This is a genomic window from Belliella aquatica (genome assembly GCF_014637795.1).
Classification (GTDB): Bacteria; Bacteroidota; Bacteroidia; order Cytophagales; family Cyclobacteriaceae; genus Belliella; species Belliella aquatica.
Genome location: NZ_BMFD01000002.1, coordinates 89,280 through 146,950 on the forward strand (window position 1 = coordinate 89,280; position 57,671 = coordinate 146,950).

At 36.7% G+C, this 57,671-nt stretch carries 57 protein-coding genes (1 of these 57 only partly in view); 25 read left to right on the top strand and 32 right to left on the bottom strand.

The genetic code is table 11. The features are described 5' to 3' along the window. Positions 1–186: 186 nt before the first annotated feature. Entirely contained in the window at positions 187–441 is a 255-nt protein-coding gene (locus IEV57_RS03090) for a GIY-YIG nuclease family protein (RefSeq protein WP_188439563.1), read from the top strand. Between the two features lie 245 nt (positions 442–686). On the opposite strand, the gene rplT is transcribed toward IEV57_RS03090, so the two are convergent. From rplT to IEV57_RS03115, 5 genes are all read right to left on the bottom strand, one after another. Further along, positions 687–1,031 carry a 50S ribosomal protein L20 gene (gene rplT, locus IEV57_RS03095; protein ID WP_014773229.1) on the bottom strand — a complete coding sequence of 115 codons (345 nt, stop codon included), beginning with the start codon at positions 1,029–1,031 and terminating at the stop codon, positions 687–689. Positions 1,032–1,134: 103 nt separating this feature from the next. Beyond that, complete coding sequence (gene rpmI, locus IEV57_RS03100; protein ID WP_014773228.1) at positions 1,135–1,332, bottom strand: 50S ribosomal protein L35; 198 nt, start codon at positions 1,330–1,332, stop codon at positions 1,135–1,137. A gap of 22 nt (positions 1,333–1,354) precedes the next feature. Further along, positions 1,355–1,906 (bottom strand): translation initiation factor IF-3, encoded by a 552-nt coding sequence (gene infC / locus IEV57_RS03105; protein ID WP_188439565.1) that lies wholly within the window; start codon positions 1,904–1,906, stop codon positions 1,355–1,357. 91 nt (positions 1,907–1,997) lie between these two features. After that, positions 1,998–3,947: a threonine--tRNA ligase gene (gene thrS / locus IEV57_RS03110; protein ID WP_188439567.1), complete on the bottom strand. Its 1,950-nt coding sequence runs from the start codon at positions 3,945–3,947 to the stop codon at positions 1,998–2,000. A 112-nt stretch (positions 3,948–4,059) separates the two neighbouring features. Then, positions 4,060–5,259, bottom strand: coding sequence for a DUF4934 domain-containing protein (locus IEV57_RS03115; RefSeq protein WP_188439569.1), 1,200 nt, complete (start codon positions 5,257–5,259; stop codon positions 4,060–4,062). 90 nt (positions 5,260–5,349) lie between these two features. Between IEV57_RS03115 and lhgD the strand changes: the two genes are divergently transcribed. Further along, entirely contained in the window at positions 5,350–6,549 is a 1,200-nt protein-coding gene (gene lhgD, locus IEV57_RS03120; protein WP_188439572.1) for an L-2-hydroxyglutarate dehydrogenase, read from the top strand. Positions 6,550–6,968: 419 nt separating this feature from the next. Here lhgD and tnpA read toward each other — a convergent pair whose 3' ends face one another. The 3 genes from tnpA to IEV57_RS03135 all read right to left on the bottom strand — a co-directional run bounded on the left by tnpA (position 6,969) and on the right by IEV57_RS03135 (position 9,855). Next, positions 6,969–7,415 carry an IS200/IS605 family transposase gene (gene tnpA / locus IEV57_RS03125; RefSeq protein ID WP_188439574.1) on the bottom strand — a complete coding sequence of 149 codons (447 nt, stop codon included), beginning with the start codon at positions 7,413–7,415 and terminating at the stop codon, positions 6,969–6,971. Between the two features lie 298 nt (positions 7,416–7,713). Then, positions 7,714–8,178, bottom strand: a complete 465-nt coding sequence (locus IEV57_RS03130; protein WP_188439576.1) for a hypothetical protein — start codon at positions 8,176–8,178, stop codon at positions 7,714–7,716. A 714-nt stretch (positions 8,179–8,892) separates the two neighbouring features. Further along, positions 8,893–9,855 carry a YheT family hydrolase gene (locus tag IEV57_RS03135; RefSeq protein ID WP_188439578.1) on the bottom strand — a complete coding sequence of 321 codons (963 nt, stop codon included), beginning with the start codon at positions 9,853–9,855 and terminating at the stop codon, positions 8,893–8,895. A gap of 90 nt (positions 9,856–9,945) precedes the next feature. On the opposite strand from IEV57_RS03135, the gene IEV57_RS03140 reads away from it, so the two are divergent. After that, entirely contained in the window at positions 9,946–11,280 is a 1,335-nt protein-coding gene (locus IEV57_RS03140; RefSeq protein WP_188439580.1) for an amidohydrolase, read from the top strand. Between the two features lie 335 nt (positions 11,281–11,615). Here the strand turns inward: IEV57_RS03140 and IEV57_RS03145 are convergent, their stop codons facing one another. From IEV57_RS03145 to IEV57_RS03175, 7 genes are read right to left on the bottom strand one after another with little or no spacing between them, the layout of a single operon-like run. Beyond that, positions 11,616–12,689 (bottom strand): VOC family protein, encoded by a 1,074-nt coding sequence (locus IEV57_RS03145; protein WP_188439581.1) that lies wholly within the window; start codon positions 12,687–12,689, stop codon positions 11,616–11,618. 18 nt (positions 12,690–12,707) lie between these two features. Continuing rightward, positions 12,708–13,400, bottom strand: coding sequence for a TIGR04283 family arsenosugar biosynthesis glycosyltransferase (locus IEV57_RS03150; protein ID WP_188439583.1), 693 nt, complete (start codon positions 13,398–13,400; stop codon positions 12,708–12,710). Positions 13,401–13,405: 5 nt separating this feature from the next. Then, positions 13,406–13,996: a DUF6134 family protein gene (locus tag IEV57_RS03155; protein WP_188439585.1), complete on the bottom strand. Its 591-nt coding sequence runs from the start codon at positions 13,994–13,996 to the stop codon at positions 13,406–13,408. 48 nt (positions 13,997–14,044) lie between these two features. Beyond that, the gene (gene arsM / locus IEV57_RS03160; protein ID WP_188439588.1) at positions 14,045–15,016 is read right to left on the bottom strand and encodes an arsenosugar biosynthesis arsenite methyltransferase ArsM; all 972 of its coding nucleotides are present in this window, start codon (positions 15,014–15,016) and stop codon (positions 14,045–14,047) included. After that, positions 15,013–15,630, bottom strand: coding sequence for a TIGR04282 family arsenosugar biosynthesis glycosyltransferase (locus tag IEV57_RS03165; protein WP_188439590.1), 618 nt, complete (start codon positions 15,628–15,630; stop codon positions 15,013–15,015). The genes arsM and IEV57_RS03165 overlap by 4 nt, the downstream gene beginning before the upstream one ends. 5 nt (positions 15,631–15,635) lie before the next feature. Continuing rightward, on the bottom strand, positions 15,636–16,679 hold the full coding sequence (arsS, locus tag IEV57_RS03170; RefSeq protein WP_188439592.1) for an arsenosugar biosynthesis radical SAM (seleno)protein ArsS: 1,044 nt from the start codon (positions 16,677–16,679) through the stop codon (positions 15,636–15,638). A 27-nt stretch (positions 16,680–16,706) separates the two neighbouring features. Further along, the gene (locus IEV57_RS03175; RefSeq protein WP_188439594.1) at positions 16,707–17,039 is read right to left on the bottom strand and encodes an arsenosugar biosynthesis-associated peroxidase-like protein; all 333 of its coding nucleotides are present in this window, start codon (positions 17,037–17,039) and stop codon (positions 16,707–16,709) included. A gap of 247 nt (positions 17,040–17,286) precedes the next feature. Between IEV57_RS03175 and IEV57_RS03180 the strand changes: the two genes are divergently transcribed. After that, a complete protein-coding gene (locus tag IEV57_RS03180; RefSeq protein WP_188439596.1) occupies positions 17,287–18,366 on the top strand; it encodes a 3-oxoacyl-ACP synthase III family protein in 1,080 nt (359 codons plus the stop codon). 80 nt (positions 18,367–18,446) lie between these two features. Here IEV57_RS03180 and IEV57_RS03185 read toward each other — a convergent pair whose 3' ends face one another. The 3 genes from IEV57_RS03185 to IEV57_RS03195 form a co-directional block, all read right to left on the bottom strand. After that, positions 18,447–19,235, bottom strand: a complete 789-nt coding sequence (locus tag IEV57_RS03185) for a PhzF family phenazine biosynthesis protein (protein WP_188439598.1) — start codon at positions 19,233–19,235, stop codon at positions 18,447–18,449. Positions 19,236–19,372: 137 nt separating this feature from the next. Next, complete coding sequence (locus IEV57_RS03190; protein WP_188439600.1) at positions 19,373–20,353, bottom strand: bile acid:sodium symporter family protein; 981 nt, start codon at positions 20,351–20,353, stop codon at positions 19,373–19,375. Positions 20,354–20,366: 13 nt separating this feature from the next. Beyond that, complete coding sequence (locus IEV57_RS03195; RefSeq protein WP_188439601.1) at positions 20,367–21,107, bottom strand: RNA methyltransferase; 741 nt, start codon at positions 21,105–21,107, stop codon at positions 20,367–20,369. A gap of 17 nt (positions 21,108–21,124) precedes the next feature. Here IEV57_RS03195 and tamL point away from each other — a divergent pair, with 17 nt between their 5' ends. Further along, positions 21,125–23,542 (top strand): translocation and assembly module lipoprotein TamL, encoded by a 2,418-nt coding sequence (gene tamL, locus IEV57_RS03200; RefSeq protein WP_188439603.1) that lies wholly within the window; start codon positions 21,125–21,127, stop codon positions 23,540–23,542. Between the two features lie 2 nt (positions 23,543–23,544). Here the strand turns inward: tamL and IEV57_RS03205 are convergent, their stop codons facing one another. Continuing rightward, positions 23,545–24,489 carry a succinylglutamate desuccinylase/aspartoacylase family protein gene (locus IEV57_RS03205; protein ID WP_188439605.1) on the bottom strand — a complete coding sequence of 315 codons (945 nt, stop codon included), beginning with the start codon at positions 24,487–24,489 and terminating at the stop codon, positions 23,545–23,547. A 58-nt stretch (positions 24,490–24,547) separates the two neighbouring features. Here IEV57_RS03205 and murB point away from each other — a divergent pair, with 58 nt between their 5' ends. Continuing rightward, the gene (murB, locus tag IEV57_RS03210; RefSeq protein ID WP_262891039.1) at positions 24,548–25,594 is read left to right on the top strand and encodes a UDP-N-acetylmuramate dehydrogenase; all 1,047 of its coding nucleotides are present in this window, start codon (positions 24,548–24,550) and stop codon (positions 25,592–25,594) included. Here the strand turns inward: murB and IEV57_RS03215 are convergent. Next, complete coding sequence (locus IEV57_RS03215) at positions 25,591–26,073, bottom strand: deoxycytidylate deaminase (RefSeq protein ID WP_188439609.1); 483 nt, start codon at positions 26,071–26,073, stop codon at positions 25,591–25,593. The genes murB and IEV57_RS03215 overlap by 4 nt on opposite strands. A gap of 187 nt (positions 26,074–26,260) precedes the next feature. Here IEV57_RS03215 and IEV57_RS03220 point away from each other — a divergent pair, with 187 nt between their 5' ends. From IEV57_RS03220 to IEV57_RS03230, 3 genes are all read left to right on the top strand, one after another. After that, positions 26,261–26,542, top strand: coding sequence for a DUF202 domain-containing protein (locus tag IEV57_RS03220; protein ID WP_188439611.1), 282 nt, complete (start codon positions 26,261–26,263; stop codon positions 26,540–26,542). A 155-nt stretch (positions 26,543–26,697) separates the two neighbouring features. Then, complete coding sequence (locus IEV57_RS03225; RefSeq protein WP_188439613.1) at positions 26,698–26,907, top strand: hypothetical protein; 210 nt, start codon at positions 26,698–26,700, stop codon at positions 26,905–26,907. A gap of 112 nt (positions 26,908–27,019) precedes the next feature. After that, entirely contained in the window at positions 27,020–27,901 is an 882-nt protein-coding gene (locus IEV57_RS03230) for a Ppx/GppA phosphatase family protein (RefSeq protein WP_188439615.1), read from the top strand. 76 nt (positions 27,902–27,977) lie between these two features. Here the strand turns inward: IEV57_RS03230 and ppk1 are convergent, their stop codons facing one another. After that, entirely contained in the window at positions 27,978–30,101 is a 2,124-nt protein-coding gene (gene ppk1 / locus IEV57_RS03235; protein ID WP_188439618.1) for a polyphosphate kinase 1, read from the bottom strand. A gap of 126 nt (positions 30,102–30,227) precedes the next feature. Next, positions 30,228–32,189, bottom strand: coding sequence for a DNA topoisomerase (ATP-hydrolyzing) subunit B (gyrB, locus tag IEV57_RS03240; protein ID WP_188439619.1), 1,962 nt, complete (start codon positions 32,187–32,189; stop codon positions 30,228–30,230). A gap of 375 nt (positions 32,190–32,564) precedes the next feature. Here gyrB and IEV57_RS03245 point away from each other — a divergent pair, with 375 nt between their 5' ends. The 3 genes from IEV57_RS03245 to IEV57_RS03255 all read left to right on the top strand — a co-directional run bounded on the left by IEV57_RS03245 (position 32,565) and on the right by IEV57_RS03255 (position 35,390). Then, positions 32,565–33,314 carry a bacteriorhodopsin gene (locus IEV57_RS03245; protein ID WP_188439621.1) on the top strand — a complete coding sequence of 250 codons (750 nt, stop codon included), beginning with the start codon at positions 32,565–32,567 and terminating at the stop codon, positions 33,312–33,314. Positions 33,315–33,385: 71 nt separating this feature from the next. Further along, positions 33,386–34,531 (top strand): lycopene cyclase family protein, encoded by a 1,146-nt coding sequence (locus tag IEV57_RS03250; RefSeq protein ID WP_188439623.1) that lies wholly within the window; start codon positions 33,386–33,388, stop codon positions 34,529–34,531. Continuing rightward, a complete protein-coding gene (locus IEV57_RS03255; RefSeq protein ID WP_188439625.1) occupies positions 34,518–35,390 on the top strand; it encodes a Brp/Blh family beta-carotene 15,15'-dioxygenase in 873 nt (290 codons plus the stop codon). Before IEV57_RS03250 ends, IEV57_RS03255 begins: the two co-directional genes overlap by 14 nt. Here the strand turns inward: IEV57_RS03255 and IEV57_RS03260 are convergent. Genes IEV57_RS03260 through glsA form a run of 3 tightly spaced genes read right to left on the bottom strand, consistent with a single transcriptional unit; the run spans position 35,387 to position 37,539 of the window. Next, positions 35,387–35,752, bottom strand: coding sequence for a CoA-binding protein (locus tag IEV57_RS03260; protein ID WP_188439627.1), 366 nt, complete (start codon positions 35,750–35,752; stop codon positions 35,387–35,389). The genes IEV57_RS03255 and IEV57_RS03260 overlap by 4 nt on opposite strands. 5 nt (positions 35,753–35,757) lie before the next feature. Then, positions 35,758–36,711, bottom strand: coding sequence for a glycine N(alpha)-acyltransferase GlsB (gene glsB, locus IEV57_RS03265; protein ID WP_188439629.1), 954 nt, complete (start codon positions 36,709–36,711; stop codon positions 35,758–35,760). Positions 36,712–36,714: 3 nt separating this feature from the next. After that, entirely contained in the window at positions 36,715–37,539 is an 825-nt protein-coding gene (glsA, locus tag IEV57_RS03270; protein WP_188439632.1) for a lyso-glycine lipid O-acyltransferase GlsA, read from the bottom strand. 246 nt (positions 37,540–37,785) lie between these two features. On the opposite strand from glsA, the gene IEV57_RS03275 reads away from it, so the two are divergent. Further along, complete coding sequence (locus IEV57_RS03275; protein ID WP_188439634.1) at positions 37,786–38,619, top strand: SDR family NAD(P)-dependent oxidoreductase; 834 nt, start codon at positions 37,786–37,788, stop codon at positions 38,617–38,619. A gap of 8 nt (positions 38,620–38,627) precedes the next feature. Here IEV57_RS03275 and IEV57_RS03280 read toward each other — a convergent pair whose 3' ends face one another. After that, positions 38,628–39,302, bottom strand: a complete 675-nt coding sequence (locus IEV57_RS03280) for a hypothetical protein (RefSeq protein WP_188439636.1) — start codon at positions 39,300–39,302, stop codon at positions 38,628–38,630. 117 nt (positions 39,303–39,419) lie between these two features. On the opposite strand from IEV57_RS03280, the gene IEV57_RS03285 reads away from it, so the two are divergent. The 4 genes from IEV57_RS03285 (at position 39,420) to msrB (ending at position 44,730) form a co-directional block, all read left to right on the top strand. After that, a complete protein-coding gene (locus IEV57_RS03285; RefSeq protein ID WP_188439638.1) occupies positions 39,420–40,316 on the top strand; it encodes an RsmD family RNA methyltransferase in 897 nt (298 codons plus the stop codon). Positions 40,317–40,336: 20 nt separating this feature from the next. Further along, positions 40,337–41,518, top strand: a complete 1,182-nt coding sequence (locus IEV57_RS03290) for an aspartate aminotransferase family protein (RefSeq protein WP_188439640.1) — start codon at positions 40,337–40,339, stop codon at positions 41,516–41,518. A gap of 157 nt (positions 41,519–41,675) precedes the next feature. Next, positions 41,676–44,078 carry a penicillin acylase family protein gene (locus IEV57_RS03295; protein ID WP_188439642.1) on the top strand — a complete coding sequence of 801 codons (2,403 nt, stop codon included), beginning with the start codon at positions 41,676–41,678 and terminating at the stop codon, positions 44,076–44,078. A gap of 241 nt (positions 44,079–44,319) precedes the next feature. Then, entirely contained in the window at positions 44,320–44,730 is a 411-nt protein-coding gene (gene msrB, locus IEV57_RS03300) for a peptide-methionine (R)-S-oxide reductase MsrB (RefSeq protein ID WP_188439644.1), read from the top strand. 73 nt (positions 44,731–44,803) lie between these two features. Here the strand turns inward: msrB and IEV57_RS03305 are convergent, their stop codons facing one another. From IEV57_RS03305 to IEV57_RS03325, 5 genes are all read right to left on the bottom strand, one after another. Further along, positions 44,804–45,226 (bottom strand): hypothetical protein, encoded by a 423-nt coding sequence (locus tag IEV57_RS03305; protein ID WP_188439646.1) that lies wholly within the window; start codon positions 45,224–45,226, stop codon positions 44,804–44,806. Positions 45,227–45,233: 7 nt separating this feature from the next. After that, a complete protein-coding gene (locus IEV57_RS03310) occupies positions 45,234–46,184 on the bottom strand; it encodes a DUF4097 family beta strand repeat-containing protein (protein WP_188439648.1) in 951 nt (316 codons plus the stop codon). Next, the gene (locus IEV57_RS03315; RefSeq protein WP_188439650.1) at positions 46,177–46,563 is read right to left on the bottom strand and encodes a TM2 domain-containing protein; all 387 of its coding nucleotides are present in this window, start codon (positions 46,561–46,563) and stop codon (positions 46,177–46,179) included. Before IEV57_RS03315 ends, IEV57_RS03310 begins: the two co-directional genes overlap by 8 nt. Further along, positions 46,556–46,861 (bottom strand): DUF2752 domain-containing protein, encoded by a 306-nt coding sequence (locus IEV57_RS03320; protein WP_188439652.1) that lies wholly within the window; start codon positions 46,859–46,861, stop codon positions 46,556–46,558. Before IEV57_RS03320 ends, IEV57_RS03315 begins: the two co-directional genes overlap by 8 nt. Positions 46,862–46,969: 108 nt before the next feature. Further along, on the bottom strand, positions 46,970–48,022 hold the full coding sequence (locus IEV57_RS03325) for an oxygenase MpaB family protein (protein ID WP_229744214.1): 1,053 nt from the start codon (positions 48,020–48,022) through the stop codon (positions 46,970–46,972). A 240-nt stretch (positions 48,023–48,262) separates the two neighbouring features. Here IEV57_RS03325 and IEV57_RS03330 point away from each other — a divergent pair, with 240 nt between their 5' ends. Both IEV57_RS03330 and IEV57_RS03335 read left to right on the top strand, forming a co-directional pair. Then, positions 48,263–49,159 carry a TolB family protein gene (locus IEV57_RS03330; protein WP_188439657.1) on the top strand — a complete coding sequence of 299 codons (897 nt, stop codon included), beginning with the start codon at positions 48,263–48,265 and terminating at the stop codon, positions 49,157–49,159. An 84-nt stretch (positions 49,160–49,243) separates the two neighbouring features. Next, positions 49,244–50,152 carry an SMP-30/gluconolactonase/LRE family protein gene (locus IEV57_RS03335; RefSeq protein ID WP_188439659.1) on the top strand — a complete coding sequence of 303 codons (909 nt, stop codon included), beginning with the start codon at positions 49,244–49,246 and terminating at the stop codon, positions 50,150–50,152. A 205-nt stretch (positions 50,153–50,357) separates the two neighbouring features. Here IEV57_RS03335 and IEV57_RS03340 read toward each other — a convergent pair whose 3' ends face one another. Then, positions 50,358–51,068, bottom strand: coding sequence for a DsbA family oxidoreductase (locus IEV57_RS03340; protein ID WP_188439661.1), 711 nt, complete (start codon positions 51,066–51,068; stop codon positions 50,358–50,360). Positions 51,069–52,511: 1,443 nt separating this feature from the next. Between IEV57_RS03340 and IEV57_RS03345 the strand changes: the two genes are divergently transcribed. From IEV57_RS03345 to argB, 6 genes are all read left to right on the top strand, one after another. Further along, entirely contained in the window at positions 52,512–53,192 is a 681-nt protein-coding gene (locus tag IEV57_RS03345) for a GNAT family N-acetyltransferase (RefSeq protein ID WP_188439664.1), read from the top strand. A 33-nt stretch (positions 53,193–53,225) separates the two neighbouring features. Then, entirely contained in the window at positions 53,226–54,425 is a 1,200-nt protein-coding gene (argG, locus tag IEV57_RS03350; protein ID WP_188439666.1) for an argininosuccinate synthase, read from the top strand. After that, a complete protein-coding gene (argC, locus tag IEV57_RS03355; RefSeq protein ID WP_229744233.1) occupies positions 54,412–55,380 on the top strand; it encodes an N-acetyl-gamma-glutamyl-phosphate reductase in 969 nt (322 codons plus the stop codon). Before argG ends, argC begins: the two co-directional genes overlap by 14 nt. 10 nt (positions 55,381–55,390) lie before the next feature. After that, positions 55,391–56,521, top strand: a complete 1,131-nt coding sequence (locus IEV57_RS03360; RefSeq protein ID WP_188439670.1) for an aspartate aminotransferase family protein — start codon at positions 55,391–55,393, stop codon at positions 56,519–56,521. Between the two features lie 132 nt (positions 56,522–56,653). Further along, positions 56,654–57,598: a Rossmann-fold NAD(P)-binding domain-containing protein gene (locus IEV57_RS03365; RefSeq protein WP_188439672.1), complete on the top strand. Its 945-nt coding sequence runs from the start codon at positions 56,654–56,656 to the stop codon at positions 57,596–57,598. 32 nt (positions 57,599–57,630) lie between these two features. Further along, positions 57,631–57,671, top strand: partial view of an acetylglutamate kinase gene (gene argB, locus IEV57_RS03370; protein WP_188439674.1) — the start only. 760 nt of this gene lie beyond the right edge of the window; the window shows 41 of its 801 coding nt (coding positions 1–41); it begins with the start codon at positions 57,631–57,633; its stop codon lies beyond the right edge, outside the window.

A 57,671-nucleotide genomic window follows, 5' to 3' on the forward strand; every position in this document is an offset into this window, starting at 1 on the left:
GCGGCGGACACGGGTTCAACTCCCGTCCTCGCTACATAAGCCCCACTTTTGGGGCTTTTTTATTGTACAATCTTCAAGAGTTAGGATTCATATCCGCCACGGCGGACACAGTTCGATCCTGCTCCTCGCTACAAGCCCCATTTTTGGGGCTTTTTTTTGTTTAAACCTTTTTTCATAAATTTAAACATGTTTTGTGTTTATATTCTTTACTCTTTTAATTTCAAGAAACTTTACACAGGAATGACTTCTGATTTGATTACCAGATTTAAATTCCATAACTACAAATCAACAAAAGGATTCACCATTAAGTACAGACCTTGGTACTGTATTCATGTTGAATTTTTTGATGATAAATCCTCAGCTCTCAAAAGAGAAAAAGAACTCAAATCAGGTAAAGGAAGAGAATGGGTTAATAAATACATTCTCCCAAACTATTCCTGAGCGCAAGATTCATATCCGCCGCGGCGGACGCAGTTCGATCCTGCTCCTCGCTACAAGCCCCATTTTTGGGGCTTTTTTTGTTTTTTAAAGAAAAAACCAATTCTAAAAACATGGATAATCAGGTTTTTAAAGATTGGTCTTCTGTTCATTTGTAAGATACTAAATTTTCTTAGATTCACATTCACTTGAAAATAAAAAAGCCCCGAAATCTTCGGGGCTTTTTAAATAAATAAGTTAGTGCGAACTTACTTAACTTTTTCAACTACAGCTTTGAATGCCTCAGGGTGATTCATGGCTAAGTCTGCAAGAACTTTTCTGTTCAATTCAACCTCACCTTTCTTCAATGCTCCCATTAACTGTGAGTACGACATGCCATGTAATCTAGCACCGGCGTTAATACGTTGGATCCATAGTGCTCTGAATTCTCTCTTCTTAGCTTTTCTGTCTCTGTAAGCGTACTGTAAACCTTTTTCGTACTTGTTTTTAGCTACTGTCCAAACGTTTTTACCTCTTCCGAAGTAACCTTTGGTTGCTTTTAATACTTTTTTTCTTCTTGCTCTTGACGCTACTGCGTTTACTGATCTAGGCATAGTAATAAATTTTTTGACTCTTGGTGGCTCTGCTTTCGCATTGCTCTTGTGACCAAAGCGTCTGGTGAATAATTAACCTTAATTGATTTTGTTGATCTCTGAATTAACCGATTCTCAACATTGCTTTTACTCTTCCTTCATCTGACTCATGAACCATACCCATTTTAGTTAGATTTCTCTTTCTTTTGGTATCTTTCTTAGTCAAGATGTGGCTTTTGTAAGCATGCTTTCTTCTGATCTTACCGGTTCCAGAAAGCTTGAACCTCTTTTTTGCACTTGATTTGGTTTTTACTTTTGGCATAACTGTATTTGTTTGTTGAAAATTATTTCTTAGATGCTTTTGGAGCTAAAAAGAGAAACATTCTCTTTCCTTCCATTTTTGGCATTTGCTCAACAGCACCATATTCTTCGAGTGCTTGCGCAAATTTCAATAAAAGCATTTCTCCTCTTTCCTTGAAGACAATCGTTCTACCTACGAAATGTACATAAGCTTTCACTTTTGAACCTTCTTTAAGGAAATTGATGGCGTGCTTTAATTTAAAATTGAAATCGTGATCATCCGTGTTAGGTCCAAATCTGATTTCTTTCAGAACAGTTTTGGCAGCATTGGCTTTGATTTCCTTTTGCTTTTTCTTCTGCTCATACTTGAATTTAGCATAATCAATGATTTTACAAACCGGCGGACTCGCTGTCGGAGAAATCTCTACGAGGTCAAGTTCATTTGCTTCAGCAAGTTTAATTGCCTCAGACAATGATAAAACGGCATTACCGCCTTCTACAAAATCTCCTACGATTCTTACCTCACGCGCCCTGATCTTATCATTTATTTTATAAGGCTCTTCTTGTCTTGGTCTAAACGGTGTTCTTCCTCTCAAAATATTATTTATGGTTTTGTTGATTAAATTGGCTGCAAATATCGCAATTTATTTGGGATTTAAAAAATCCCAAACTTTTTTAACTGAAATATTAATATTGTATTGATGTTGCTATGATATTTTTAAAATATGCGGCAAAATCTTCTGGACTGAAACTACCCAAATCTCCTTCTCCATGCTTTCTCACTGATAGCTTTCCTTCTTCCATCTCCTTCTCTCCTACGATCAACATAAATGGAATTTTTTTCATCTCTGCATCTCGGATTTTTCTACCTATTTTCTCATCTCTATTATCAATTGCACCGATGATATCATGATCTTCCAATAAGCTTTTCACCTTTTCTGCATAGTCAATAAACTTCTCAGAAATTGGTAAAATAGTCATTTGCTCTGGAGAAAGCCACAATGGGAAATTACCCGCACAGTGCTCAATCAAAACGGCCACAAAACGCTCTAAAGAACCAAATGGCGCTCTGTGAATCATTACAGGTCGGTGTTTCTGATTGTCAGAACCGATATATTCCAATTCGAAGCGATCAGGTAATTGATAATCTACCTGAATAGTTCCCAATTGCCATTTTCTCCCTAAAGCATCTTTTACCATGAAATCCAATTTTGGACCATAGAAAGCTGCTTCACCTAATTCAGTGACTGTTTCTAAACCTTTTTCAGCTGCTGCTTCGATAATTGCTGCTTCAGCTTTGTTCCAATTTTCGTCAGATCCAATATACTTTTCAGCTTTTGCAGGATCTCTTAAGGAAATCTGAGCAGTATATTCTTCAAAACCCAAAGCCTTGAAAACATAAAGCACCAAATCAATCACTTTGATAAACTCTTCCTTCACCTGCTCAGGGCGGCAGAAAATGTGTGCATCATCTTGAGTAAATCCTCTTACTCTAGTCAATCCATGCAATTCCCCACTTTGCTCGTAACGATAAACAGTTCCAAATTCAGCATACCTGATTGGAAGATCTTTGTAGGATCTTGGTTTATGCTTGTATATCTCACAGTGATGCGGACAGTTCATCGGTTTCAGCAAGAACTCCTCCCCTTCGTTTGGAGTAGCTATTGGTTGAAATGAATCTTTCCCGTATTTTTCATAGTGTCCTGAAGTTTCGTAAAGCGCCTTATGACCAATATGGGGAGTCACCACTTGTTGATACCCGGATTTATCTTGTGCCCGCTTCATGAAATTCACCAAACGTTCTCTCAAAAGTGTTCCTTTTGGCAACCAAAGAGGAAGTCCCATTCCTACTTTCTCAGAGAAAGTGAAAAGCTCCAATTCTCTACCTAGTTTTCTGTGATCTCTTCGCTTAGCTTCCTCAAGCATGTGAAGGTATTCAGTCAGTTCTTTGGCTTTTGGGAAAGTTACTCCGTAAATCCGAGTAAGCATTTTTCTCTTTTCATCCCCTCTCCAATAGGCTCCAGCGATATTCAATAACTTGATCGCTTTGATAAATCCTGTGTTTGGAATATGCGGGCCACGGCAAAGGTCTACGAAATTACCTTGCACGTAGAAAGTGATAGTTCCATCATCCAAACCTTGTAAAAGGTCTAATTTATATTCATCATCCTTTTCTGTAAAATAAGCTACAGCTTCAGACTTAGAAATCTCTTTTCTGATATATTCATTCTTTTCTCTAGCCAATTCAGTCATTTTGGCCTCGATTTTCTCCAATTCAGAACCTTCGAAAACTCTATCGCCAAAGTCTACATCATAGTAGAATCCTGTTTCGATAGAAGGACCGATTCCTAACTTCACACCTGGATAAAGTGCTTCTAAAGCCTCTGCCATCAAGTGGGCAGATGAATGCCAAAAAGTGGATTTGCCATCCTTGTCATTCCAAGTTAATAATTGCACTGTGGAATCAGAATGGATTGGTCGGGTTGCGTCCCAAACTTCTCCGTTTACTTTTGCTGCCAATACATTTCTCGCTAAACCCTCGCTGATACTAAGTGCAATTTGTAGCCCTGAAACTCCTTTGTCATAATTCTTTACCGAACCATCTGGCAGGGTAATGTTGATTTTTTGATCAGACATTTATCTTTTAATCATTTAATGGAACATCGCATCTATACAAACAGATGCATTACAGCCTGCAAATATGCAAATTCATAGGCGGTTTAGAAAGGCTGATCCTAAGAAGATGTTGTTATTTTTTTGTTTTCAGGATCATCAAGACATAATTCTCTGTTTCCTTTCCATAAAAAGCTGCTTCTACAAAACTCTTCCCTTTTCCTTCTTGGTAAGCTTTCCAATCTTCATCTGACATAGTTTGCTTTTTCTCAACGGCTTTGTTGTAAAGAGAAACTCCACGATGTGCAATAGCTACTTCATTGCCTTCTAACTGATAAACCGGTGGATAAAAATTGAATGATTTATCGATATCATTGATTAAGTTGAAATTTACCAAATCATGGGTTTTATTCTGCTTATCAAAAATTGAAACTGCACTTTTTTCACCTGCTATAATTCTACTCAAAATATATTTTGAATTAGAAAATCCAAAAGGAGAATAAGAATTTCCAGAATTTTCCTGAAAGTATTTACGAAAAGCATCATCATCCATTTCCTTTTGCTTTTCCTTCATCTTTTCATGGTTCATTCCATTTTTTGCAAAATCATAAATGATTTCAGGTTTAAAACCATCAGAAGTAAACCTGTATAAAGTATCTGCATAAGTTCTTGTAAAATAAAAACCGTTATTGTCTTGATAAAAATTTACCGGATCCATCATATTTCCATAAAAAACATCTGGATATGAAGAAAAATAACTTCTTATTACCTTTCCTGCGTGATTAAGAACTGTGACTAAATTTTCAGCTCGAGAACCACTGTAAATAAAAAATAAATCTGAATTTATATCATAATGAAAAGTCCTGCCTATAACTGGAATCTTGATCTCATTTATAAAACTTCCTTCAAGATCAAACTTGATGATTTTTCCTGGGTGTGCTAATAAGTAAATGGTGTCTTGTTCAACTTGAAGGTCTGCCACCTCGATGTACTTGCCCAATCCATCTCCTCTATTTCTGATTCTTCTTATAAAATTCCCTTGTCTATCAAAAATATGAACACTCTTTCCAATCCACCAATCGAACACAAAAATCTTGTCCTTGTATTCAATAAGCTTTTCAATTTCTCCTATTTGTGAATCGGGATTTTCATCTTCTTTTAAAAGTAAATACTCTATCTCTGGCTCAAAATAGTCTGTCAACTTTCCATCTTTGACTGAATCTAAGTCAACCTTGATTGTAATGATCCCATCTTTTTCGGTAACCGTTCCTGTTTCAGGCTGACTGGTACAAGCAAATGCAAATAGCAAGAATATTCCAATGATTTTATCTCCCATATTCAAAACTAATGATATAAACGAAATCTAAATATGCATTCAAACAAATTTTTATCAAACAACTGTATATTTGTATAAAGCATCAAATTCATGTTATACGACATCATCATCATAGGCGGGGGAATAGTAGGACTTGCCACAGGACTGAAATTAAAAGAGCAAAAACCTGAGCTTAAGGTAGCTATTCTTGAAAAAGAATCCGAACTAGCAAAGCATCAAACTGGAAATAACAGTGGCGTTATCCATTCAGGACTCTATTACAAACCAGGTTCACTAAAAGCCACCAACTGTATCGCTGGATATCATCAGCTGATCCAATTCTGTGATGAAGAAAACATTCCTTATGAAATCACAGGAAAAGTTGTCGTAGCAACTCAAAAAGAACAAATCCCAATTCTAAATGGAATTTATGAAAGAGGATTGCAAAATGGCCTCAATGGAACTCGCCATATCACCTTGGACGAACTCAAACAATATGAACCCTACTGTGCGGGTGTTGCCGCTATTCATGTACCCCAAACTGGTATTGTGGATTACAAAAGAGTAGCCATTGCCATGGGTGAAAAGTTCAAAAGTTTGGGAGGAGAGATTTTCTTAGGATATGAAGTGATTCGAAGCAATTCACTAAAAGGCTACTCTGTAGTAGAGACCAAAAAGCAGCATTTTGATACGAAACTGATCATCAATTGTGGTGGACTATATTCTGACAAAGTTGCCCAAATGAATCAGGATAAAGAATTGGATGTGAAAATCATTCCTTTCCGAGGTGAATATTACAAAATCAAAAAAGAGCGGGAATACCTTGTCAAAAACCTGATTTACCCCGTACCGGATCCAAACTTTCCATTTTTAGGGGTCCATTTTACGAGGATGATGAAAGGTGGTGTAGAAGCCGGACCGAATGCTGTTTTGGCTTTCAAGCGTGAAGGATACAAGCGATCGGATGTCAATCTGAAGGAATTATCGGAAACACTCGCTTGGCCTGGCTTCCAAAAAGTAGCTGCACGATATTGGAAAACAGGTTTCGGAGAAATGTACAGATCTTTTTCCAAAGCAGCTTTCACGAAAGCACTGCAAGAGTTGATCCCGGATATTCAGGAGTCAGATTTAGTAGAAGGTGGTGCGGGTGTTCGTGCACAAGCTTGCGACAGAACAGGTGGACTTTTGGATGATTTCAGCATCAAAGAAAATCAATATGCCATCAATGTCCTCAACGCCCCCTCTCCTGCCGCTACAAGTTCGCTATCCATCGGGCAGACGGTAAGTGAATTGGCTTTGAAAAGGTTTTGAGGAAAGAAAGTTCGACACCCTTCGGGGTCGTGGAGTCGTGTTGTTGCTTCGAATCCACGGGTTTCACCCGCGGTTATTGACAGGTTTGACCCTATTCAGGGTCATTTGAAAGTCAAATCATAGAATGGAAACCGCATGTAAATTACTATCATGAATTGCCTGTCTCGAAATTCATGAGATCAATCTGCTCAAAACTCTATGTGAAACCTAGGCTATTGGCTCAAATGTAATTTCTTGTAAATATCTTAAAGAGAGAGAACTCTCTACCCTTCCGAATAACAGGAGAAAAAAATGATTTATGATCCTGAAAGGATCAAACTTTTCAATAGCCCTAGGTGAAACCTAGGGAAAAGGATGAATGATGATCGAACCAACAACCCTGAAAGGGTTGAACTTCTTGCCACTATCACAAAATCAACCTAAAGCAAAAACTTCGGGTCAAATTTAATTTCATATTCCTCCAACAAGCTTTTATATTCCTCCAAAAACGTAACTTTTTTATGATGCTCCTCCTGATTTTTGATGTACTTGATCAGTCTTTCCTTAGCCTTGATGCTTTCGGTAAAGGCACCATAACCATCTTGCCAGCCTTTGAAATCAGGGAAAACCCCCTCTTTTAAAATAAAATCACTTGATGCAAGCTTAATGTCCTTGATTAAATTTGAAACTGCGATTGTTGGATGGACATGCGTCAAGATATGGATATGATCTTCCACTCCATTAATCCGATATAAATGGCAGCTTTTCTTTGTCAACAAATGATGAATATAGGCAAAGAGCCTCTTTTTTTCTTGTTGTATAAGTGTAGGTTCTCGATGTTTTGTTGAAAATACGATATGGTAAATAATCTGAGTGTAAGTGGCCATAAAAATGTGTTTTAAAAGTCAAAATGTAATTTCGGGAAAAGTCCATTAAATATCAAAATAATTCGACCCTTATCAGGGTCGGTGGTGGGTGGGATTTGGGTCATTGTTTTCCACGGGTTTCACCCGCGGCTATTGAAAGGTTAGACCACTTCGTGGTCGGGAAATCACCATTAGGAATCTGCAAATTTCAATCTAAAAACCGACGGTGAAGCCGTCAAACTTCTCAGTAGCCTTAGGTGAAACCTAGGGAAAAGAATGATTGCTGATGCGTGGCAACAACCCCGTGAGGGGTTGAACATTAATCTTCAAATGGATCATTCATCCAATCCAAATGCTTGTATTTTTCTTTTATCTTATCCCAGAAACCATCACTCCAATCATTAAAAACTAAGGGTTGCCATCCTTCGGGAAAATCTTTCAAGATTGCTTCAGCCATCTTTCCGCCATGTCCTTTGATCGGTGAATTGATGTCAAAGAAATCAATTATTTTATACCTCAAATCATACAAAACCTCAATACCAATTGCTGTGGAGTGTGTCATTTGAGTAATAGGTACTTTGGGTCTATTTGGATAGTTTTCGCTCGAAGCAGCTATTCCATTCGCATCAATTCGGATAAATTTAATAAAATCAAGTTCTGCAAGATTGATTGCAAATCGGATAAGCTCGATTGGTAATTCTTTAATTTTAGTAATCACCCAGATTTGCGTTCCTGACTTCTTAAAAGGAAGAAACATTGCCTCAAATTCTTTTCTTTTAAGCATTTTATTCCTGATCTACTTATCGTCTTTATTGTCAATCCATAAAGATATTTGAAACTAATGACACTAAAAATTCAGATTATGAAATTTTGATTGGTGGAGTAGAATTCTTTAGCTAGGTATCAGTTCGACACCCTTCGGGGTCGTGAGGGGGATAGGTGGTTTTTCGCAATCCACGGGTTTCACCCGCGGCTATTGAAAAGTTAGACCACTTCGTGGTCGGGAAATCACCATTAGGAATCTGCAAATTTCAATCTAAAAACCGACGGTGAAGCCGTCGAACTTCTCAGTAGCCCTAGGTGAAACCTAGGGAAAAGGATGAATGATGATGCGTGGCAACAACCCCGTGAGGGGTTGAACTTTTGAATAGATGTAGAAAAAAATTGATGTTAAAATAAATGAAAATGAGTAACGATGGTCTTGGAAAAGTTCGACACCCTCCGGGGTCGGTAGTGGGTGGAATTTGGGTCATCGTTTTCCACGGGTTTGACCCGCGGTTATTGAGAGGTTTGATCTCCGCCACGGCGGACAAGCACTTCAGGATCGGGAATTGACCATAAGAATCTGCAAATTTCAATCTAAAAACCGACGGTGAAGCCGTCGAACTTCTCAATAGCCCTAGGTGAAACCTAGGGAAAAGGATGAATGATGATGCGTGGCAACAACCCCGTGAGGGGTTGAACTATTATATATGGATTTCTACTTTTTCAGGAGAAATTATCCCCTCAAAAACTCCAAAAACCGCATTTCTGCCCAGGTGAATTCTTGTCCTTTGACTAGGAAGCCGGTGTGGCCTCCCCTTTTGGGCATTTCTAGGAAGATATGTTGTGATTGCTCGGCTAACTTGATGGGATAGCAGCGGTCGTGGATCAAGGGATCGTTGAGGGCATTGATGATTAAGGTGGGGATTTGGATATTTTCCATCCAATTGTCAGCACTGACAGCCTGATAAAAATCAGCTGCATCTTTGAAGCCATGAAGCTTTGCTGTGAAATACGTATCAAATGTATCAAAATCTTGAACTCTTTGAAGCAAATCTAAATCCACCAATCCTGGAAACTGTTCACCTTTGAGTTGCATTTTCAACTTCAACTTGCTGAGAAAGCGCTTTCTGTAGAAACCATTTCCTTTAAATGACAATGTAGCGGCAGAATCTGTCAAATTGCAGGGAGTAGAATAAACAGCGGCTTTTTTGATTTTTGAATTCAAGTCAGTTCCTTTTTCACCTAGGAACTTCAAGGTCTGTGCACCTCCCATACTGATTCCCACCAAATAATATTCATCATACACACCTGCTGCTTCTGCATGCTCAAATACGGTATTCAAATCATAGGAAGCACCGTGATGATACATGATGGGCTGCAAATTCATCTCTCCACTGCAAGTCCTATTGTTCCAAGCCAAGGCATCAAATCCATGTTGATTGAGTAGTTTCGCCAGTCCTTTGGCATAATGTCTCTCAGAACTCCCTTCCAATCCGTGGGAAATGATTAGCAGTTTTCTACTTCCAGTTCTCGACCAATCCAAATCCAAAAAATCCCCATCAGGCGTGTCAATTCTTTCTCTTTGATAAGTTACTCCCTCTATTTTCCTAAAAATACTGGGAATGATGGTTTCCAAATGTCCATTGAAAAGATGTCTTGGGGGTCTTCCGTAAGTTGAGTTTGAAATAATAGGCATAGAAAAAAGAGATTTAATACCACGAAAGTAAAAACATATCGCCTAATCAGGAATTTTTTTGTTAATTCATTGATCAAAACAAAAGCACACATGAAAATTTACCTCAGTTTTATACTTACCCTAGCAATCACTTTTAGTATTTCAGCCCAAGATTTGGATCGCTCTATTGAGCAGTTTTATCCACATTTGGATAAGCTTTACAAAGAACTGCATCAAAACCCTGAGCTTTCCTTGCAGGAAAAAGAAACTTCCGCAAAGATGGCTTCAGAACTCAGGTCTTTAGGTTATGAAGTCACTGAAAATATTGGTGGCTATGGCGTAGTCGGCATGCTCAAAAATGGTCCGGGGCCTGTTCTCCTAATCAGAACAGATATGGATGCTTTACCGATGGAGGAAAAAACTGGTTTGCCTTATGCATCTACCAAAAAAGGAACTTCCAATGATGGCAAAGAAACCTTTATCACGCACTCTTGTGGACACGATATCCACATGTCGGTATTTGTCGGCACGGCCAAAATGATGATGGATTACAAAAACAGCTGGAGAGGCACTGTTCTGATGGTGGCACAACCTGCGGAGGAAAATGGTCTCGGTGCTTTCAATATGATGAATGATGGACTTTATGAAAAATTCCCACATCCGGATTATGCGATTGCTTTGCATGATGATCCTTTTTTGCCTGCGGGAACATTGGGATATAAAGCTGGCCCATTGATGGCTGGTGTTGATATGATGAATGTCAAAATTTTTGGTGAAGGTGGACATGGTGCAGCTCCACACACGACGATTGATCCGATTGTTTTGTCTGCACAGATCATTCAAGCTTATCAAACGATCGTAAGCCGAACATTAACCCCAACGGATCCTGCAGTGGTGACTGTGGGTTCTATTCACGGCGGATCGGTTCACAATATCATTCCTGACGAAGTGATGATGCAGTTGACCATCAGAACATACTCCCTGGATGTAAGAGAAAAAATAATCAGAAGAATCAAAGAAATCAGTGAAAATTACTCCAGAGCAGCAGGTTTGGGCGATGATAAAATGCCGGAATATTGGATTAGAGAGCCATTTACCAAGCCTTTGATCAATGATGCAGCTTTGACTGATCAGATGGTGAATGTTTTCAAGCAAAACTTTGAAGATGAAAAAGTAGTGGAAGTAGAAGCCTTGATGGTTGGCGAGGATTTTAGTGCTTATGGAAATCAAGAAAGACAGATTCCCATCAGCATGTTCTTCCTAGGGGCCAATGATCCTGATTTTCTCAAAGAAGCTAAAGAAAAAGGTTTCGATATCCCGGGATTGCACAGCCCCTATTTCGCACCAGTCCCAGAACCTACGATCAAAACAGGCATCAAAGCGATGACAAGCTTTGCGATGGATATTTTGAAAAATCAGGAGGTGATGATGGATGGGAAAAAGTAAAGGTCAACTGTCGACAGTCGATGGTCCACAGCGGCACCACAATATTAACTTTATTAAAAGTAGCCATTTATAATAATTCATGAAGTTCAATTCAATCAGCTGTTGTCTATTGACAGTTGACTCTTGTGCGCCGCGGCGTAGTTGACTATTATTCGCATAATTACAAGTGAAATATTCACATTTCAGAGTCATTGCGAATAATGACATAATGTAATAATTGATTAACGCTAAATTAATCCATCAGAGAGATAATTCATCTAGTTTTGCATCAGTAAAACTTTCTTCATAAGGTATTTAAAAATATAAAAGCGGATCGAAAAATCGATCCGCCTTTTTTATTTCTTTCTGTTCAATGCCATAAAGGTAAACATCCAATTGGGAAGTGGTTTTTCAGCTTTTCTTGACTTCAAGCTATAAAACCAACCCCATTTTTCCATGATGGGAATTTTATGCGTTTCTACGAATTCGATCAACGTGCCATCCGGATCTTCGCAATAGGAAAAATGACCTGCCGCTTTTCCCATATCAAAACTATTGCTGCTATCAACGGTAAAAGGAAAGCCAGTTTCTGCACACTTCATCTCCAATTGTTTCATGCCTGTGACATCAAAACACACGTGGATAAAGCCTAAATCTCCCCAATCTCTATCTTCAAAAATTTTCCTCGGTTCTTTGTCTTTCAATTCGAATAGCTCGATTTCAGTCTTACAAAGCAATCTGCTAAATGCTCCTACTCTATTTTCTAATCTATTTATCAGGACTCTTCTGAACTTTTCTTTTCCTCCGGGAAGTTGCTTCAAATCTTCGAAAGAATCGGTTTCATCTGATTTGATTGTGGTATATCCCAAGATTCCTTGGTATAATTTCAATGCCTTGTCAATATCCCGCACACCAATCGAAACACCTGCAACACCCCCTGTATTGTCTTGGTTGAGTTTGAACCAGGAAGTACTTTCGATCATTTCAAAGATATTTCCATAAGGATCTTTGACGTAGAAATGTGACCTTCCACAAGGAGATTTCTCTGGTTTGGATAATATTTCTACACCTTCACTAAGGAAAAAGTCATAGGTTTTTTGAATATCTTTTGTTCTGATTTTAACAGCAAAAATTCCTAAATCACCTAAGCTCAATTCAAACTTCGGTGCAACAGGGGTTTTCTTTGTGTATTGCCAAATTTCAAAACCACCACCTCCTTGCATATTCAAAGCCAAAATAGCAAAGCGTTCCTGTGCTTTTCCAGAAGTATATCTTGTCATCAAATTCGCTGTAGCAGCATCTTCAAAAACCGGCACGTCCATTTTGAAAAATTTTCTATACCAAGCCCATGCCTCCTTAGCATTTGCAACACCAATACCCACCTGTTGAATTCCTGTGATTATGGGAAGGTTTCCGTTATTTTGACTCATATTCAAACAATAGATTTATCAACGATAATTTAGCATTTTTCTATAAATAGATTTGAGCGAATCAGGTGACTTTTTTAAAAAATACAAAGTGAAAACAGTAAGATTGGCTAACTGAACTCTTAACCAAGAGTTGGTTTCGTATTTTCTTGCAGAGACAACTATACTTTTTGGTAAGACTTGAAAATTGTAACTTTTCTTCAATCTACCAACAAATTCAAAATCTTCCATGATGATATATTTTTTATCAAAACCACCAAGAGATTCAAAGATTTCTCTTCTGATAAATAGCGTCTGATCGCCTCCTCCTGCCAATATACCATTAAATCTTGTAAACCATGCGTTCATTTTTAGCAAGAATTTCTCAGAGTCAAATTGATACCTATAACATCCCGCATCTATTCCATTCGTAACTGCCTGAATAATATCGTTTTCAAAATCTCGGTGAATTTTTGCATCAGCATGGACAAAATAAAAAATTCCACCAGTGGCAACTTGAGCGCCAAGATTCATTTGAGCAGCACGGCTTTTTTCTGAAGATTGGACGACTTTTGCTCCAAGGCATTTTGCTAATACGACAGAATCATCCGTGCTTCCGCCATCTACCACGATTATCTCAAATTGATCTCCTTTTGAATATTGAAAAATAGTAGGAATCAATTTTCTCAAATTGTCTTCTTCATTCAAAACAGGAATGATAATACTGATCATCATAAAAGTTACTTCTTTTTGATTACATAGTTTTTGATAGGACTTTCCATCACAGCCTTATCAAATTTGCCATTGACGTAATAATATTTATTTCTATTTCCATTCACAACGACTTCGTAATAATCACTGTGCTTGGTAATCTTGGATGGCAACCCAAAATTCTCCGCCATAAATAATTTATGATTCTTGGGCTCTTCGAAATACAGCGCAGCAGAACTGAAAAATAAGGGATGATTGATTACCGTATCTTTTTCATATTTATAGCTTGTAGCTTCCACTACATATTTCCCGTCTTTCCATTTGATGTCTGAGCTAAAATCACCTTTGTTTGAGGCTGTTCTTGACTTTGCTTCTACTAATTGTGCTCCCTTATAATGCGAATTGATAGAGTAGTCGACATTTACTTTTCCAAAAAACCAAAACCCCACTTCACTTGTGATTTCATAATAAGACTCCTCCCCTTTTACAGTTTTGACTGCCTGCATTTCCCCAATGGAAAACCCTGCAACTGAAATCTCAAAATCCATTTTTTCTTGTGCGTGCAAGAATTGAAAAGAGCCCAATAGCAGGGTTATCAGAATAAATGTATGTTTCATCATAAGAAATTATAAAGCAAGATTTAGGCCTACAATTTCATCAAATTTCTCTCAACAACAACCACCCCCATCATAAAAATAAGTCGATTCAGAGATATAAATATCTGCTCTTCCTAAATCCTTGATCGCACCAGCCGTTTTATCACATACAGAAAGTGGCTGATTTTGCATCAAAACATGACCCTTTTGATCATCAAAGTACTCCTCCGAACCATAATAGATAGATGCTTTACCTGTAAAAATACACGGCCCATCTGATGGCATTGGATCTTTGATCGCACAAACTTCTACACTTTCTAAGAATATCATCTCAGGAGTATCGTAGTGACCAGGATCCAAAACACGATACGGACGCTTTGCTCTAATCTCCACTGTGCCAAATCCTGCATCTGTTATCATTTGAAGGTATTCTTGGAGTGAAAGTGAACCACTCAAACACAAAGCTCTCAATCTATCATCATTTCTCAATGATTCAGGCATAGGTTGCTCTGTGATCGGATCACTCAAAACCAATCTACCGTGTGGTTTCAAAACTCGATACATTTCCTTCAAAGCCAAAGCCAAATCATCTTTGGTGAAGATATTGAAAAGGCAATTCTGTGCAGCTACATCGATGCTTGAGTCTTCAATAGGCAGGGCTAAAGCTGATCCTTTTCTAATGGAAACAAACTCCTTTTTGAACCAATCATTCTCCTTTTCAGCAATTTCTAAGTTGTCCTGACAAGCTTTGATCATCTCGTCCACGATATCTACTCCAATAACACCATTTTCTTTTCTAGAAAAATAAGAGAATTGAAGAACTTCCATTCCACCACCAACTCCGACATAGAGGATATTGGGATTGTTGACTAAATCTCTGAAATGAACGGTACTGCCGCAGCCATAATTCATCTCTTGCATGATTTTAGGAATCTTTAAGCCTGGGAACTGCCATATTGGTGTTGTGGTACAACATAGGCCAACATCAGGTTTGAGTGCAGCGTCTCTGTAGACGTCTACCGTTGCATCTAAATAGTTACTCATATAGTTTGTGAAATTAAATGTTTATATTTTTCCCAATCTGCCTCATTATCAATATCGGAAAGCATTTCAAGAAGTGTAAAGGTTTGTTCTTCTAAATTTAAACGTTTGATAGAATCGGACAAAACATTTTGATGACTCCAAGTCATCTCATCGAATAAATTGATATCCATTGTCTTTAAGCCCAAAAGATAATATCCTCCATCCATAGCAGGTCCAAAAACAACATCTGCTAGAGCCAGTTTTTCAAAAGCTTCATGAATAATGGCAGTTGTAATTCCTGGACAATCAGTACCGATGACAACTGCTTTTCCATAGCCTTCGCCAAGTACTTGTTCAAATGCATTTTTCATTCTTGACCCTAAGTCAAATCCATTTTGAACTCGGAATTGAACATTATCAAGAAAGCTATTATCTATCCCTGACTCAAGCTCTTCGCTGAAATAGATAAAGGTATCTATATTTTGCAGTCGGTTGATCATGGAATAAGTGTGTTGCAAAAGCTGCATATAGATTTCCAGAGCTTTCTCCTCTCCAAGAGTAGCTGCAACTCGGGTTTTTACTTTCCCAAGAACAGGGTTCTTCTGAAAAACAATGAGTGCTTTTTTCGATTCCATAAATATCAGGCAGTTGCTCCTCCGCAGCTTGATCCTGCTCCAGCTGTACAACCGAAACAATGTTGTTTTAAGATAATTTCTCTTTCGAGCAGTGACTGTTGATTCCATTCAGAAATATGCTGACTGGACGGAGCATCCACTTTCAATTCAAGCATTTGATTAAAATCACAATCATACAAATAACCATCCCAACCCACAGAAATGGTATTTCTACACATAACATTGGAGGCAGCTACAGGATTGTATGCTTCCAAAAGCTTTTCCATGTAATTATCGTAATTTTCTGATCTGAGCAAATACTCTAAAAATCTACTAATAGGAAGATTAGTGATGGTAAATAAGGAGTTGAATTCTATTTCATAGCCATTTTTCAAGCGTTTTTTGAATTCCAATTCCAAACCTTCCTGCGCTGCTGGCAAGAATGCACCCGATGGATTATAAACAAGATTCAAAACCAAATCCGAATTTTCCATTCCATAACCAACTTCATTAAGCATTTTTAAGGCTTTGATTGACTTTTCGAATACGCCATCACCTCTCTGAGAATCAGTTTTTACTGCTGTAAAATATGGTAAAGAAGAAACTACTTCAATTTTGTTTTTTCTATAAAATTCGGGTAAGTCATGGTACTTTGGATTAGCCAATATGATAGTCAAATTACATCTTACAATAATTTGAATATCAAAACTGATTTTTCTAATTTCTTCAATAAACCATCTGAATTCAGGGTTCATCTCTGGTGCCCCACCTGTAAGGTCTACAGATTTTATTTTTCCATTTTTGATGACTTCTAGACAATGTTGCATCGTCTCCCTCGTCATGATTTCTTTTCGATCAGGTCCAGCATCTACGTGGCAATGCTTACAAACTTGATTACACATTTTACCCATATTGATTTGTAAAACATCAATTTGAGTGGGTTTGAGTGGGAAAAGATCGGATTCAGCAAGCTTGTCGGCAAAACTGATTCCTTTTATTGGCGCATCTAAGACTTCCAGTTCATATTCGATTTTTGAAAGTGGATGTTGTTGTGCTTTTAATGATTTCATTGGTTGGTTAATAAAAATTCTAAGAGATTACATCGAAATCTCTTTTACTTTATTCATCATTTGTGTGCTGTGGACTAATGAAGCGCCGCCTCGGATTGCAGCTGCTACATGAACGGCTTCCATCATCTGCTCCTCGTCACAACCTTTTTCCATCGTGTCCACAGTATAGGCATCTATACAATAGGGGCATTGAATGGCATGTGCAACAGCTAAAGCAATTAATGACTTTTCACGCGCAGTTAGAGCGCCTTCTTGAAAAACTTCACCATAATAATTAAAAAATTTGTCTGCCATTGATTTCTGAAACTCGCCAATTTTGCCAAATTTTTTGAGGTCTTCTGGATCGTAGTATGTTTTCATAATTTTTAAAGTTTATTGATTTACGTAATAATAGTTTGAGATAGATTTTTGTTTAAACACAATTTTTGAATATAAAGAATTAATTTTTCACTGTAATTCAAATTTTGAAAAAAGTATTGTAATTCCTTGTCTTGTCCAAGACTTTCAGTAAAGAAATCAAGTACTATTTCGGCTTTTTACAGTCTATTTACAATTTTATTTCTAAATTTAGGCAGATTAACAAATTTTCACCCACCAATGGAATTATATGCAGATTTATTCAATTATTACAGGTTCTGGTAAATATATCCCTGAAATCGTAGTAAAAAATGAAGAATTCTTCAATCGGACTTTCATCAACGAGCAAGGAGAAGTTCTTGCAAAACCAGTTCCTGATATCGTCAAGAAATTTCAAGAAATCACTGATATTCATGAACGTAGATATCTTAGTCCAGAATACAATACTTCTGATATGGCTTTCTTTGCGGCAGAAAAAGCTATCGCATCCGCCAGAATTGATCCAGAAACATTAGATTATATTATTGTTGCACATAATTTTGGAGATATACTGCATGATAATATCAAATCGGACATGGTGCCTACATTGGCTTCAAGGGTAAAACATTTATTAAAAATTGCTAATCCAGATTGTGTTGCTTATGATTTGCCATTTGGTTGTCCGGGATGGGTTCAAGGAATCATCCAAGCGAACTACTACATCAAATCAGGAGATGCTAAGACAATTTTGGTAATTGGAGCTGAAAATCTCTCTAGAATTGCAGATCCGCATGATGTGGACAGCATGATCTATTCTGATGGCGCAGGTGCCGTGATTTTACAAGCAAAGCATGCTTCAAGTCCAGTGGGTTTGCTGTGTCATAAGACTAGAACCGATACTTTAAATGAAGCACATTTTCTGAAAATGGACATTTCATATGATCCTGAATTTGGTGATGATACGCTTTTTATGAAAATGAACGGGAGGAAACTATACGAATATGCATTGAATACAGTCCCTCAGTTGGTTAAAGAAACAATTGAAAAATCGGGTGTTCCACTTACTTCCATCAAGAAAGTGCTCATTCATCAAGCCAATGCTAAGATGGATGAAGCAATCATCCAGAGGACTTTCAAGTTATTTGAGATGCCCTTGACAGATTCTTCCCAAATTATGCCCATGACAATTTCAAAATTAGGAAATAACTCTGTGGCAACTGTGCCAATTTTATATGACATGATCATCAAAGGCGAACTTGAAGGACATCAAATCAATTCTGGTGATCATCTTGTATTTGCATCCGTCGGCGCTGGTATGAATGTCAATGCATTTGTCTATTTGGTGCCTTAAAGAAATTTAGGCTATAAAAATGAAAATCCTGTCTGGTTTTGAAAACCTGACAGGATTTGCTGATTTAGACTGAGTCAATTTCAGATTTCGACCTTCCCCACCATAAAAGTAACAGCTCTCCCACTTATTTTCACTCTCTCTCCGAGCATTTTACATGAAAGTTTGCCTGTTCTTCTTGATAGTTGAATTGCAGTCAAATCATTTTTGTTCAACTTCTCTGTCCATAATGGTGTCAAAGAAGTATGGGCAGAACCTGTAACTGGATCTTCATTGACACCTACTCGTGGTCCAAACCATCTAGAGACAAAATCCACTTGATCACCCGGTGCAGTTATGATGAATCCTCTTGTATCAACTTTTGCTAATTCGTTGAGATCAACAGTCATATTTTGAATTTTACTCTGATCATCATAAACCAAAATATAATCACTCAAACCTCTCCAAAGCTCTTTTGGACGGATACTAAAACCTGGTATCACATCTTCTTTAATATCAAGTTGCTGGATTTTATCAGTCGGGAAGTTTAAAGTCATCTGCCCGTCAACTTCTAGTTCGACTTCTAAAACACCCGATCTTGGAGAAACAAATTTGATCAATTTCCCAGAAAAGCCTTCATGCTGAAAAATCACATGCGCTGTGGCTAAAGTAGCGTGACCACAAAGATCCACTTCCACACCAGGTGTAAACCATCGAATCTGAAAACCATCACCATCAGGAATATAAAAAGCGGTCTCAGAAAGGTTATTTTCCTCTGCAATTTGCTGCATCAGATCATCAGGCAACCAAGAATCCAAAGGAATCACAGCAGCAGGATTACCTTCAAAAGCCTTCTCCGCAAAAGCATCTATTTGATAAATATTTAAATACATCTTTAAATTAATTTTAAATTATTATTCTGTTAATCTTTCATCAATATCCATCTGTTGATGGAGAACTCTGATTATTTCTATTTCTTGGTATGATTCACAAACATTTATCTACACATTTATTCTTTGTTCAACATTTTTTACCTACCTCCCAACCGCTGTGCAATCGCAGAGCCTACAATCAGTTGCAATGCATGATAGATCATCAATGGCAACAAAATCACTCCGAAGATAATCGGATCCGGAAACATCACCCTTCCCATTACTGCACCTTGAACCAGTGATTTTTTGCTTCCACAGAATAGCACCGTGATACGATCCGCATCACTAAAATTCAGAGCTTTTGAAATTATATGCATCAAAAGCATCATAAATAGAAAGAAAAGAAGCATTAAGCCTCCTAAAGTAAATAGCTCTATAGCTGTCTTTCCATCAAACATTTTCTCAGCAAATGATTCGGCAAAAGCAGTATATACAATCAGCAAAATGATGAACTGATCTAGATTTTTCAAGGCTTTTGAATTTTTGCTTACCCAATTATTGAGGAACTGATGGAGAAAAAGCCCTAAGATCAAAGGAAGAAGAACTTGTAAACTCAACTTGATAAAGGTATCTGTCAAATCAAAAGCGACTGCAGAGTCAGGAAGCAGTAGTTCCATCCAAATTGGAGTTATAAATATCCCCACCATACTAGAAATACTAGCATTGAAAATCGCAGCGGGAAGATTTCCTTTGGCTAGAGACACCATGACCACTGAGGAAGAAACTGTGGACGGCAATGCTGCTAAATAAAAGGTGCCCAACCACAAGTAAGAATTCTCCTCACCCCAAATAGAATAAAGAATTAGGATTACAAGCGGAAAAATCAAAAACGTGGTAACTTGAACAACCAAGTGTAATTTCCAATTGGCTAAATCTTGAATCAGTTTCCGTGGATTTAATTTTACGCCATAGAAAAAAAATATAACTGAGATCCCTATTCCTGTGATCTGTTTCAGGGGAATGGGACTAGAAGAAGTACCCCACTCTGGAAATATTTTCGCCAAGAAAATTACTCCAATCAAAAGAAAGAAAAATGTATTGAGACCGACTTTTTTAAGATTTCCAAATAAGGATGACATAGTGAATATCTACTTAAGATCTTTTGAAATTATCACAAATAATAGCGGTCGCAATCGCCACATTCAAGGACTCTGCATCTCCGAAACGAGGAATAGTAATTCTATCCGTCACCAATGACCCAATTTGATCAGAAATCCCATTTGATTCATTGCCCATAACAATCACTCCTGATGGTGAAAACTTAGATTGATGGATATTTTTCCCATCCAAAAAGGCTCCATAAATAGGCAAATTTACTTGAAGTAAATAGTTGTAAACATCTGTATATGATACACTAACTCTAGTAAAACTTCCCATACTAGAATTCAAAACCTTTGGATTGTAGAAATCGGCTGATTCATTAGAACATACTATATTTTTTATCCCATACCAATCTGCAATTCGAATGATCGTACCCAAATTTCCTGGATCTCGTACGTCATCTAAAACCAAAGTCAGTTCATTCTTTGAGATGATTGGAGGCTGATTTTCTACAATTTTTGCAACGGCTAGAGCAGCGTCATTACTTTGAAAGGATCCAGCAGATTGTAATACATTTTGAGTGACCAAAAAAGACTCCCCCTTAAATCCTCTCAAAGCATTGGGATGTTCGTCAGCAAATTTTTGAGTATATAAAATGTGAGTGATTTCGAAATCTGAGTCCAATAATTCCGTTACATTTTTGCTACCTTCCACAAAAAAAGCATGTTCTTGTTTACGGAATTTTTTCTGCTGCAAGGATTTAATAAACTTAAGCGTATTTTTGCTCAACATTCGGTGCCGATATAATAGTGAATAAGGTCAAATATATAAACTTTCTTTTTCTCCTCTTTTTGATTTCTTCATGTTCTTTAACCAAAGGCTTGAAAGAAAATGAATATGTTGTCTATCAAGCTAAAATAGAAGGAATTGAAAAAAGTGATAAAGATGCACTTACCCGATTGATCAAACAATCTCCTAATACGAGAATTCCTCTCTTAAATACCTCCGTTGGGGTGGCTTTTTATAGATTTGGTTTATTGACTTTTGATAGTGCCAAAATCATAAACAAAAGAAAAGAACTTTTTGAAGAAAGGGATGCTCTTGTCGAAAGGCAAAATCAAGAAGAACAACTAGCAAGAAAAGAAGTCAAGCGATATAATAAAATCAATAGTCAGATAACTTCACTTGATAAAAAACTGGAATTTGGAAATTTTTTCATGCGGACTGGTAATGCAAGAGTTATTCTTGATAGCATGGAGACTATGGACACTGAAAGACAAATGACTTTTTATCTAGCAAATAATGGGTTTTTTGACAGTTTTGTAGAATACAAAGTGGAAACTGAAGGGAAAAAAGCTTTTGTTACTTATCAAATCACCGAAAAAGAGCCCTATATCATCGATTCTGTGTACTCTCGCTCTGATGATGAGAATATATATAAGTTGCTCAATCAGAGTCTTCGTCAAACTGAAATCAAAACCAACTCTCGATACGAACAAGCACAACTTTCTAGAGAGAGACAAAGAGTGGAGGATTTTCTTAAAGACAACGGCTATTATACCTTTTCAAAATCTTATATTGAATATAATGTTTATCAAGACACTTTAAAAAAGACTGTTCAGATTGAGCAGTTGATCAGAAAACCTGAGTTTGAAAATTTTCATACAGTTTATACTCTTGACTCTATCTATTTTTCGATTAATTCACCGTCTGATTTGATCTACGACGAAGAAGCTGAATCAACTTATCAAGATATCAATTTCAAAATTTACAGAGATCGTTATTCAGAAAAGATTATTTCCTCAAGGATATTCTTAAGTAAGGGTGAGCTGTACAATAAAACTGATGTTTTGGAAACACAAAGGCAACTAGCAAATTTGGATTTATTCAGATTTGTAAATATTTCGTTTGATACTGTTGGTACTGTATTGACTCCGAGGATTTTCACCCAGCCCAATCAAAAATATCTTATCACAAATCAACTTGGTGCTAGCATTACAGAACAAGTACCTGGGCCATTTTTTAGTCATTCTCTTAGAAATAGAAACTTGTTTCGAGGAGCGGAAATCTTTGAATTTAATTTTAGGGCAGGCCTGGAAGGTGTGGTTTCCGCTACTGGAGAAGGTGGTGTGTTTCGGTCTCGAGAACTGAATACATCAGCATCAATCATTTTCCCTCAGTTCCTAATTCCTATCAACAGGTCTTCCTTAGAAAGATTTGGTCGCTACAATCCTAGAACTCGTACTTTGGTAGGTTACAATTATGTCGATCGACCAGAATACACAAGAGAAAGTGTGAATGGGATTTTGGCCTACAATTGGAACACAAGGAACCTGAGACAGCAGTTCACATTCAACTTATTGGATGCGAATTTTATTAGATCTAGTTTAAGTGATGATTTCAGAGTAATTCTCGAAAACTTTCAAAATCAGGGAAATAACTTAATCAATTCCTTTCTCCCCTCCTATGTCAGCAGCATGTCTGGACAGGTTGTAGTAAACTTTAATCAATATGGCACCTATCAGAAAAACAATGCTTCTTTGCTCAGGATTTTTGTCGAAAGTGGTGGGACAACATTGAATTTTGTGGATAGAAGTTCACTAGAAAATAGAAGTTTAGCCTATTTCCAATTTCTAAAGTTTCAAGCAGATTTCCGAAGATATGTCCCCCTATCCAACAAGCGAACATTAGCCTATCGTTTGAATCTGGGTTTGGCAAAACCGTATGGCATTAGTAATGGTGTCTTGCCATATGAAAAATACTTCTTTGCAGGAGGAAGTACAGGCATTAGAGCTTGGCAGCCTAGAAGATTAGGACCAGGCTCTTACACGCCACCGGTCAACGAAAATGGTTCTTTTGATTACAGATTCGAGCAGCCAGGAGATATTCTTTTTGAGGGGATGTTCGAATTACGACAAAAACTTTATGGGTATTTTGATGGAGCTTTCTTCGTGGACATAGGAAATAGCTGGACATTCGAAGAAGACCCCACTAGACCAGGTGCCGACTTTAAATTTGATAGATTTTATAAAGAGTTGGCCGTCGGAACAGGTATAGGATTACGGATGGATTTTGATTTTCTCGTACTTCGTCTCGATATGGGAGTAAAAGCTGTTGATCCTGCAAGACCAGAAGGGCAACGATTTATCTTAGGGAATTTCTTTAAAGGCTTCCTCGGAGAACCTGGACAAACTGTCTTCAATATTGGTATAGGATATCCTTTCTAATATTACCCAAACGTCTTTCCTACATGAACCAGGGCATCACCAGCATTTACCACAGGATTATTATTTAAACCTACAACATAACCATTAGTAGTACATTTGACAGGTACTTTGACCTTTCCATAGGGATCTGAAATTTTTGCTAAAATCTGACCTTTTTTTACAAAATCACCCAACTGAACAGTAGAAGTGAAAATCCCAGAAATCTTAGCTCGCATCCAAGAACTTTCGGAAATCATAATGGTATCCTTTGGCTCAGAATCTTTCTCAATCATGCCAAGATGCGCTAGTAATCTCTTTGTACCGGCGACAGCTTCTTCTACAGCATAATCGTCTAAACGCATAGACTCTCCTCCTTCGTAGACCATGATATGCTTTCTTTGCTTGAATGCTTCTTTTCTGAAGGATTTATCAATATGTGGTGAGTTGAGAATAAAGTGTGTTCCAAAAGCCTTTGCAAGTTCCAAAACCTTCTTATCTCTATAATCTACCCTAACTTGTGGAAAATTAGAAAGCATTCGACCACCCGTGTGGAAATCAATACCATAATCTATCAAAGGAATGATATCATTCGTTAGAATAAAAGCGATTTGAGCGGCTAGAGAGCCTTTTCTACTACCTGGAAAACTACGATTCAGGTCTCTTCCATCCGGAAATGTTCGGGAATTACTTAAAAATCCATATACATTGACAAGTGGAATGAAAATAATTGTGCCCATTAGCGGTGAAATCACATCTTCTTCAAGCATGCGCTTCACAGCAACAATCCCATTGATTTCATCACCATGAACACCTCCAGATATCAGGACCACAGGACCATCTTCTTTGGCTCTTTTAATAAATATCGGAAGATCAATCAAAGTATGCGTAGGCAGTCTCGCAATCGCAATTTCAATATTCAAAGTTTGTCCTGGCCTAATTCTAACGCCATTGATAACCATTTCTTTCATAGTATAATACTTCTTATCAAAAGGTGAAATATAGAACTCTCCTTTCTATTTGCACAAAATCTTACTTAATTCGCAAGAACAATTTTCAGCCATGAATATACAAGAAAACATTTCTTTAAAACCATTCAATACTTTTGGAATTGACAAAAAAGCCAGATTTTTTATTCAAGCAACATCAGAAAATGACATTCTACAAGCCTTGGAGAAAGCTAAAGAATTAAACCTCCCTCTAATTATTTTGGGTGGAGGAAGTAATATTTTATTGACAAAGGACTTAAATGCAATTGTACTTAAAATAGAAATCAATGGAATTCAATTAGTGAAAGAAACTGATGAAGAGGTTTTTGTAGAAGTTGGCGCTGGTGAAAATTGGCATGAATTCGTTCTTCACTGCATTAAAAATGAATGGGCAGGAGTGGAAAACCTATCCTTGATTCCTGGTACGGTAGGCGCTTCACCTATGCAAAACATTGGCGCTTACGGAATAGAAATTAAAGAAGTATTTCATTGTTTAAAAGCTATAAATAGAATTACAGGCAGAGAAGAAATATTTTTCTGGGAAGATTGTCGATTTGGATATCGAGAAAGTGTTTTCAAAAATGACCTCAAAGATCAATATATCATCACCAAAGTTGAATTTAAGCTAAAAAAGAAACCTACTTTCCATACAGAATATGGAGCAATAGCTCATACGCTGGAGGAGATGAATATCACAGAGCTTTCAATCAAATCAATTTCCGATGCAGTGATCAAAATCAGACAAAGCAAGCTTCCTGATCCCAAAGTGATAGGAAATGCTGGCAGCTTTTTCAAAAACCCGACAATTTCTGTTGATAGATTCGAAAAAATAAAATCAAATTATCCAATGGTGCCCGGGTTTCCGAATGACGAAGGAGTTAAAATCCCAGCAGCTTGGTTGATAGAACAGTCGGGATGGAAGGGAAAAACTTTCGGGAAAATTGGAGTTCACAAACTTCAGCCCTTGGTTTTGGTGAATTATGGTGGTGGTGATGGAAAAGAAATCGCTGAACTAAGTAAACAAATTCAAGCTTCAATAGAGGAGAAATTTGGAATTCTCCTCCATGCCGAAGTCAATTTTCTTTAAATGAGATTATCTTCAAATTTTATTTCCTTTTCGTATTGATCTACCTGCACACCAAATTTCTTTAAGAACTCAAGACCTTCGTCAAAGGGTAAACCTTTGTACTCTGCATAAGAATACATGTAAATTACTCTTTGGATTCCCATCGAAAATATGATTCTAGCGCATGCTAAACATGGTGCAAGTGTCACATAAAGTGTAGATCCTTCTACAGAAGTGTTGTTTTTGACCGCATAGAGAATTGCATTTTGTTCTGCATGAAGGGCAAGCGTGCAGCTTCCTTTGTTATCTCTAGCACATCCTTCCACAGGAAATTCTTCATCACAATTATGCGTACCAGAAGGCGGACCGTTGTATCCAATTGAAATGATTCTTGTTTCTTTGGTAAGAACTGCGCCAACGTGCTTTTTGATACAATGTGATCTTTTGGCAAGATTCACGGCCAACTCCATAAAAATATCGTCAAAATTAGGTCTAATCATATTTTATCAGCAAAATCTATAATTACAAATTCAGAATGAATAACAAGACAGAGTCAAAAAAAGGAATCAAAATTCAATCTTATGAATTGATTATGTTTTTTTGACTTTCAAATCGTAAATGTGCGACTTTTATCACTTAATTTAGAGTTCGAATGTGAATAATTTTGCAATATAACAAAACCATACCATGGAAAAGGAGAACTTTACAGATGATCAAATGATCGTAAGAGACTATCTAGCGCGACAAAGAACAACTTTAGCGAACGATAGAACCTTGCTTTCTTACATCCGGACTTCCCTATATTTTTTGGTCAGTGGCACTGCATTGATGGAAGTTAATGTCTTGAACCATATCCGAGATTTAGGTTATGTTGCTTTTGCTTTAAGTATAGGTTTGATGTTTCTAGGTTTTTTCAATTACTTCAAAGTAAAAAAGAAGCTCAAAAAAGGGAATTACATTGGCATGTAAATATACATTTGAAAGGCAAAATTCTAAAATTGAATTGAAAACTTGATGCGAAGATTTGAAAACTTAGATAACTAATGAACTAATCTTTAAAATTTAATACTTGGTAAGCTTCTTGTAATGATATTCAATTATAAAAATTTATAAACTCCAGAACTATGAAAGCATTAGGAATTATTATGATCGTAGCAGGCATTGCAATGTTTATTTTCTCAGGATTTAGTTTCAATACAGAAGAAAATATCATCGACGCAGGACCTATTCAAGTAAACAAACAAAAAGAAAATAGTGTCAATTGGCCTAACTATGCCGGAGCAATTAGCCTTGTTGCTGGTGTGATCGTACTTGTAGTTGCGAAAAAAAAATAAAATGATTGCCTCAATTTAAATTACATTTGATTAATTTAGTTGAAACATATTTTATAATCACAAAAATAGTAGGACTTCGGTCCTTTTATTTTGAGCAAAGAAAGCAATCAATTTGAAATTAGCCGCTGTAGATATTGGCTCCAATGCCATCAGATTACAAATTACCAACGTTACTCACTACGAAGGAAAAGTTACTTTTAAAAAGCTGGAATATCTCCGCTTTCCTCTTCGATTGGGTATGGATGTTTTTCATGTTCAAAAGATTAGTGATAAAAATAGAAGGAAATTCGTCAAACTGATGAAAGCTTTTAAGCTATTGATCGACCTCTATGAAGTAGATGATTACATGGTATGTGCCACATCTGCTATGCGAGAATCTACCAATGGAAAAGATATCGTAGAAGAAGTCAGACAGGATGTGGGACTGAAAATTCAAGTTATCGATGGAAATAGAGAGGCCGAATTGATCAACCTTGCCTTATGGTCTTATATAGATGAGAAATCTTATTTACATATTGATGTGGGAGGTGGTAGTACAGAACTCAATATTTATATCAATAAGGAGAAGGTCGCTTCCAAATCATTTAAAATAGGCTCTGTGAGAGCTCTTGATGACAATATTCCCCTTTCTGTATGGAATAGTATGAACAAGTTCATCAGTGAAAATATCACCAAAAAAGATAAAATCACTTGTATTGGTACAGGTGGAAACATCAACAAAATCTTTGAACTCTCTAAACCTAGTAAGAGTAAAAGATTTCTTGATTTCAGTAAAATTGAAGAAATTCAAGCTTATATAGCTTCATTTTCCTATGAAGATAGAATTAATAAGCTAAACCTCAACCCTGACAGGGCGGATGTAATTATCCCCGCAAGTAAAATCTATTTAGCTGCCATGGCAGCGGCTTCGTCTAAGAAAATGATTGTTCCTGATGTTGGCTTAAAAGATGGATTGATGAATGTCCTATACGAAAGAAATAAAATCAAAAAATAACCAGTCTATCATAAAAAAGAGAAGATTTCAAATAGATATCTCCTCTTTTTTTTATAGAAAGTAATTTTTATTTAAATCACTCTATCAATTTGACATTCATCACATTATCTATATCTAAATTGTAGAATTCTTTGTGGATATTGAATTCTTCTTCACCATCTTGAGGGGTTTTTGCAACATAAGTTCCGTCCTCTAGCATCTTATAGGTGTTGACATTATCTCTTAGATTAAATGAAATTATATTCATGAGTTGCTTTTCTAATAAAGGTGATTCTACCTTAAATAATGACTCAAGTCTTTTATCAAAACTTCTCACCATCATATCAGCACTACCTGCATAAGTTCTGGTTTTTCCATTATTATGGAAATGATAAATCCTGGAATGTTCCAAATATTCACCTACAATAGAGAAAACCTCAATGTTTTCACTCAATCCCTTCCTTCCAGGTCTCAAGCAGCAAATGCCTCTAATGATAAGTTTCACAGGGACTCCAGATTGAGAAGCGCGATAGAGTGCATAGATAATTTCAGAATCTTCCAATGAATTTACTTTGATGAATACACCACTTGGCAACCCATTCCGAGCATTATCTGACTCCTGTTCAATATACTCAATTAGCTGATTACGCATATCTCTAGGCGCAGTGATCAAACTCGCATAAGTATCTGGCATCGAATGCCCTGTGATTACATTGAAAAATTCTGAGACATCATTTGCAATAACCTCATTGGTAGTCAATAAGCCAATATCAGTATATAGACGCGCTGTATCTTCATTATAATTCCCTGTTCCAAGGTGAACGTATCTCGTAATTTTATTTTCATCCTTTTTGACGATCAACATCAATTTGGTATGCGTCTTTACGTTAGATATCCCATAGATAACAAAACAACCTGCTTTTTGAAGCTTTTTGGCCTCACGAATATTATTTTCCTCATCAAATCTAGCCTTCACTTCAAAAAGAACGGAAACATGTTTCCCATTTTCAGCTGCCCTCAATAAAGCTTTGGTAATTCTAGAATCACTGGCAAGCCTATAAATAGTCATTTTTATAGCCATGACATTGTGATCCTCCGAAGCTTTTTCGATCAAATCTAAGATTGGGTCAATATTATTGTAAGGATGATGAAGGAGAATATCTCGACTTTTCAACACTTGGAAAATATCTTCTGTGCCTTCTTCTGGATAAGATAAAGGATGTACAGGACTAGGCATTTGTGGAAGACGATCTTTGAATCGTTTATTTCCAATTACTTGCCAAAGACCAGTAAAATCAAGCATACTTCTCTTTTCAACCTTGAAAATACTGTCATCTTGTATATTCCAACGTTCCTTGAGAAGATTGATCATCCATTTGCTATAACCTTCTTCTATTTCAATGCGGACTACCCTACCCGTCTTTCTTTCATTGAGCTTTCGCTTGACTTCCTCAAGGAAGTTTGCATCCATATCTTCACTTTCTTCCAAAGTGAAATCACCATTTCGAGTAATTCGGAATAAGTTGATTGATTCTATATTTACATTTCTAAATAAAGAGATAAGATTTTCTCTAATCACCTCTTCTATAGGAATATAAATCACAACGTCCTCCCTTTCAACTTCAAAAAACCTAGGGATATTTGCAGGTATTTGGACAAAGGACAATTTTCTATTTTCTTTTTTCTCTCCCGGTGCTAAGGTCACTACTCCAAATACAAGTAGCTTATTCATCAGAATCGGAAAAGTCCGATAGCCATCATAGACCATGGGAGTTAGCATGGGATAGATCGCCTTATTAAAATAAGACTTGATGTACTCTTGCTCGTCTTCGGTTAGATTCTTGACATTGCTCAGAACGAATCCTGAGTTTGCCATACTCGGCAAAAGTACTTTTTGGAAATGCTCTTGTGACTTTTTATGAAAATCCTGACATTCTAACATCAGTTTCATTTTGAAAGGCTCTTCTCTCAAACCTGAATAATCAACCCTTTCTTTATCGTAATCAAGGTAGTTGTATAAAGATCCAACCCGAATCATAAAAAACTCATCAAGGTTGGATGCGGTGATTGCTAAAAATTTTAATTTCTCAAATATCGATCGGTTTTCTTTCTTAGATTGATCAAAAACGCGCTCATTGAACGTCAACCAACTTAAGTCTCTACTCACTAAGTCGCTGGAGAGGATAATGCTATCAAATTTATCTTTTGCTGCTATATTCATATGGGTACTTCAGGATTAAGCAAATCTAATTAAATATTTGTGCTTAAATAAAGTCTAAGTTTAAGAATTTATTAAGGAATAAAAAAAGGGAGCTTTTGGCTCCCTTTCAAATATGATTTTTAAGGATTAGGTATCGATTTTTGCGTATTTAGCATTTTTCTCGATAAAGTCTCTTCTCGGAGGAACCTCATCACCCATCAACATACTGAACAAATGATCTGCTTCTGCTGCTGAATCAATGGTCACCTGCTTTAAAGTTCTCGTATTTGGATCCATGGTAGTTGTCCAAAGTTGCTCTGGATTCATTTCACCAAGACCTTTGTAACGTTGCAAGTTGATGCTATCTTCTTTACCCGTATCACCAACCATCTCTATAGTCAGCCTTTTTCTATCATCTTCATTGTAGGCGTAGCGTTCATCTTTTCCTTTTTTCAAAAGGTATAATGGTGGCTGTGCGATATAGACATACCCATTTTCGATCAAGGATCTTAAGTATCTGAAAAACAAGGTCAAGATCAATGTTCTAATGTGAGATCCATCAATATCCGCATCCGTCATGATAATGATTTTGTGGTATCTCAAATTGGTCAAATCCAACTCTCTATCACCATTAATCGTCCCAAACTTCACTCCTAGTGCAGTTAGTATATTTTTAATTTCCTCGTTGTCGTAAATTTTATGTTCGTGCGCTTTTTCTACGTTCAAGATTTTACCTTTCAAAGGAAGGATTGCTTGAAAATCTCTGTCTCTTCCCTGCTTGGCAGAACCACCTGCTGAGTCCCCTTCGACAAGATAAAGTTCACAAACCGTTGGATCTGAATTAGCACAATCGGCCAGTTTACCTGGAAGTCCTCCACCACCGAGTACGTTCTTTCTTTGAACCATCTCTCTCGCTTTTCTAGCTGCATGTCTCGCTTGAGCTGCCAAAACAACTTTTCCAACGATAATTTTTGCTTCACGTGGATGCTCCTCTAACCAAATTTGTAAAGTCTCAGAAACAGAGCTATCTACAGCTCCCACCACATCAGAGTTACCCAATTTAGTTTTCGTTTGACCTTCAAACTGCGGTTCAGCTACTTTAACAGAAATAACAGCCGTAAGACCTTCTCTAAAGTCATCTCCAGAAACCTCAAGTTTCAATTTATCCAACATGCCTGATTTATCAGCATAACTCTTTAATGTACGAGTTAAAGCTCTTCTAAAACCAGAAACGTGGGAACCACCTTCGTAGGTGTTAATGGTATTTACATAAGAAACTACATTTTCAGAATACGAAGAATTATAGCTCATCGCTACTTGAACAGGCACGCCATTTTTCTCCGATTCAATATAAATTGGGCTTTCTATGATTTTTTCTTTTGTCTCGTCTAGATACTGAACGAATTCAACCAAACCACCTTCAGAGAAAAATTCTTGGGATTTTGGAGTTCCATCATCTTCCATTTCCCGCATGTCTTTGAGAAAAATTCTAATTCCTGCATTCAGGAATGACATTTCTCTCAATCTATTCGCAATGGTTTCGTATTTGTATTCAGTGATCGCAAAAATGCTGGCGTCAGGCTTAAAATGAATCGTGGTTCCTCTTTTATCTGTTGTACCAATTTCTCTAACAGGATATTGAGGAATACCAATAGAATATTCTTGTTCAAAAACTTTTCCACCTCTATGAACAGTTGCCTTCATCATTGTTGACAAAGCATTCACACAAGAAACACCAACACCGTGAAGTCCACCCGATACTTTGTAGGTGTCTTTATCAAATTTACCTCCTGCATGGAGTACTGTCATCACAACTTCAAGTGCTGATTTCTTTTCTTTTTCATGATAATCAGTAGGAATTCCTCGACCGTTATCCTCGACCGTAACTGAATTATCTTCATTGACTGTAACATGAATTGTATCACAATGACCAGCCAAGGCTTCATCAATCGAATTATCTACTACCTCCCAAATTAAATGGTGAAGCCCTTTCACTCCAACGTCACCAATATACATGGCAGGTCTTTTCCTTACCGCTTCTAGACCCTCGAGCACCTGAATATTACCCGCAGAGTAATCCTTATTGTTTTCTTGTTTGCTATCGCTCATAACTATTATAAAAGGCTCTTTTAAGTGATTTAAAGAGATTTTTTACTGTTTTTTTCAAAGTGTAATAATACACAAAAAATCCGAGAGGACATATCTTATTGTAATGATTAATCCCTCTTTTTTGAATATAATGAAAAAGACATTTCTTCTCAAAACATAAAATTAAATACGTACAAAGCGTATAAAAACCAAATCGTTAAGATTTTAATTGATACCATTTTTAGTCATTACATATCTCATTTATAGCATCTTGTTTACTTTTGTTGATTTTTTTTATCAAAATGTTAAACAAATTATGTGAGAATTACCTTTATAAATTCGATGAAAGTCAATAGATAATTTTAAAAAACTAATCACATCTAAAATCAATCAACAATGAACACCATTATTACAGCAGAATTGATCGGATTGGAACGCGTTATCAATAGCGATCCAGTTGCCATTACCTTTTTCATTGGGTACATGGCTATGTTTGCATCCGCAGTTTTCTTTTTCGTAGAAAGAGGATCAGTGGATGGTAAGTGGAAAACTTCACTTCTAGTGTCTGGTCTCATCACAGGTATTGCAGCAGTGCATTACTACTACATGAGAGACTTTTATTTACAAACTGGCACTTCGCCAACAGCATTCAGATACGTTGACTGGACACTTACTGTGCCTTTGATGTGTGTTGAGTTCTATTTATTGACAAAACCATTTGGAGCGAAAGGTTCTACATTGACAAAATTAATTGTAGCTTCTTTGGTAATGCTTATCACAGGTTACATTGGAGAAACATCAGGTATTGATAACAATATCATGTGGGGTATCTTCTCAACACTTGGTTACTTATACATTGTATATGAAGTATTTGCTGGTGACGTAGCTAAATTGGCTAAATCTTCTGATAGCCCTGCTTTAGCAAAAGCAATGTTCTTATTAAAAATCTTCATCACTTTAGGTTGGTCTATTTATCCAATTGGATACATGGTATTACCAGGAAACCTATTGTCAGGTGCATTTGAAGTAAGTAGCATTGACTTGTTCTACAACTTAGCAGATGCGATCAACAAAATCGGTTTCGGTTTAGTAATCTATTCAGTAGCAATTGCTGAAACAGCTAAAAACAGAAAAGCAGTAGCTTAATATTATCTAATAATCAAAGTCACCATTCTTGAAGGATGGTGACTTTTTTTCACCCCATCACACCCAGAATAATGAACTACGACATCATAGTATCGGGCCTTGGCTGTGCAGGTTTCAGTTTCATGTACTATTTACTAGACAGCCCGCTAAAGGACAAGAATATCCTTATTATTGATGCTTCTGATAAAAAAGAAAATGATCGTACTTGGTGTTACTGGGCAAGCAATCCATTAGAATCTCACCCAAAGAATACTCCCTTGGTATCTTGGAAATCACTTTTTGTAAAAGACAAAGCTCCACTTTTCAACCAACTCAATACCTTAAATTATTATCATATCAAATCATCAGATTTCTATTTGGAAATTGCTGAAATGATCAATAACAAACCTAATATTACTTGGGTAAAAGAAAATATTACATCTATTGTAGCGCAAGACAATGGATCTATTCAAGTTGAGACAAGTTCAAATCAAACTTTTGAGGGCCAGACTTTGATTAATTCTATACCTGACCTATCTAAACTAGAAAATAAAAAAATCCTAAAACAGATCTTTTTAGGCTGGAAAATCAAATCGAATACGGATTCATTTGCTCCGGAACATGCTACTTTAATGGATTTTAGCAATAGAAATTCTGATACCGTGAATTTCTTCTACGTTCTGCCTTATTCCAAAACAGAAGCTCTAATAGAGTACACAGAATATTCTAATTCAGAAATCAAGAATGATAAAATGGTATCTGAATTGAAAAAATACATTCAAGTAAATCTAGGAATAGATGATTATGAGATAACTTTTGAAGAAAGTGGTTCGATTCCCATGAGCACGCAAAACTTCTCTAGATCAACGCAGAGTAATTGGATTGATGTAGGTACTGTGGGTGGATGTACAAAACCATCTACCGGATATACTTTCTATACTGTTCAGAAGCATTCCAAAATGATTGTGGAAGCACTCTCCTCTCAAAACAAGTCCCAAAACCTCAATTGGAAGAGATCGAGTAGATTCAACTTCTATGATAACATTCTTCTGAATATCGCAGTAAAATGGCCAAACAGACTACCAGAGATTTTTCAAGAAATGTTTGCTAAAAATCCGACGGATCAAATACTTAAATTTCTGAATGAAGAAACTACCTTTTGGGAAGAATTGAAAGTATTAAGCAGCTTGTCATATGGAATCTTCATCAAATCGCTGCTCAATTATGAACGTCATTGAAAATATTGGCAAAATCACGGCCGTCGTTTTAGCCATACTTTACATTTTGGTTTTTAATGAAAGTCAAACCTTTCAATGGATAGTCTTCTCAGTAGTTTTACTTTCTATAGGCATCCCTCACGGAGCTTTAGATCACCTATTACCAGAAGGTGGAAACAAAACAAAAAAATTAAGCATATTTATACTCAAATACTTAGGGATTATAGGCGCGTATTTGATTCTATGGATGATTCTTCCCGCATTCTCTTTAGCAATATTTTTATTGATTTCTGCTTATCACTTTGGTCAAGGACATTTCATTCATTTAAAAATTGTCAAATACAAACAACTCACCTACTTCATTGTGGGTTGTAATTTTTTAGCAATTATTCTTTTCAGCGATTACATAGCTACAGCGACCATTTTAGAATCTATAATTGACATTACACCATTCATTGACTATGGTTCAATAACCATGATTTCCCTTTTTGTATCAAGTCTTATTGTAGTTTCTATTCAAAACTTAAATAAAATTCACTTGCTGCTAGCAGAGATTATCGTACTTAGTTTTTTGCTTTATCTCCTACCCGTGCTCATGGCTTTTATTCTTTATTTCGGATTTTGGCATGCTTTACCGAGTATGATGGCCGAATTCGACTCCTTGACAGCGAATATCCAATATGGGAAAATCAAAAAGTTTATTGTTCAACTAGCACCTTTCAGTATCATTAGCTTTATAGGAATTGGAATTATTTTATTCTTAGCGAATAGCTATCTGAATGAAGAGCAAATGATTTTACTCTTTTTTATCTTGGTAAGTTTGATTTCAGCCCCACATATCTGGGTGATGAATAACTTTCTCGAAAAGAGAGAATCTTAATATTGATTAGAGCTAATCAAAACCAAGGTACAAGCAATCGTTGCCTCGATATTATTTTCTTTCGCTAGATTAATTAATTCAGCGTTTTCGGTTCCCGGATTAAAAATAATTCTTTTGGGCTTCAGGGATAGGAAATAATCGTACCATTCTGGCTGATGTCTTGATCCAATGTACAAAGTAATCGTATCCACGTCCTCTATTATGGGTTTTTCATTGAGATTGAGGATTTCTTTACCGAAAACGATACCTTTTTTAATTCCTACTGGTTCAAATGGAATATTGTTTTTAGCAAACATTTCCGCTGCGATATAAGCATATCTTGAAGGATTTGTTGTCGCTCCAATAATGACAGTTTTTTTCATTTTTTCTATCTACTTCCAAAAATTCGATCTCGCTCAAACGTCTCCATATGACGATGTTTTTTACTCTCGTATATGTCATCTATCGTGATAAGAATACCTGTCTCTTCTACAGCTCCAAATTCATCATTAAGCGCTGTACCGAATGTTTTCATCGTGGGAGATAAATTCATATAAGTATTGATCAAAGGTGGGATATTCTCCTTTGCAGCTCTAATCCTTGAATTAAGTAATTTATAACCCTCTTTGTACTCAAGGTCTTTAAAAGTATTGTTAACCTCTGACATGTCTGTTTCATAGGTCATTCTCAAATGATCAAGTGGGCTAACCAAATTTTCCTTATCTGGAAAATAATGATTCATAAAATAAAGTAATAGATCTCTTGCTTCTCGATTGTAATGTGGATACATCGTTACCTTTCCAAACAAATATTTTACTTCAGGATGAAGCATCACAACCGCTCCTAATCCATCCCAAAGATTATCCAAAGAAAATAAACCCTTTCTATTGTCTAAGCTTGGCTGATATTTAGGCTGAACGAATGAACGACCCAGCTCAATCGTATGTGGAATGTAATCTTTTACAAACTTATCTGAAAACTTAAATAAGTGTGAAGTTGATAAATTGAGTCCTCCTTCTGTATCAATCTGAGCATATTTGCAATAAATCAATCTATAACCGGCGACAATTTCTTCATCCTCTGGATTCCATGTAATCAACTGCTGATAGCAATTCTCACAAGTATCATTTTCATCAATGTCAAAAGCCTGACCTGTACCTCCTCCAGCACCTCTAAATGTCAATTCTCTCAATCTTCCAATTTCTCTTACTACGTTAGGAGAATTGTGATAATCGATTAGATAAATATGATTGTTGCCGTTATTGGTATATCTTAAAAATCGCTCAGGAGTGAGCTCCTTTTTTAATAACTCCTTATCTACAGCGGGTATAATTGCTTGCATAAATTATTTATTTTTGCCCATTTGATAAACCAATTGCTTTACCTCTTCTGCCCAATCTTTTTCACTTTTTGATTTATCAAAATGCTGGAAAGAAATTGGCTTTCCAATATGGATAACTACTTTTTTCCCTTTTTGAGAAAACATTTCATCAGCCAAATAAAACATCTCGACATTTGATTTAACACCTAAGAGCTTTCTATACTTAGCTAAGTTATAAAAGAAAACCGAATTCTTTCCTTCTATATAGACAGGAACGATATCTTTCTGATACCTTTTTGATTTGCTAATAAAGCTTTTCTTCCACTCCAAATCCATTATTCCTACTTCTTGCTTTCGGCTTACTAATCCTGCGGGAAACACTAAAATCGCATTGTCGCTCGCGTAAGTGTCTTCAATCAATTTAGTAACTTCTCTGCTATTTGATCCATGTTTATTGACAGGAATAAACATGGGTTCGAAATTCGTGATATTAGTTAAAATATCGTTTACCAAAAATCGGATATCCGTCCTATGTTTACCAAGTGCATGCATGAATGCTATGCCATCCATCCCACCGAGTGGATGATTTGCCGCAAATATTACGGATCTGTCTAAAGGTATATTTTCAGCTCCTGTCAAAGTAACTTCTACACCAAATTCATCAATCAAGGCATCGACAAACTCCATTCCGTGCAAATGCCCGTTGTTAGCCATTACATGGTTTATATCATTTTCATGAACAATTTTTTTGATATACTTGATCAAAAAAGAAGGAAGCCAACTGTGAAGTTTAGGGTTTTTTTCCTTCAAAATTTTCTCAACATCTATAAAAGGTTCTTTTGCTTTCACTAAATATAAAGAGGTGATTGGTGAGCGATTAAATTTTAGTTTCTCTTAAACCTTTGATTTTCACAAATATTATGAAATGGGTTGAAGAATAAGTTTCTATTTTTTTAGAAATATTGAAATTTCAGAAGCTTAAAAATACAAATTTTTAGATAAAGTATAGGTTTTATTTAACTAGACAAAATTTCATGCTAGCTTACATGTTTAACAAAAAGATTTGTTTAAAGTTAGAATATTAAATTCAAAAAAATGAACATAGCGATAACAGGTGCAACCTCAGGAATTGGCGAACAAGCTCTCAAATCAATTTTAAATGATTTTGAGCAAATTTTTATTCTTGCAAGAAATGAAAAAAAAGCAAAGCTAATCATAGATGGATTCTCAAAGGAAAATCAAGAGAAATGTCAATTTATTTACATAGATCTTGCTGATATGGCTTCCGTCGTCACAGCGGCAGATAACATCAGTTCTAAAACAACCCATTTAGATGTTTTGATCAATAATGCTGGTGGAATTTTCAAGGAAAAAGTAACGACAAAGGATGGTTTTGAAATGAGCCTATCTGCAAATCATCTCGGTCATTTTCTTTTAACAAATAAATTGATGCCCCTACTCTTGAAAAGCAAAGTTTCAAAAGTAGTTCATGTCAGTTCCGAAGCCCATCGAATGGGAAATGTTAATTTCAACGATCTCAATTATGACAAGAGAAGTTTTAGCTCCTTCGGTTCTTATGCAAATGTCAAATTATTCAATATCTTATTTTCAAAGTCACTAGTAGAAAAATTTGGCTCAGAAGGTTTGAAATCTTATGCACTTCACCCCGGGGTTGTCAAAACTAATTTTGGACAAGAAACAGCAGGTGCATTTTCCTTTCTTTGGAAATTGGCAAGTCCATTTATGATCACAGCAGAACAAGGGGCTCAAACCACCATTTACCTTGCAAAAAATAAGATTGATGACAAACATAATGGGGCATATTTCAAAAAGTCAAAGCCTACAGCTGCATCAAAATCGGCTAATTCAAAGAGTATGCGTGATAAGCTTTGGAATAAAAGTGCTGAATTACTTGAAAAATGGATGTAAATCAAATCTCAATTTAGACTCTGGAGTAACATTTTCAAGTCTACAGGATCATCGACCTTCAATTTGTTTGATTTGATAAAATCTTTGATCTCTTTTCCTCCGAGGTCCTTTACAAATTGATTTATCTTCAATTCTTCAAATTGAAGTCCTTTGATTTTAAAAAACCTTATAAAATGTTGGTAAGTATCATATTGAGGAGCAGAATAGCTATCTGGAAGATGGGTGGGTTTGTAGAGCTTTTTGGAATGAAGCGCAACAATTTTGAAACCTTCCCATTCTCCAAGATATTCCACAATACGTGGTTTGGCTTGGATATTTTCCAAAACAAATTTTCTAGGATTTTCATCTTTCGTCTCTACTGATATCCATTTTCTCACCGGAAAAGGGGGATTATCATCACCTGCTATTTTGATTACCAACTCTTCATTGACCATTTCAAAATTAAAAGGAATCTTCAAATGAGTTTTGCCATTTGGCAGTAAAATATCTCCATATACAGCATCATCAAAAAGAAAAGGCGTCCCTTTTATTCCGATAGTACGGGAATTAATGGTAACTGAATTGAAGCCAGAGTTGTAATACACAACATCCTTTTCAATTTGAGCATTTCCCTCAAAAGAATATAGCCAAAACAGACTGAAACAAAGAAATGTAGTGATGCGCAGAATCATAATTAATTTCATTTAGGTGATCATGGTTTTTGACTTCAATAAAACGTCAAACCTTTTAAATATAATCAATTCAAGTTCATTTTCACCTGTTTTTTCTCCTCATTAAAGTTATATGTTTACTTTTGCTGCATGAAGGAAACGATTTTGTCTTTGACACCCAGCAACTGGGAAGATTATGAACTGATAGATACAGGCGGTTTTGAAAAATTAGAGCGTTTTGGTGAATATATTTTGAGCAGACCCGAGCCGCAGGCAATTTGGGATAAAAGCATGAGCGACCAAGAATGGAAAAACATGGCGCATGCGATTTTTTCAAAAGAAAAGAACAATCCTGAAAAAGGACATTGGAACGAACTCCAAAAAATCCCTCACAATTGGCAGATCAGCTACAAAAACCAAGATGCCTTGAAGCTCAAATTGAATTTGGCAATGACCTCTTTTAAGCATATCGGACTATTCCCTGAACAGGCCGTAAACTGGGATTATATCACAGATACAGTCAAACAACTCCCTGTTAAAAATCCCAAAATCCTAAATCTTTTTGCTTACACTGGAGCAGCAAGTGTTGCTGCTCGTGGTACGGGAGCAGATGTGACACATCTTGACTCAGTCAAACAGGTAGTCACTTGGTCAAAGCATAACATGGAGTCTTCTGGAATGGAAGGCATCAGATGGATTGTGGATGATGCGATGAAGTTTATCAAAAGAGAAGTCAGAAGGGGAAACAAATACCATGGAATCATCTTAGATCCTCCTGCTTACGGCAGAGGTCCTGATGGTGAAAAATGGATTTTAGAAGAGCAAATCAATGAAATGCTGAAGCTTTGTGCTGAACTTTTAGAACCAGAACATCATTTTCTCATTCTAAACATGTACTCTCTCAGCTTTAGCTCGATCATCGCTGCCAATCTGGTGAACTCTAACTTCAAAGATGTCAACAATGCAGAGCATGGTGAGTTGTACCTAGTAGATAGATTCGAGAAAAAACTACCGCTCGGTATTTTCTTCAGATTCAGAAAATTCTAAATAAGAAGTAAAAACATTTCATGAACAACAGACAAATATTCCTTTCTCACCTTGCCCAGACGACTGATTTTCCTTTGATGATTGAAATCGAAAAGGCTGAAGGAATTTATATGTTTGGACCTGAAGGGAAAAAATACATTGATTTGATTTCTGGTATAGGCGTCAGCAATGTAGGACACCGACACCCAAAAGTATTGACCGCCATTCAAGAGCAATTAGATAAATACCTTCACCTGATGGTCTATGGTGAATATGTTCAAAGTCCTCAAGCACTTTTAGCAAAAGCATTATGTGATACACTTCCAAAGCATTTGGACAATGTATATCTCGTAAATAGTGGTTCTGAGGCAGTTGAGGGTGCTCTCAAGCTAGCCAAACGCTATACCAATCGAAGAGATATCATTTCTTGTATGGATGCATATCATGGTTCCTCCCAGGGCGCACTTTCGGTAGGTGGGAACGAAATCTTCAAAAGAGCATACAGGCCTCTCCTACCCGGCGTCAAAAATATTGTCTACGGTTCATTTTTTCAACTTGATCAAATCACTACTGACACAGCAGCTGTCATCATTGAAACCATTCAAGGCGAAGCAGGAATCAAAGTAGCCTGTTCTAATTATTTTCAAGCATTGAGAAAGCGCTGTGATGAAACAGGTACGCTACTGATTCTAGATGAAATACAGGCTGGCTTTGGTAGAACAGGAAAATTTTGGGCTTTTGAGCATTTTGGAATAGAACCTGATATTCTTGTCTGTGCCAAAGGAATGGGCGGTGGAATGCCGATAGGAGCTTTTATAGCTAACAAGGAGGTTATGGGAGTTTTCAAAAACAACCCGCTTCTAGGTCATATTACCACCTTTGGAGGTCATCCTGTGAGTGCAGCAGCTTCTTTGGCCACCATCCAAATCATAAAAGAGGAAGGTCTCCTGGAGTCCGTGGAAAGCAAAGCAGAAATTTTCAAAAAATTACTCGTGCACCCAAAAATAAAGGGAATAAGAAACAAAGGATTGATGATGGCAATCGAGTTTGAATCCTTTGATGTGCTCAAGCCTATCATTGATAAAGCCATAGAAATGGGCGTGATTACAGATTGGTTTTTGTTCTGTGATGATGCTATGCGTATTGCCCCGCCATTGATAATTACTGAATCACAGATTAAAGAAGCCTGCGCCATTATTCTAAAAGCAATTGACGAAGTTTAGATTCTAAAAACAGAATTTTTTTACACAATTTATATTTTTGACTTATAGTCAATCTGTTTTTTCATGATTTATTTCAACCTTAGAAATAATTATCCTTTCTCTATCTTCATTTCTTTTTACTTTAGGGTACTAATTATAAAACCCAAAATATCAATTTATGAAAAAACTGCTCTTCGTTCTTCTCTTTATCTTTTTTGCGGTTATCGTCGGCTATCAAGTAGTCAAAAGCCGATTTGCTCCTGAATATCATGGAACCAAAGAACTCAGCGGCCTACAAGCTAATTCTGAAGTCTATTTCGATGATTTTGGAATTCCACATATTTATGCTGAAAATGAGCTAGATGCATACATGACACTAGGTTTTGTGCACGCTCAAGATCGTCTTTTCCAAATGGAAATGATGCGAAGAGTAGGTTCTGGAACTTTAGCGGAGTTATTGGGTGAAGATTTGGTAGATGTAGATAAATTTTTTAGAACACTCGGAATTCCAAAACATGCCGAATGGAGCACCGAAGAATGGAACAAAGAAGGAAATACCCCATGGAAGGCAGCTACTGATGCTTATATCAAAGGTGTCAATCAGTTTATAGAGAACGGTAAACTCCCTTTGGAATATACCCTATTAGGAACGAAACCGAGGGAATTCACCATCAATGATGTTCATAGCATCGTGGGATATATGTCTTTTACTTTTGCAATGGCCATGAAAACTGATCCGCTGATCACGAAGATCTCGCGTCAACTGGGTCCAGACTATATGAAAGTTCTTTCTGTTCATACGCTACCTGAGCATCACGTTATTCCTAATAACTATCCCAACCGAAATACTGAAAACAAGGAAATTATATTTGAAGAGACGTTAACTTCTTTACTGGAAAAGTTACCTGTTCCACTTTTGGAAGGAAGTAATTCTTGGGTTATCGATGGGAGTCGAACTGCTTCTGGCGATGTCTTATTTTTGAATGATACACACATTGGTTTTGCACAGCCTTCTGTCTGGTACGAAGCACATCTTGAGTATCCGGAATTCAGTTTTTATGGAAATCATTTGGCTGGTGTTCCTTTTGGTTTGGTAGGTCATACCAGAGAATTGAGCATTGGTTTGACGATGTTTGAAAATGATGATCAGGATTTTTTCGAAGAGCAACTTGATCCAAATAACCCTAATCAAACAGTTTATGGTGATGCATTCAAACCATTAATAACCAGACTTGAAAGCATCTCAATTAAAGATAAAGATCCAATAGAATTTGAAGTAAAAGAATCTGTTCATGGTCCCATTATGAACGAGGTAATTCCTGAAATTGGTAGACTCACAAATAACCCTGTTGCCTCTTGGTGGGTGTATATTTTAGAACCAACCAGAGCATTGGAAGCGGTGTACAGAATGAATCATGCTCAAAATATCCAAGAAGTAGAATCAGCGGTTAGGCTAATTCATGCACCTGGACTGAATGTGATGTATGGAGATAAAGCCGGGAATATAGCTTGGTGGGCAGCAGCAAAACTTCCTATCCGACCAGAACATGTCAACTCAAAAGTATTTCTAGATGGGACGAGTCATGTGGACGAACCAACGGGTTGGATGCCATTTGAAGAAAATCCCATGAGTATCAATCCTGAATCAGGTTTCGTAGCTTCTGCAAACAATCAACCTGATACATTGTCGAACGGCACATTTTTCCCAGGTTATTACTACCCTGGAGATCGTTGGAATAGAATCGCCAAAACTGTGAGTTCCAGAAATGACTGGACACAGGAAAGTATCAAATCCTTGCAACTGGAAACACTTAATGAAAACCATCCCATCACCGCAAAAAGTATGATTGAGGCTGTAGAAAACGCGTCTTTTGGTGATTTTGAAAGTGCTAAAAATGCTTTGACCAACTGGGATGGGAATCACGATTTAGAAAGCATCGCTCCTACTGTTTATTACAAATGGCTTTACCATACCCTCCATGGAATGATGGTAGATGAATTGGGTGATGCAGATTTTGAGAGTTTTTTGAAGACTTTCCTGTATATCAGAAGTGTTCCAACCTTAATCCAAACTGAAGATTCTCCTTGGTGGGACGACTCTAGTACAGAAAAAGTAGAAAGCAGATCAGAAATTATCAAGTATGCATTAGAAAAAACGCTGTCTGAATTGAATGATCAGTTTGGATCAAATACGGAAAAATGGGCTTGGAAAAATGCAGTAGTCCTAGAACATCCCCATCCTCTCGGAGCCAAAAAGCCATTGGATAAAATTTTCAATGTCAAAGCACCGGCTGTTTCGGCCAATGAAGAATCTGTCAATAAATTGGCTTTTGATCTCAATGGTACTGGGATTTATCAGGTAAAATCCGGACCTGCAATGCGTATTATCATTGATTTTGCCAATGTAGAGGCATCGGAGTCTATTTTACCCACAGGTCAAAGTGGAAACCTATTCAGCCCGTATTACAGTGATCAGGCTGAGATGTTTGCTACTGGAAAATACAGGCCACAACTGATGAATGAATCTCAAATTAAAAACAATGCAAAAGGAACAATTACTTTCACTCCAAAAAGTGATTAATATATATGATTATCCGCAATGAAACCAGTAAGTGAATATATCATTTATAATTATGCGAATAATCGTCAATTGTCAACAGACCACAGTTGATTGTAATTAACTTCATACAATTTTATAAATGGCAACTGATGTGAAAGCGGATATACATATTAGAATATTCTCAAGCTCGTTTTTTGAGTAATCCTAAACTTATACTTGCTACAAATGTTAATTAGTAAGTAGAATTCTAAAAGCTGAACCAATGAAAAAATATTATCCCATAGATAAACCCGAATCCGAATGGAGGGCCAAATTAGATGAGCAAAGCTATAAAGTCTTAAGAGAAAAGGGAACCGAAAGACCCAATACGGGACAATATTACCTGAATAAAGAAACTGGAATATATGAATGTAAAGGTTGTGGAAATGATATTTTCCATTCTTCCGCCAAATACGACAGTGGCTGCGGATGGCCTGCTTTTACAGAACCTATTTCTCCAAAAGCAATAGATGTTCAGATGGATTATTCACATATGATGATCAGAGAAGAGATTCTTTGCGCAAAATGTGGGGGACATCTTGGGCATCGCTTTCCTGATGGTCCTAAAGATCGAGGAGGAATCCGCTACTGCATCAATTCCGTATCCATGGATTTCAAAAAAGAAGATCAGTAGTTTTAAAATTTTAAAGCTAAAATCCAAGCAGAATTAATTGCTTGGATTTTAGCTTTATTTGGTTGAAAAATTTTTACTGTTTTACAAATTCCAGATCATTACCGACCATTTTTACTTCGTTGTTGTCTTCCTTTAATTTAAACACAAGAATATTAAGATGATTGTCATCCTGATTATAAGAAACCATTACATCAGACTCTATAGCTAGTCCAATTATCTTCATAATTTCAGTCTTGTGTCCATATTTCCAATTGCCGATTACCTTCTTTTTTCCAGCAGGTGAAATTAAATGAATTTCAGCAATTGAATCATTTACAAATATTAGAGTCTCAATATTTTCACCAAGTTTAGACGCATCTAAAGTGGTGTTTTTCCACTTTCCTATAAATTCAATCTCAGATAAATCTATACCGATATCACCTTCATTTACATTGCTGGTGCAAAATGAAAACATCAATAAAATTAGTATAGAAGATAAATATTTTAATTTTCTCATCTTTTTTTTAATTCATAATCTTAATACTCCCGCTACTCGCTTTTCCTTGAATGGTGTGCTCGCTAGCATTGTCAATTTCAAGTCTCTTTGAGCCCTTTTGCTCTCCTACTGTCACTGAACCACTATTGGCACTCAGATCAAAATTGAATTTGGTAAGATCAGTGGGAGTTTGAATTTTAATACTTCCTGAGTTTGACTTCAGAACTGTTTGCTCTCCAAGACCTGCATTTGTGGCATTGATACTGCCAGAACTTACTGTCAAATCACCCAAATAGGCAATTTGATCAAATTTCATGGAACCCGAATTTACTTTTCCACTGACAGTGCCTTCAACGTCTTCTAACTTCAAGCTGCCTGATGAAGCTTGCGCATGAACATCGCCTTGAACTTCTTTCATTGTAATGCTACCAGAATTAACCTGAGCTTTTACATCTCCTACAAGTCCTTCAGCTTTGATGCTGCCGGAAGAAGCTTTGAGATTGATGTCTTTTACATTTAAGGCCAATGCATTGATGTAACCTGAGTTAACCTGAAGATCGATATGATCATGCTTAACATATTTTACATCAATTGAACCTGAGCTATTTGAGATATTCAGTTTGATATCTTCAGGTCCTGTTAGGCTGATAAAGGCATTGTCCCCTCCATTAAAATTGAAAAAGTTGAGCTGAACAGCATTACCAGTTACTTCTACAATCAACTTGGAACCTGATTTTCGAAATTTCACATCCAAATCACTATTTTCAGGAACTTCCAAATAAGAATTTAAAGTCACTTTAGAGGCATTTTCTATGCCCTCGTAGGAAACCTCTAAATACTTCCCATTGACCTCTATTTCTTTTATTCCTTCAAATGATTCTTCAGATTCACGGGAAACAAGTGGTCCTTGGCTCTCACATGATGAATGAAGTACTACTAATCCGAAGAAAAGTAGTACTAAGAGTGATTTATTATACATTGGAGTTTGTATTTGTAGGTGCTTGGAAATTACCATTTGACATCATGGATAAGGTCTCGTGCGCTACTCTCATGTTATATTCGTAAGCCAAGCTCTTGTAATTGATCAAATCCACAATCGTACCGATAAAACATAAACCTACTGTCAAGATGTAGAGTATCCCCAAACCAATTTGGCCAAGAATAAATCTATGCAAACCCGCAAATCCAAAGAAGCCCAACAAACAAAGAATCAATATCATTTGATTGTCTTTTCTTCTTGCTCGGTAAACTTGTGCAAAAAGATTCGCTTGCTCGTCATCCATGTTTTTCAATATTCCTTGGATATAACCTAATTCCATTCCTTCCAACTCAGGAAGGTGTCTTAATACATTAGCCATAGTGTTTGATAGTTTTGTTGTTTCTGATTAATTCAAATATCCGATAAATAATTACTGCAAAGGCAAACATTGCCAAAGGGTGCATGGACCATGATTCCTGAAAATCACCTCTTGTCAAAAGACTCATCGAACGTCCCAATCCACAACCTGGGCACCAAGAAAATCCTAGGTTATCCAATGGGCAAAGGCTGAAGTGATGTGTATCGTATGGATCTATTCTCAAGATGCCGATCAATGCTCCGATCCAAAAGATCAGTTCAAGCGGCAATTTCCTCACAGATGTAATTATCCTTTTCATTTGATCAGAAAAGTACGAAAAGAATGCCAAGAGTAAAAAAAGCTATTTCAGGGCCAAAAAGCCCTATTTAAATAAAAAATCAGATAAAATCGGACAAAAAGTGTTCGGTTATGAACGATTCATAACCGGGATATTCAACTGAACCTCTTTTCCAAAATTGATTTTGGACTGGGCGACAAATTGAGCTCGTATTTTCTGATAGGATGGCTTCCTTCCAGATTGTCTGTAGAAGCTTAATTCCAACAATAAACCATAAAGCTCTTTGGGTAATTTGAATTCTTCCTTAATATCAAGCATATTGGAGGCCTCTTTCCCTATAAAATAAGCAATCACAGTTTCCATATACTTCGTCAAATTCTTGTCAGGGATACTTTCTTTATAGTATTTGATCAAAGAATTAATTAGAATTTTTCCAGCATCAGTTTTTTTAAGTTGTCTTACCTTAATGATTTTACTCAATTCAAATGACTCTTTTGATGTTTCTGACCAAAAGTCAATATTCAAACCCATATAATGCCCCACCACTTTCCAGTAATGAAGGACAGCCTCCAAAGTTTCTTTTCCCGGAAATCTGCCGATTTTCTCAAAACCACGCATCACCAGCAAGCTAAACGTGCTATTCGTCCCAATCAAATCCTCTTGGTTAATAGGAATACCCCATTCTGCTTTCCAATCTTTTGCATAATGCTGCACAAAATATCTACTGTAGGCATGAATCAACCTCACTTTCGCAATTGTCAACAAAGCTTGATTATCTGAAACAAATGTTCCAGGTCTGTACACATCTAATAAAAACAAAGCTGTCTCAGAAAGTCGCATGCCTACTTCGTCAGTAATTCTTTTGGATCGAATCAAAACTTGCGCACCGTCCCCAAAAGCATAACAATACGGCAAAGAATAAAACCCCAGCATGGCTAAATACAAATTCCCTTCAGCATTGAAAAAATCCTGTGAGGCCAAGACCTTTTTTTCATCGATGAAATCAGGGACTTCTTGATAAAAATCTAAGAAAGCTTTTAAGGATTCAGGAAAATGACTGTAAACATCCGCTTCGGGGAAACTTTTCCAAGAATTGATCTGAATAGCAAAATCAGGATTCTCGATCAAAGCAGGAATAACAGCATCCGCCAGAGGATCACCTTGACTACGCAAGGCTTCCATTGATTCATTTTGATATAATTTTAATTTATCCACCTACTTCTAACCTTCATTTTGTAATTTAGTTTCTAAATTAAATTCATTATATATTTCAGCATTCTTACCCGTAGTCAATTCAATTATTCTCTCAAATTATTTCAATCAGCAGTTGACCAGCGGCGGTTGACAATTGACGATTGTCCGGCTAATTACTTTATTATTTACTTTAAGGTAATGTTACAGATAATCATTATATCCATTCCTATGTTTAAAAAAACTTACACCCTCCTATTCTTAATTTTATTCTTCAATTTACCGAGTTTCGCTCAAAATTCCACTGATATCATTGCAATTGATATAAGGAAATCAGGTGGTAAGATGGAGCTTATTTCTGGAACAGAAACGAAAATTACGGATAGAAAAGGCTATGACAATCAGCCCAATTTTATCAATGACAAGCAATTGGCTTTTTCATCAGCTGATGAAAAAGGGAATTTTGATATCATTATTTATAATTTCGAAACGGGTAAGTTTACCAACCTTACGAAAACACCCAATCAAAACGAGTATTCTCCAAGAATTACTGATTGTGGGCTTTATGTCTCCGCCGTCACCGTTGAAGAAGGTGGATTACAAAGACTATGGCTATATCCAACGAATTTTGGTGAACCAGAACTCCTTTATGATGATATTTTGCCGGTTGGCTACTATGATTGGTATGACAACAAAGCAGCGATGTTTGTCCTTGGACAGCCCAATTCTTTGGTTTACCCTTATAGCAAATCTGATGTTTTGACCATCAGTCAGAATATAGGGAGAAGCGTAGTCAAAAGACCCAAAAACAGCCTAATTAGCTATATAGACAAGAATTCTATCAATGATCAATCAGGTATAAAGTCTTATTCTATAAAAGGATTTGACCTTGAGAAAAAGGAAAGTATTGACTTAGGTTCAACCAAAGGGCTTGTTGAGGATTTCATTTGGCTTGACAAAAATCATCTGCTGACTTCGGAAGGAAACAGTCTTTTTATCAGAAAATATAACGAGGATACTTGGCATAAAATTGGAGAAGTGAGTCTTTCAAATTACCAAAAAATAAGTCGTCTTGCTTATTCTCCAAAACTCAAGAAAATTGTTATTGTAATGGATCGTATGGATTGATTTTTCAATAACAAAAAAAGTCCTGTACCTTACAAAACGAATTTATAACTGAATAAACCTTAACACTCACAAAACTTAATCAGAATGCGTAACCTATTTGTTATTACAATATTCTTCTTTTCCCTTGTAGGCAATACCCAAGCACAAATTGTTGACAAAAAGAATTTGATAGAAAAAAATGCTGAGTTGAAGAAAATTGAAGGTGGATTTTCCTTTACAGAAGGCCCTGCAGTTAGTCGATTGGGTGATGTTTATTTCACAGATCAGCCAAACAATAGAATTATGAAATGGTCCTTTTTCACAGGAAAAACGGAAGTTTTCATGGAAAATGCCGGCCGATCTAATGGAATGTTTTTTGATAAAGAAGGAAACCTGATTGCATGCGCTGACATGGACAATCAGATTTGGTCAATTGATGAAGAAGGCAATAAAACTATTCTGATTGAAAGCTACCAAGGCAAAAAATTAAATGGTCCGAACGATTTATTTATTACACCTACTGGAGAAATGTACATCACCGATCCACTATATGTTAGAGATTATTGGACGAGAAGTCTGGAATCACAACAAAATGGAGAGCATTTATACTTTCTTTCCTCTAATAGATTGCAATTCATCAGAGTTGACGAAAAGCTCGAAAGGCCGAATGGCATCATAGGAACACCTGATGGAAAAACACTTTATGTAGCCGATGCAGGTGCGAAAAAAATCTTTAAATATGATATCATTGAGGATGGGTATCTATCCAATAAAGAAGTTTATCTAGAAAGAGGTTCAGATGGAATGACCATAGATTTTAGAGGGAATTTATACCTTACTGGAGAAGATGGTGTAAAAGTTTACAACAAAAAAGCTGAGGAAGTGGCCCATATTCCTGTTCCAGAAAAATGGACTTCTAATGTTACTTTTGCCGGGCCTGATAGAAAAACATTATTTATCACTGCAACAGAGGGCGTTTATCAAATCAGAATGAAAGTGTACGGTACTCATTAGTAAGAGTGAATAGTTATCAGGAGATTTTTTTTATGTATATCCGTTTTCACACCAGTAGCCAAACAAAATGGTGTGTTTTAAAACAATTGATGCACTGATAACTAATCGACTAATAACCCATGTTCGCCTTGGCGTAAATAACGATTATCCGCATGATCATTTGTAATAAATATACAAATTGGTGTCATTGCGGATAATCATTTTTTTAGTCACAATTCCCATCCATATCACAGGCATTGCCTTGATCTCCATTTTCCATTTGGAGAATCGGGTTTTCCTTTACAAAATCAGCCCAAGCTTTATTCAAAGTGTCTTCAAAAACTTCAACGGGTTGAGCACCGGAAATGCCAAATTTTCTGTCTAACACAAAAAACGGAACTCCCCTCACTCCTATTTGTCGAGACTCAAGGATATCCTGTTCGACATTTTCTGCAAATTCGTTTGAATTCAAGCAAGTTTCAACACGCTCTTTTCCAAGTCCAACTTCTTCTGCCAAAGACACCAATGTTGCAAAATCATCGATGTTTTTTCCCTCCGTGAAATAGGCTTTCAATAACCTTTCTTTCATTTCATCACCTTTTCCTAAGGTTTTTGAAAGTTGTAACAAGCGATGTGCATTTTTGGCATTGGCGACTACGGTTTTGTCCATGTTGTAGACCAAGCCTTCACCACCCGCCATTTCTGTCACTTGATTGGTGATTTGATGGGTTTGTTCTAAACTCCAGCCCTTAGTTTCTGCCAAATATTCAGCAGTTGATTTGCTAGTGTCAGTTTTCATATCTGGATTGAGCAAAAAGCTTTTCCAGACGATTTCAATATGGTTTTTATACTCAAAATTCTCTAAAGCAGATTCCAATCGTCTCTTGCCAATATAACAAAAAGGACACATGATATCCGACCAAATTTCTATTTTCATGATTTTTAGGTTTTATTGTAATTACAATCAAATTTCAACACCAAGAGTTCCGAAATATGAAAACAAAAGAGTGTCCTTCCTGTGCCATGGATGTAGATAAAACAGCTGTATATTGTCCAATCTGCAACTTTGAATTCCCCCGTCGAAATCCGATATATTCTTGGGTAGCAGTATTGCTAGCAATATTTTTGTTGATGCTTTTTATATTTTAGTGGCATGTCATCAGGAGTATGACTTACTGTAGGAATAGAAAGTGAGGTTAATAAAAAAATTACAAAAGAGCGTCAGCCCTATGATCTTCTTGAAAAAATTAGAATCTTGTTAAGTCAACAAGGGCGCTAGCTTTGTAATCTTCGTGAAAAATAGAAGTGAGGTCAATCCCAGAAGGGTATAAACCTGAAATCTTAATCAATTATAAAAAGTTTGGCTAAAGCCAATAAACCTGAATCCATATTTTTGTGAATGGGCTAAAGCGCCATTCCAATTGATGTGACTAGCTCAATTATTTTTAGTGAATGACATAAAAAATGTCGAATGAACCACGGATAACCAAAAATCATTAAGTTTACTACTTTGAAAATTGAGAATTTATGTTGAATGTAAGAGACTTTTATAGCTGAAAATAAAAGGGCGCTAGCCCTTTAATCTTCGTAAAAAATAGAATAAAACCATTCCCAAAGGGGCGTAGCCCTGAAATCTTGATCTATTTGGAAAAATTCGGCTAAAGCCCATAAACCTTAATCCATATTTTTGTAAATCAGCTAAAGAACCATACCAATTGATGGGACTAGCTCAATAATATATGTAATGATCAGCATATAGAAATGTTGAATAAACTCCTAGTGGCGAAGAATCATTAAGTTTACTACTTTGGATTTTAATACTCTAAAATTCCAATCCTATTACTCAAGAAAAGATTTTATAAAGTTTATTCCCACGCTATCCGCACCCACATCTCCCCTGTAGCAAAGCCGTACCAAAGTAGTAGCAAAGTAACACCAAAGTAGTACCAAAGTAAGGCATAGTGCGACCTTTACCATCAAGTTGATTTTAAGTCTGTTTTTTACTTCACTTTTAAATATCTTTTCAGATACTAATTGAACAACTCATTTTTTTATTAATTCTGAAATAGATTCTTTGAATTTTTAAATTATTGATATAATAATTTGCATATTGTTTCAATACTTGTAACCTTTGCTGCCACAAAGACCATGTACAGTAAAAAAGACATAGCAACATATTCTACAATTGCCCCGAATTTTTTTGGAGCAATGGCTTTGTTATTTTTATCTCCGCTTAGAGAATTTAGGAATAGCTTTAGGGCAACGCCCCTATCTTAATTTTTGGTGCCCTATGTGGGCGACCTCAATCAGCATTATTTCCTCAATTTATCATTTCTAAATTAACCTAAGAGTCACCACTCTGTCTATTTCAATAAACTCAATGGACAATTACTCTTTTATAATCAAGCCAGCTACGGAAGCACATACTATTTATGCTTCCATGATCACGGATGAAATGGAGCAGTCAGCAAAAGCCAGAGGTACTGGGATTGCTAAAAGATCTCCGGAATACATCATGACCAAAATGATGGAAGGAAAAGCGGTGATCGCCACCACATCTGATGGCGAATGGGCAGGATTCTGCTACATCGAAGCTTGGGGACATGGAAAATATGTGGCCAACTCAGGTCTTATCGTCGCTCCTCAGTTTAGAAAATTTGGACTTGCTCGAGAAATCAAAAAAGAGATTTTCAAACTGAGTAAAACCAAATATCCTGAATCTAAAATATTCGGCTTGACAACCGGCGCAGCAGTGATGAAGATCAACTCTGAGTTGGGCTATATTCCTGTTTCTTATTCCGATCTGACTGATGACGAACAGTTTTGGAAAGGCTGTCAAAGCTGTGTCAATTTTGAAATCTTACAAAGCAAAAACAGACAAAACTGCCTTTGCACAGCCATGCTGTATGAACCTAAGGCTCAAAAAAACCAACATGAAGACTTGGCACTTCGGGACGATTTCAAGAAAAACATCAAGCTTTTTGAGCGTTGGACAAGATTGAAAAAATATGTCTTGCTGAATCTCAAAAAAACTAAGAATAAAACCTTCAACCTATTTTAAACCACAAGCCAGAAGCTTACAAAAAATCTTAAAATGAAAAAAGTAGTATTAGCATACAGCGGAGGATTAGACACCACTTTTTGTGCACTTCACCTGACCAAAGACCTTGGATATGAAGTCCACGCAGTACTGATCAATACAGGAGGTTTTTCAGATGAAGAACTATCAGAAACAGAAAAAAGAGCTGCTAGCCTTGGAATTTCATCCTTTACAATTCTTGATGTAACCAAAACTTATTACCAAGAAGTTATTAAATACCTTGTATTTGGCAATGTTTTGAAAAACCAAACTTATCCGCTTTCTGTATCTGCTGAAAGAATATTACAAGCCAAAACGCTTGCTGATTATGCTAAGAAAATAGGTGCCAAATGTGTCGCACATGGAAGTACAGGAGCAGGAAATGATCAGGTACGTTTTGACATGATTTTTCAAACCATCATTCCTGACATTGAAATCATCACTCCTATCCGTGACCTTCAGTTGAGCAGAGAAGCCGAAATCGACTATCTCAAAAAACATGGCATTTCAATGAATTTCGAAAAAGCCGCCTACAGTATCAATAAAGGAATTTGGGGAACTTCTGTTGGAGGAAAGGAAACCTTGACTTCCAGTCAAACACTACCTGACTCAGCTTGGCCTACTCAGGTTACTAAGGAGAAAGCTGAAGAAATTAGCCTAACCTTTGAAAAAGGTGAATTGATTGGTGTCAATGACACGCAATTTGATAATCCTGTTGATGCCATATTGAAAGTAAATGAATTAGCTGCTCCATTCGGAATTGGAAGAGATATTCATGTGGGAGATACGATAATTGGAATCAAAGGTAGAGTTGGATTTGAGGCTGCTGCACCTTTGATTATCATCAAATCCCACCAATTACTTGAGAAACACACTTTAACCAAATGGCAGACTTTCTGGAAAAATCAGCTAGCTGAATTCTATGGCAATCACCTGCACGAAGGACATTATCTAGATCCTGTGATGCGGAACCTAGAAGCATTTCTGGCAGATACACAAACATTTGTCAATGGAAAGGTCAAAGTAATGCTGCATCCTTTCCGTTTCCAATTGATAGGAATAGAGTCTGAGCACGATTTGATGGCTTCCAAGTTTGGAAGTTATGGAGAGATGAACAAAGGGTATACCGCACAAGATGTCAAAGGATTTACCAAAATTCTCGGCAACCAAACTGCTATTTTCCATCAAGTAAACAAGCAGGATCATGAAAATTAATGTAGCCATTATCGGTGCAGCGGGCTATACTGGTGGAGAATTACTGAGACTTTTGGTCCATCATCCGATGGTCAACTTGACTTATGTTCATAGCAATAGCCAAAAAGGGAAACGCGTTACCGAGGTACATTCGGATTTGATTGGTGATTCAGATTTGATATTCACAGATCAAGTTTCTACAGATGGAATTGATGCTGTATTTCTAGGTTTGCCACATGGCGAGACCAAAGGCTTCCTTGACACATACAAGTTCTCTGATGATACTGTCATCATTGATTTGAGTACAGATTTTAGAGATGAAAGCAATGGTTTCCTTTACGGGCTTCCAGAAATTAACAGCGAGCAAATAAAATCAACCAAGAAAATAGCCAATCCAGGCTGCTTTGCTACCGCGATTCAACTAGGCCTTGCTCCTGCTGTGGTAAAAAATTGGATCAAAAATCCTGTTCATATCTCTGGAATCACAGGTAGTACGGGAGCTGGAAAAAAGTTAGCCGAAACCTCACATTTCAGCTATCGAAGCAGCAACATGTCTGTTTACAAGCTTTTCACCCATCAGCATCTTCAGGAAATCAAACAAACTTTCCTGCAAATTCAACCTGAATTCAATTCAGAGTTGCTCTTTGTTCCTTATAGAGGAAATTTCCCAAGAGGTATTTGGATTACTTCCTACTTTCCTTTTGATGGAGAACTTGAGGAAGCATATCAATTGTATGAAGCATTCTACAAAGATGCTTCATTTACCCATGTTTCGAGAAATGACATAGATTTGAAACAAGTAGTGAATACCAACAAATGCATCATTCATATCAAGAAAGAGCAAGGGCAATTGGTGATTTATTCTGCTATAGACAACCTTCTCAAAGGTGCTTCTGGGCAAGCAGTTCAAAACTTTAATCTTGCTTTTGGATTGGAAGAAGATTTGGGTTTAAAATTGAAGAGTATCGCATTTTAAGTTAAGAGAGATGAATTTATTTGACGTTTACCCTTTGATCAATGTCACTCCTGTAAAGGCTCAAGGAGCCAATCTTTGGGATGAAAATGGGGCTGAATACTTGGATTTGTACGGTGGTCATGCTGTGATTTCTGTAGGACATTCACATCCACATTTCAATCAGCGGATTAAAGATCAACTTGATCAAATCGCCTTTTATTCCAATTCTGTTCAGATACCGATTCAAAAACAATTGGCTACTAAATTAGGAGAGCTTTCTGGCTACACAGATTTTAATCTATTCTTATGTAACTCTGGTGCTGAAGCAAATGAAAACGCGCTTAAATTAGCCTCTTTTGTAACGGGTAAATCTGGCTTCATTTCCTTTTCAGGTGCTTTTCATGGTAGGACATCAGGAGCAGTGGCTTTGACTGATAATCCGAAAATCATCGCTCCTAGCAATGAACGAACCGATTTTCATATTTTACCTTGGAACGAAATTGCCGAAGTGGAAATTCATTTGCAAAAAGGGAACATTGCAGGAATTATCATCGAAGGAATTCAGGGAGTTGGTGGGATTAAAGTTCCGAATCCTGATTTTCTTCTAAAGCTATCTGAATTATGTAAAAAATATGATGCTAAATTGATACTTGACGAAGTTCAATCAGGATATGGAAGAACTGGTAAGTTTTTTGCGCATCTATGGGTCACTGGGCTTGTCCCAGACATGATTACAATGGCCAAAGGAATGGGAAATGGCTATCCAATTGGAGGTGTTTTGATCCATCCAGACATCAAAGCAAGTTTCGGTTTACTAGGAACCACCTTTGGAGGAAATCATTTGGCTTGTGCCGCAGGATTGGCTGTCTTAGAAATCCTTGAAAAAGAAAAATTACAAGAACACGCCCTAAAAGCTGGTGAATATCTGATGCATGAATTAGCGATGATCAATGGTATTACAGATGTTAGAGGAAAAGGCTTGATGATTGGTATTGATTTAGAGAAAGAAGCAGCTCCTATTCGTTCTGAATTAGTGAGTAAATACAAAATATTTACAGGAAGTTCAGCAGGAAAGCATACAATTCGTTTGCTTCCTCCTTTAAATATTGAAATTATTCAACTATCTTCGTTTTTGGATAGTTTGAAGAAAATTTTGAGTTAAGCCATCAACAGAACAATAAAAAGAATTGATCCAATCCTTAGAATTATCTTTTATTGAACTCACTAATTCATAAAAAAATCACTGCCTTACCAAACTTATTTAAAGAATATTCTTTAAAAAATAGATTCTACAATGAAGCATTTTATTCAGTTTGAAAATAGAACCCTTGCAGAGCAGCTTATTGAGCAGGCTTTGAAATATAAAGTAGATCCAAGAAAACATATCTCCAAAGGTTTAGGAAAAAGGGTTGGCTGTATATTTTTAAATCCTTCCCTGAGAACAAGGGCAAGTACACAAATCGCCGCATTGAACCTAGGAATGGAGCCCATCATAATGAATATGGATAAAGAAGGTTGGGCATTGGAGATGCAAGAAGGGGCTATAATGAATAAAACAACTGTGGAGCATATCAAAGATGCTGCGGCTGTATTAGGAACTTATTTTGATGTTTTGGCTATCAGAGCTTTTCCTACACTAACCAATAAGGAAGAAGACTTGGAAGACTTTGTATTGAACCAATTTAAAAAATATTCAAATGTCCCGATTATCAGCCTTGAAAGTGCCGTAAGGCATCCCCTCCAAAGTCTTGCTGATATGATTACTATTCAAGAAAATAGCAAAGCAATCAAAAAACCCAAGGTAGTCCTCACCTGGGCACCTCACATCAAAGCTATTCCACACGCCGTTGCCAATTCATTTGCAGAATGGGCAGTGGGTTGTGGTCATGATTTGACAATCACCCATCCTGAAGGTTATGATTTGGATCCCCAATTCACTCAGGGAGCTGTTATAGAATTAGACCAGAAAAAAGCATTGGAGAACGCAGATTTCGTTTACGTCAAAAACTGGTCTGTTTTCAATGATTATGGGAAAATTCATTCCACAGACCCTTCTTGGATGCTGACAGAATCACATTTCAAAAATGCTCCTGAGGCAAAAATAATGCATTGTCTTCCTGTCAGAAGAAATGTGGAGCTATCCGATGAAATTCTTGACGGACCTAGAAGTCTGGTACAAAAACAAGCAGAAAACAGAATTTATGCTGCTCAAGCCGTATTGAGTAAGATCATAGAATAAAAAATAGTACACCTCACAAACCTACCAAAACCATGAATATCAGTATCATAAAAATCGGAGGAAATGTCATTGA

Bases quoted from the DNA above. Each gene is read 5' to 3' on its own strand.
- IEV57_RS03345 (WP_188439664.1), top strand. From the start codon at position 52,512: ATGGACAATTACTCTTTTATAATCAAGCCAGCTACGGAAGCACATACT.
- IEV57_RS03180 (WP_188439596.1), top strand. From the start codon at position 17,287: ATGCAGATTTATTCAATTATTACAGGTTCTGGTAAATATATCCCTGAA.
- IEV57_RS03305 (WP_188439646.1), bottom strand. From the start codon at position 45,226: ATGAGAAAATTAAAATATTTATCTTCTATACTAATTTTATTGATGTTT.
- IEV57_RS03165 (WP_188439590.1), bottom strand. From the start codon at position 15,630: ATGGAATCGAAAAAAGCACTCATTGTTTTTCAGAAGAACCCTGTTCTT.
- IEV57_RS03250 (WP_188439623.1), top strand. From the start codon at position 33,386: ATGAACTACGACATCATAGTATCGGGCCTTGGCTGTGCAGGTTTCAGT.
- IEV57_RS03295 (WP_188439642.1), top strand. From the start codon at position 41,676: ATGAAAAAACTGCTCTTCGTTCTTCTCTTTATCTTTTTTGCGGTTATC.
- IEV57_RS03340 (WP_188439661.1), bottom strand. From the start codon at position 51,068: ATGAAAATAGAAATTTGGTCGGATATCATGTGTCCTTTTTGTTATATT.
- IEV57_RS03315 (WP_188439650.1), bottom strand. From the start codon at position 46,563: ATGGCTAATGTATTAAGACACCTTCCTGAGTTGGAAGGAATGGAATTA.
- IEV57_RS03280 (WP_188439636.1), bottom strand. From the start codon at position 39,302: ATGAAATTAATTATGATTCTGCGCATCACTACATTTCTTTGTTTCAGT.
- IEV57_RS03275 (WP_188439634.1), top strand. From the start codon at position 37,786: ATGAACATAGCGATAACAGGTGCAACCTCAGGAATTGGCGAACAAGCT.
- IEV57_RS03360 (WP_188439670.1), top strand. From the start codon at position 55,391: ATGAATTTATTTGACGTTTACCCTTTGATCAATGTCACTCCTGTAAAG.
- tnpA (WP_188439574.1), bottom strand. From the start codon at position 7,415: ATGGCCACTTACACTCAGATTATTTACCATATCGTATTTTCAACAAAA.
- IEV57_RS03310 (WP_188439648.1), bottom strand. From the start codon at position 46,184: ATGTATAATAAATCACTCTTAGTACTACTTTTCTTCGGATTAGTAGTA.
- IEV57_RS03135 (WP_188439578.1), bottom strand. From the start codon at position 9,855: ATGCCTATTATTTCAAACTCAACTTACGGAAGACCCCCAAGACATCTT.
- IEV57_RS03245 (WP_188439621.1), top strand. From the start codon at position 32,565: ATGAACACCATTATTACAGCAGAATTGATCGGATTGGAACGCGTTATC.
- IEV57_RS03335 (WP_188439659.1), top strand. From the start codon at position 49,244: ATGCGTAACCTATTTGTTATTACAATATTCTTCTTTTCCCTTGTAGGC.
- IEV57_RS03195 (WP_188439601.1), bottom strand. From the start codon at position 21,107: ATGTTGAGCAAAAATACGCTTAAGTTTATTAAATCCTTGCAGCAGAAA.
- IEV57_RS03225 (WP_188439613.1), top strand. From the start codon at position 26,698: ATGAAAGCATTAGGAATTATTATGATCGTAGCAGGCATTGCAATGTTT.
- rpmI (WP_014773228.1), bottom strand. From the start codon at position 1,332: ATGCCAAAAGTAAAAACCAAATCAAGTGCAAAAAAGAGGTTCAAGCTT.
- glsB (WP_188439629.1), bottom strand. From the start codon at position 36,711: ATGCAAGCAATTATACCCGCTGTAGATAAGGAGTTATTAAAAAAGGAG.
- ppk1 (WP_188439618.1), bottom strand. From the start codon at position 30,101: ATGAATATAGCAGCAAAAGATAAATTTGATAGCATTATCCTCTCCAGC.
- IEV57_RS03285 (WP_188439638.1), top strand. From the start codon at position 39,420: ATGAAGGAAACGATTTTGTCTTTGACACCCAGCAACTGGGAAGATTAT.
- IEV57_RS03140 (WP_188439580.1), top strand. From the start codon at position 9,946: ATGAAAATTTACCTCAGTTTTATACTTACCCTAGCAATCACTTTTAGT.
- msrB (WP_188439644.1), top strand. From the start codon at position 44,320: ATGAAAAAATATTATCCCATAGATAAACCCGAATCCGAATGGAGGGCC.
- IEV57_RS03365 (WP_188439672.1), top strand. From the start codon at position 56,654: ATGAAGCATTTTATTCAGTTTGAAAATAGAACCCTTGCAGAGCAGCTT.
- IEV57_RS03320 (WP_188439652.1), bottom strand. From the start codon at position 46,861: ATGAAAAGGATAATTACATCTGTGAGGAAATTGCCGCTTGAACTGATC.
- arsM (WP_188439588.1), bottom strand. From the start codon at position 15,016: ATGAGTAACTATTTAGATGCAACGGTAGACGTCTACAGAGACGCTGCA.
- IEV57_RS03190 (WP_188439600.1), bottom strand. From the start codon at position 20,353: ATGTCATCCTTATTTGGAAATCTTAAAAAAGTCGGTCTCAATACATTT.
- IEV57_RS03215 (WP_188439609.1), bottom strand. From the start codon at position 26,073: ATGATTAGACCTAATTTTGACGATATTTTTATGGAGTTGGCCGTGAAT.
- IEV57_RS03155 (WP_188439585.1), bottom strand. From the start codon at position 13,996: ATGATGAAACATACATTTATTCTGATAACCCTGCTATTGGGCTCTTTT.
- IEV57_RS03255 (WP_188439625.1), top strand. From the start codon at position 34,518: ATGAACGTCATTGAAAATATTGGCAAAATCACGGCCGTCGTTTTAGCC.
- IEV57_RS03205 (WP_188439605.1), bottom strand. From the start codon at position 24,489: ATGAAAGAAATGGTTATCAATGGCGTTAGAATTAGGCCAGGACAAACT.
- IEV57_RS03175 (WP_188439594.1), bottom strand. From the start codon at position 17,039: ATGAAAACATACTACGATCCAGAAGACCTCAAAAAATTTGGCAAAATT.
- IEV57_RS03185 (WP_188439598.1), bottom strand. From the start codon at position 19,235: ATGTATTTAAATATTTATCAAATAGATGCTTTTGCGGAGAAGGCTTTT.
- IEV57_RS03145 (WP_188439581.1), bottom strand. From the start codon at position 12,689: ATGAGTCAAAATAACGGAAACCTTCCCATAATCACAGGAATTCAACAG.
- arsS (WP_188439592.1), bottom strand. From the start codon at position 16,679: ATGAAATCATTAAAAGCACAACAACATCCACTTTCAAAAATCGAATAT.
- IEV57_RS03115 (WP_188439569.1), bottom strand. From the start codon at position 5,259: ATGGGAGATAAAATCATTGGAATATTCTTGCTATTTGCATTTGCTTGT.
- IEV57_RS03130 (WP_188439576.1), bottom strand. From the start codon at position 8,178: ATGCTTAAAAGAAAAGAATTTGAGGCAATGTTTCTTCCTTTTAAGAAG.
- IEV57_RS03290 (WP_188439640.1), top strand. From the start codon at position 40,337: ATGAACAACAGACAAATATTCCTTTCTCACCTTGCCCAGACGACTGAT.
- IEV57_RS03260 (WP_188439627.1), bottom strand. From the start codon at position 35,752: ATGAAAAAAACTGTCATTATTGGAGCGACAACAAATCCTTCAAGATAT.
- IEV57_RS03150 (WP_188439583.1), bottom strand. From the start codon at position 13,400: ATGATGATCAGTATTATCATTCCTGTTTTGAATGAAGAAGACAATTTG.
- IEV57_RS03090 (WP_188439563.1), top strand. From the start codon at position 187: ATGTTTTGTGTTTATATTCTTTACTCTTTTAATTTCAAGAAACTTTAC.
- IEV57_RS03330 (WP_188439657.1), top strand. From the start codon at position 48,263: ATGTTTAAAAAAACTTACACCCTCCTATTCTTAATTTTATTCTTCAAT.
- IEV57_RS03220 (WP_188439611.1), top strand. From the start codon at position 26,261: ATGGAAAAGGAGAACTTTACAGATGATCAAATGATCGTAAGAGACTAT.
- gyrB (WP_188439619.1), bottom strand. From the start codon at position 32,189: ATGAGCGATAGCAAACAAGAAAACAATAAGGATTACTCTGCGGGTAAT.
- thrS (WP_188439567.1), bottom strand. From the start codon at position 3,947: ATGTCTGATCAAAAAATCAACATTACCCTGCCAGATGGTTCGGTAAAG.
- argG (WP_188439666.1), top strand. From the start codon at position 53,226: ATGAAAAAAGTAGTATTAGCATACAGCGGAGGATTAGACACCACTTTT.
- lhgD (WP_188439572.1), top strand. From the start codon at position 5,350: ATGTTATACGACATCATCATCATAGGCGGGGGAATAGTAGGACTTGCC.
- rplT (WP_014773229.1), bottom strand. From the start codon at position 1,031: ATGCCTAGATCAGTAAACGCAGTAGCGTCAAGAGCAAGAAGAAAAAAA.
- IEV57_RS03325 (WP_229744214.1), bottom strand. From the start codon at position 48,022: ATGGAAGCCTTGCGTAGTCAAGGTGATCCTCTGGCGGATGCTGTTATT.